At 73.8% G+C, this 56,165-nt stretch carries 57 protein-coding genes and 2 pseudogenes (1 of these 59 cut by a window edge); 28 read left to right on the forward strand and 31 right to left on the reverse strand.

From position 1 onward, the window contains the following. Positions 1-17: 17 nt before the first annotated feature. From BN344_RS15585 to BN344_RS21075, 4 genes are read right to left on the reverse strand one after another with little or no spacing between them, the layout of a single operon-like run. Positions 18-926, reverse strand: a complete 909-nt coding sequence (locus BN344_RS15585) for an NAD-dependent epimerase/dehydratase family protein (protein WP_040339987.1) — start codon at positions 924-926, stop codon at positions 18-20. A 17-nt stretch (positions 927-943) separates the two neighbouring features. Further along, entirely contained in the window at positions 944-2,044 is a 1,101-nt protein-coding gene (locus tag BN344_RS15590; protein WP_081788682.1) for a lysophospholipid acyltransferase family protein, read from the reverse strand. A 1-nt stretch (position 2,045) separates the two neighbouring features. Then, on the reverse strand, positions 2,046-2,900 hold the full coding sequence (locus BN344_RS15595) for a patatin-like phospholipase family protein (protein ID WP_040339989.1): 855 nt from the start codon (positions 2,898-2,900) through the stop codon (positions 2,046-2,048). Positions 2,901-2,917: 17 nt separating this feature from the next. After that, positions 2,918-3,052, reverse strand: coding sequence for a hypothetical protein (locus BN344_RS21075; protein WP_269319917.1), 135 nt, complete (start codon positions 3,050-3,052; stop codon positions 2,918-2,920). Positions 3,053-3,282: 230 nt separating this feature from the next. On the opposite strand from BN344_RS21075, the gene BN344_RS15600 reads away from it, so the two are divergent. Then, complete coding sequence (locus tag BN344_RS15600; protein ID WP_231486917.1) at positions 3,283-4,539, forward strand: acyl-CoA dehydrogenase family protein; 1,257 nt, start codon at positions 3,283-3,285, stop codon at positions 4,537-4,539. A 57-nt stretch (positions 4,540-4,596) separates the two neighbouring features. Here the strand turns inward: BN344_RS15600 and BN344_RS15605 are convergent, their stop codons facing one another. Beyond that, positions 4,597-5,289 (reverse strand): hypothetical protein, encoded by a 693-nt coding sequence (locus tag BN344_RS15605; RefSeq protein WP_081788683.1) that lies wholly within the window; start codon positions 5,287-5,289, stop codon positions 4,597-4,599. Between the two features lie 146 nt (positions 5,290-5,435). On the opposite strand from BN344_RS15605, the gene BN344_RS15610 reads away from it, so the two are divergent. From BN344_RS15610 to BN344_RS15620, 3 genes are read left to right on the forward strand one after another with little or no spacing between them, the layout of a single operon-like run. Further along, positions 5,436-7,244 (forward strand): carbon starvation CstA family protein, encoded by a 1,809-nt coding sequence (locus BN344_RS15610; RefSeq protein ID WP_051516007.1) that lies wholly within the window; start codon positions 5,436-5,438, stop codon positions 7,242-7,244. Beyond that, complete coding sequence (locus BN344_RS19185; protein WP_051516008.1) at positions 7,241-7,654, forward strand: hypothetical protein; 414 nt, start codon at positions 7,241-7,243, stop codon at positions 7,652-7,654. The genes BN344_RS15610 and BN344_RS19185 overlap by 4 nt, the downstream gene beginning before the upstream one ends. Positions 7,655-7,713: 59 nt before the next feature. Continuing rightward, positions 7,714-7,917, forward strand: coding sequence for a zinc ribbon domain-containing protein (locus BN344_RS15620; RefSeq protein WP_040339993.1), 204 nt, complete (start codon positions 7,714-7,716; stop codon positions 7,915-7,917). Positions 7,918-7,925: 8 nt separating this feature from the next. On the opposite strand, the gene serA is transcribed toward BN344_RS15620, so the two are convergent. The 4 genes from serA to BN344_RS15640 all read right to left on the reverse strand — a co-directional run bounded on the left by serA (position 7,926) and on the right by BN344_RS15640 (position 11,644). After that, complete coding sequence (gene serA / locus BN344_RS15625) at positions 7,926-9,134, reverse strand: phosphoglycerate dehydrogenase (RefSeq protein WP_040339496.1); 1,209 nt, start codon at positions 9,132-9,134, stop codon at positions 7,926-7,928. A gap of 29 nt (positions 9,135-9,163) precedes the next feature. Beyond that, positions 9,164-9,562 carry a nuclear transport factor 2 family protein gene (locus BN344_RS15630; RefSeq protein ID WP_040339497.1) on the reverse strand — a complete coding sequence of 133 codons (399 nt, stop codon included), beginning with the start codon at positions 9,560-9,562 and terminating at the stop codon, positions 9,164-9,166. A 124-nt stretch (positions 9,563-9,686) separates the two neighbouring features. Beyond that, positions 9,687-11,177, reverse strand: coding sequence for a DHA2 family efflux MFS transporter permease subunit (locus tag BN344_RS15635; protein ID WP_051516009.1), 1,491 nt, complete (start codon positions 11,175-11,177; stop codon positions 9,687-9,689). After that, positions 11,174-11,644, reverse strand: a complete 471-nt coding sequence (locus BN344_RS15640) for a MarR family winged helix-turn-helix transcriptional regulator (RefSeq protein WP_040339498.1) — start codon at positions 11,642-11,644, stop codon at positions 11,174-11,176. Before BN344_RS15640 ends, BN344_RS15635 begins: the two co-directional genes overlap by 4 nt. Before the next feature lie 144 nt (positions 11,645-11,788). Between BN344_RS15640 and BN344_RS19985 the strand changes: the two genes are divergently transcribed. Genes BN344_RS19985 through BN344_RS15665 form a run of 5 tightly spaced genes read left to right on the forward strand, consistent with a single transcriptional unit; the run spans position 11,789 to position 16,208 of the window. Beyond that, complete coding sequence (locus BN344_RS19985) at positions 11,789-12,790, forward strand: hypothetical protein (protein ID WP_040339499.1); 1,002 nt, start codon at positions 11,789-11,791, stop codon at positions 12,788-12,790. Further along, on the forward strand, positions 12,784-13,848 hold the full coding sequence (locus tag BN344_RS15650; RefSeq protein WP_051516010.1) for a phosphotransferase family protein: 1,065 nt from the start codon (positions 12,784-12,786) through the stop codon (positions 13,846-13,848). The genes BN344_RS19985 and BN344_RS15650 overlap by 7 nt, the downstream gene beginning before the upstream one ends. Positions 13,849-13,881: 33 nt before the next feature. Further along, positions 13,882-15,288 carry an aldehyde dehydrogenase family protein gene (locus BN344_RS15655; RefSeq protein ID WP_040339500.1) on the forward strand — a complete coding sequence of 469 codons (1,407 nt, stop codon included), beginning with the start codon at positions 13,882-13,884 and terminating at the stop codon, positions 15,286-15,288. A 57-nt stretch (positions 15,289-15,345) separates the two neighbouring features. Further along, a complete protein-coding gene (locus BN344_RS15660; protein ID WP_040339501.1) occupies positions 15,346-15,738 on the forward strand; it encodes a VOC family protein in 393 nt (130 codons plus the stop codon). Between the two features lie 8 nt (positions 15,739-15,746). Further along, a complete protein-coding gene (locus tag BN344_RS15665; protein ID WP_040339502.1) occupies positions 15,747-16,208 on the forward strand; it encodes a hypothetical protein in 462 nt (153 codons plus the stop codon). Here the strand turns inward: BN344_RS15665 and BN344_RS15670 are convergent. From BN344_RS15670 to BN344_RS15680, 3 genes are all read right to left on the reverse strand, one after another. Continuing rightward, on the reverse strand, positions 16,192-16,401 hold the full coding sequence (locus BN344_RS15670) for a dodecin (RefSeq protein ID WP_040339503.1): 210 nt from the start codon (positions 16,399-16,401) through the stop codon (positions 16,192-16,194). The genes BN344_RS15665 and BN344_RS15670 overlap by 17 nt on opposite strands. A 104-nt stretch (positions 16,402-16,505) precedes the next feature. After that, a complete protein-coding gene (locus BN344_RS15675; RefSeq protein WP_051516011.1) occupies positions 16,506-17,906 on the reverse strand; it encodes an MFS transporter in 1,401 nt (466 codons plus the stop codon). A 19-nt stretch (positions 17,907-17,925) separates the two neighbouring features. Next, positions 17,926-19,005: an NADH:flavin oxidoreductase gene (locus BN344_RS15680; RefSeq protein WP_040339504.1), complete on the reverse strand. Its 1,080-nt coding sequence runs from the start codon at positions 19,003-19,005 to the stop codon at positions 17,926-17,928. 161 nt (positions 19,006-19,166) lie between these two features. Between BN344_RS15680 and BN344_RS15685 the strand changes: the two genes are divergently transcribed. From BN344_RS15685 to BN344_RS15695, 3 genes are all read left to right on the forward strand, one after another. Then, positions 19,167-19,991, forward strand: a complete 825-nt coding sequence (locus BN344_RS15685; protein ID WP_051516012.1) for an ABC transporter ATP-binding protein — start codon at positions 19,167-19,169, stop codon at positions 19,989-19,991. Between the two features lies 1 nt (position 19,992). Then, on the forward strand, positions 19,993-22,536 hold the full coding sequence (locus BN344_RS15690) for an ABC transporter permease (RefSeq protein ID WP_040339505.1): 2,544 nt from the start codon (positions 19,993-19,995) through the stop codon (positions 22,534-22,536). 198 nt (positions 22,537-22,734) lie between these two features. After that, positions 22,735-23,592 (forward strand): universal stress protein, encoded by an 858-nt coding sequence (locus tag BN344_RS15695; protein WP_269319927.1) that lies wholly within the window; start codon positions 22,735-22,737, stop codon positions 23,590-23,592. 10 nt (positions 23,593-23,602) lie between these two features. Here BN344_RS15695 and BN344_RS15700 read toward each other — a convergent pair whose 3' ends face one another. Together BN344_RS15700 and BN344_RS15705 are read right to left on the reverse strand one after the other, a co-directional pair. Then, a complete protein-coding gene (locus BN344_RS15700) occupies positions 23,603-23,962 on the reverse strand; it encodes an MmcQ/YjbR family DNA-binding protein (protein WP_081788687.1) in 360 nt (119 codons plus the stop codon). Further along, positions 23,959-24,807: an alpha/beta fold hydrolase gene (locus BN344_RS15705; RefSeq protein ID WP_040339507.1), complete on the reverse strand. Its 849-nt coding sequence runs from the start codon at positions 24,805-24,807 to the stop codon at positions 23,959-23,961. Before BN344_RS15705 ends, BN344_RS15700 begins: the two co-directional genes overlap by 4 nt. A gap of 166 nt (positions 24,808-24,973) precedes the next feature. Here BN344_RS15705 and BN344_RS20820 point away from each other — a divergent pair, with 166 nt between their 5' ends. Further along, on the forward strand, positions 24,974-25,273 hold the full coding sequence (locus tag BN344_RS20820; protein ID WP_231486919.1) for a hypothetical protein: 300 nt from the start codon (positions 24,974-24,976) through the stop codon (positions 25,271-25,273). A gap of 137 nt (positions 25,274-25,410) precedes the next feature. Here BN344_RS20820 and BN344_RS21235 read toward each other — a convergent pair. From BN344_RS21235 to BN344_RS15720, 4 genes and pseudogenes are all read right to left on the reverse strand, one after another. Further along, positions 25,411-25,587: pseudogene (locus BN344_RS21235) on the reverse strand (hypothetical protein); the annotation flags it as partial. Then, entirely contained in the window at positions 25,509-25,784 is a 276-nt protein-coding gene (locus BN344_RS20825) for a hypothetical protein (protein WP_051516014.1), read from the reverse strand. The pseudogene BN344_RS21235 and the gene BN344_RS20825, both read right to left, overlap by 79 nt. Next, the gene (locus BN344_RS15715; RefSeq protein WP_040339508.1) at positions 25,781-26,980 is read right to left on the reverse strand and encodes a CaiB/BaiF CoA transferase family protein; all 1,200 of its coding nucleotides are present in this window, start codon (positions 26,978-26,980) and stop codon (positions 25,781-25,783) included. Before BN344_RS15715 ends, BN344_RS20825 begins: the two co-directional genes overlap by 4 nt. An 87-nt stretch (positions 26,981-27,067) precedes the next feature. Continuing rightward, the gene (locus tag BN344_RS15720; RefSeq protein ID WP_040339509.1) at positions 27,068-27,697 is read right to left on the reverse strand and encodes a histidine phosphatase family protein; all 630 of its coding nucleotides are present in this window, start codon (positions 27,695-27,697) and stop codon (positions 27,068-27,070) included. Between the two features lie 207 nt (positions 27,698-27,904). Here BN344_RS15720 and BN344_RS21080 point away from each other — a divergent pair, with 207 nt between their 5' ends. The 5 genes from BN344_RS21080 (at position 27,905) to BN344_RS15735 (ending at position 30,997) form a co-directional block, all read left to right on the forward strand. Beyond that, positions 27,905-28,036, forward strand: coding sequence for a hypothetical protein (locus BN344_RS21080; protein WP_269319918.1), 132 nt, complete (start codon positions 27,905-27,907; stop codon positions 28,034-28,036). 87 nt (positions 28,037-28,123) lie between these two features. Beyond that, the gene (locus BN344_RS15725) at positions 28,124-29,335 is read left to right on the forward strand and encodes a PucR family transcriptional regulator (protein WP_051516015.1); all 1,212 of its coding nucleotides are present in this window, start codon (positions 28,124-28,126) and stop codon (positions 29,333-29,335) included. A 224-nt stretch (positions 29,336-29,559) separates the two neighbouring features. Further along, on the forward strand, positions 29,560-29,763 hold the full coding sequence (locus tag BN344_RS15730; protein ID WP_040339510.1) for a hypothetical protein: 204 nt from the start codon (positions 29,560-29,562) through the stop codon (positions 29,761-29,763). A 25-nt stretch (positions 29,764-29,788) separates the two neighbouring features. After that, positions 29,789-29,968, forward strand: coding sequence for an RGCVC family protein (locus BN344_RS19705; RefSeq protein ID WP_081788688.1), 180 nt, complete (start codon positions 29,789-29,791; stop codon positions 29,966-29,968). Between the two features lie 39 nt (positions 29,969-30,007). Continuing rightward, positions 30,008-30,997: an MsnO8 family LLM class oxidoreductase gene (locus BN344_RS15735; protein WP_040339511.1), complete on the forward strand. Its 990-nt coding sequence runs from the start codon at positions 30,008-30,010 to the stop codon at positions 30,995-30,997. Here BN344_RS15735 and BN344_RS15740 read toward each other — a convergent pair. Then, the gene (locus BN344_RS15740; RefSeq protein ID WP_197022352.1) at positions 30,994-33,414 is read right to left on the reverse strand and encodes a cation-translocating P-type ATPase; all 2,421 of its coding nucleotides are present in this window, start codon (positions 33,412-33,414) and stop codon (positions 30,994-30,996) included. The two genes, BN344_RS15735 and BN344_RS15740, sit on opposite strands and share 4 nt — an antisense overlap. 142 nt (positions 33,415-33,556) lie before the next feature. Here BN344_RS15740 and BN344_RS19710 point away from each other — a divergent pair, with 142 nt between their 5' ends. The 3 genes from BN344_RS19710 (at position 33,557) to BN344_RS15755 (ending at position 35,227) form a co-directional block, all read left to right on the forward strand. Then, the gene (locus tag BN344_RS19710) at positions 33,557-34,099 is read left to right on the forward strand and encodes a flavodoxin domain-containing protein (RefSeq protein WP_040340001.1); all 543 of its coding nucleotides are present in this window, start codon (positions 33,557-33,559) and stop codon (positions 34,097-34,099) included. Between the two features lie 118 nt (positions 34,100-34,217). After that, entirely contained in the window at positions 34,218-34,529 is a 312-nt protein-coding gene (locus BN344_RS15750; RefSeq protein WP_081788690.1) for a PLD nuclease N-terminal domain-containing protein, read from the forward strand. Further along, positions 34,526-35,227: a DUF6544 family protein gene (locus tag BN344_RS15755; RefSeq protein WP_040339512.1), complete on the forward strand. Its 702-nt coding sequence runs from the start codon at positions 34,526-34,528 to the stop codon at positions 35,225-35,227. The genes BN344_RS15750 and BN344_RS15755 overlap by 4 nt, the downstream gene beginning before the upstream one ends. A 10-nt stretch (positions 35,228-35,237) precedes the next feature. Here the strand turns inward: BN344_RS15755 and BN344_RS15760 are convergent, their stop codons facing one another. Continuing rightward, complete coding sequence (locus BN344_RS15760; protein ID WP_040339513.1) at positions 35,238-36,494, reverse strand: MFS transporter; 1,257 nt, start codon at positions 36,492-36,494, stop codon at positions 35,238-35,240. A 128-nt stretch (positions 36,495-36,622) separates the two neighbouring features. Between BN344_RS15760 and BN344_RS15765 the strand changes: the two genes are divergently transcribed. Continuing rightward, positions 36,623-37,258 (forward strand): trimeric intracellular cation channel family protein, encoded by a 636-nt coding sequence (locus BN344_RS15765; protein WP_040339514.1) that lies wholly within the window; start codon positions 36,623-36,625, stop codon positions 37,256-37,258. A 140-nt stretch (positions 37,259-37,398) separates the two neighbouring features. Next, on the forward strand, positions 37,399-38,448 hold the full coding sequence (locus tag BN344_RS15770) for a porin PorA family protein (RefSeq protein ID WP_166518259.1): 1,050 nt from the start codon (positions 37,399-37,401) through the stop codon (positions 38,446-38,448). 75 nt (positions 38,449-38,523) lie between these two features. On the opposite strand, the gene BN344_RS15775 is transcribed toward BN344_RS15770, so the two are convergent. From BN344_RS15775 to BN344_RS15790, 4 genes are all read right to left on the reverse strand, one after another. Continuing rightward, a complete protein-coding gene (locus BN344_RS15775; protein ID WP_040339516.1) occupies positions 38,524-39,651 on the reverse strand; it encodes an acyl-CoA dehydrogenase family protein in 1,128 nt (375 codons plus the stop codon). Then, a complete protein-coding gene (locus BN344_RS15780) occupies positions 39,648-40,847 on the reverse strand; it encodes an acyl-CoA dehydrogenase family protein (RefSeq protein ID WP_040339517.1) in 1,200 nt (399 codons plus the stop codon). Before BN344_RS15780 ends, BN344_RS15775 begins: the two co-directional genes overlap by 4 nt. A 43-nt stretch (positions 40,848-40,890) precedes the next feature. Then, positions 40,891-42,390: an AMP-binding protein gene (locus tag BN344_RS15785; protein ID WP_051516017.1), complete on the reverse strand. Its 1,500-nt coding sequence runs from the start codon at positions 42,388-42,390 to the stop codon at positions 40,891-40,893. 103 nt (positions 42,391-42,493) lie between these two features. Further along, the gene (locus tag BN344_RS15790; RefSeq protein ID WP_155858917.1) at positions 42,494-42,736 is read right to left on the reverse strand and encodes a hypothetical protein; all 243 of its coding nucleotides are present in this window, start codon (positions 42,734-42,736) and stop codon (positions 42,494-42,496) included. A gap of 181 nt (positions 42,737-42,917) precedes the next feature. On the opposite strand from BN344_RS15790, the gene BN344_RS15795 reads away from it, so the two are divergent. Continuing rightward, a complete protein-coding gene (locus tag BN344_RS15795; protein WP_040339519.1) occupies positions 42,918-43,958 on the forward strand; it encodes a coiled-coil domain-containing protein in 1,041 nt (346 codons plus the stop codon). Here the strand turns inward: BN344_RS15795 and BN344_RS21130 are convergent. Both BN344_RS21130 and BN344_RS15810 read right to left on the reverse strand, forming a co-directional pair. After that, positions 43,927-44,460: pseudogene (locus tag BN344_RS21130) on the reverse strand (UGSC family (seleno)protein). The gene BN344_RS15795 and the pseudogene BN344_RS21130 overlap by 32 nt on opposite strands. Then, on the reverse strand, positions 44,457-45,854 hold the full coding sequence (locus tag BN344_RS15810) for a thioredoxin family protein (RefSeq protein ID WP_040340004.1): 1,398 nt from the start codon (positions 45,852-45,854) through the stop codon (positions 44,457-44,459). Before BN344_RS15810 ends, BN344_RS21130 begins: the two are co-directional and overlap by 4 nt. A gap of 170 nt (positions 45,855-46,024) precedes the next feature. Between BN344_RS15810 and BN344_RS15815 the strand changes: the two genes are divergently transcribed. Together BN344_RS15815 and BN344_RS15820 are read left to right on the forward strand one after the other, a co-directional pair. Next, entirely contained in the window at positions 46,025-47,263 is a 1,239-nt protein-coding gene (locus BN344_RS15815; RefSeq protein ID WP_051516018.1) for an HNH endonuclease signature motif containing protein, read from the forward strand. A gap of 90 nt (positions 47,264-47,353) precedes the next feature. Continuing rightward, positions 47,354-47,785 (forward strand): nitroreductase family deazaflavin-dependent oxidoreductase, encoded by a 432-nt coding sequence (locus BN344_RS15820; protein WP_040339522.1) that lies wholly within the window; start codon positions 47,354-47,356, stop codon positions 47,783-47,785. Positions 47,786-47,788: 3 nt separating this feature from the next. Here BN344_RS15820 and BN344_RS19200 read toward each other — a convergent pair whose 3' ends face one another. The 3 genes from BN344_RS19200 to BN344_RS15835 all read right to left on the reverse strand — a co-directional run bounded on the left by BN344_RS19200 (position 47,789) and on the right by BN344_RS15835 (position 52,835). Continuing rightward, positions 47,789-50,374, reverse strand: a complete 2,586-nt coding sequence (locus BN344_RS19200) for a SpoIIE family protein phosphatase (protein WP_051516019.1) — start codon at positions 50,372-50,374, stop codon at positions 47,789-47,791. Then, positions 50,371-51,534 (reverse strand): acyl-CoA dehydrogenase family protein, encoded by a 1,164-nt coding sequence (locus BN344_RS15830; RefSeq protein ID WP_040339523.1) that lies wholly within the window; start codon positions 51,532-51,534, stop codon positions 50,371-50,373. Before BN344_RS15830 ends, BN344_RS19200 begins: the two co-directional genes overlap by 4 nt. A gap of 71 nt (positions 51,535-51,605) precedes the next feature. Then, positions 51,606-52,835 carry a saccharopine dehydrogenase family protein gene (locus BN344_RS15835; RefSeq protein ID WP_040339524.1) on the reverse strand — a complete coding sequence of 410 codons (1,230 nt, stop codon included), beginning with the start codon at positions 52,833-52,835 and terminating at the stop codon, positions 51,606-51,608. 82 nt (positions 52,836-52,917) lie between these two features. Here BN344_RS15835 and BN344_RS15840 point away from each other — a divergent pair, with 82 nt between their 5' ends. Together BN344_RS15840 and BN344_RS15845 are read left to right on the forward strand one after the other, a co-directional pair. Continuing rightward, positions 52,918-54,447 carry an ATP-dependent DNA ligase gene (locus tag BN344_RS15840; RefSeq protein WP_040339525.1) on the forward strand — a complete coding sequence of 510 codons (1,530 nt, stop codon included), beginning with the start codon at positions 52,918-52,920 and terminating at the stop codon, positions 54,445-54,447. Further along, the gene (locus BN344_RS15845) at positions 54,444-55,097 is read left to right on the forward strand and encodes a class I SAM-dependent DNA methyltransferase (protein WP_040339526.1); all 654 of its coding nucleotides are present in this window, start codon (positions 54,444-54,446) and stop codon (positions 55,095-55,097) included. Before BN344_RS15840 ends, BN344_RS15845 begins: the two co-directional genes overlap by 4 nt. A 15-nt stretch (positions 55,098-55,112) precedes the next feature. Here BN344_RS15845 and BN344_RS15850 read toward each other — a convergent pair whose 3' ends face one another. Beyond that, positions 55,113-56,123, reverse strand: a complete 1,011-nt coding sequence (locus BN344_RS15850; RefSeq protein WP_040340007.1) for an alanine racemase — start codon at positions 56,121-56,123, stop codon at positions 55,113-55,115. 13 nt (positions 56,124-56,136) lie between these two features. After that, on the reverse strand, positions 56,137-56,165 hold the 3' portion of the coding sequence (locus BN344_RS15855; protein ID WP_040340008.1) for a PIG-L deacetylase family protein. Its footprint extends 742 nt past the window's final position; the window shows 29 of its 771 coding nt (coding positions 743-771); its start codon lies off the right edge, out of view; the stop codon is at positions 56,137-56,139.

Genomic DNA, 56,165 nt, shown 5'->3' on the forward strand with positions numbered 1-56,165 from the left:
CCTAGGACGCGGTCGCGTCACGAGACCTGCGTCAGACCCTGCCGCAACTCGTCCATCGCCTGCGCGAGGCTCACCCGCGGCGCCCAACCCCACCCCTGCGCGCGGCCGGCGAGCAGCCGCCCGGTCCAGACCGGTTCGTCGGTCCACTCCGGCGCGACCCCCAGGGCGTCGGTCACCGTGCCCAGGTAGTCCCGCCAGGTCGCGCGCTCGCCGGCGACGATCACCGGGATCGTCCCCCCGGCCACCGGGCCGCGTTCCGGGTCGTCGGAGGTGGCGACGGCGCCGGTGGCCACGTCCGCGATCAGCACCGCCAGGTCGTCGACGTGCACCCAGCTCCAGGTCTGTTCCGGGTTCGCCCGGCGCTCCCCGTTCCGGACCGCCTGTGGTCGCAGCGTGTTCCAGACCGACGTCTCCCCGGCGCCGATGATCGCCGGCGGCCGGACCAGCACGGTCGTGAGCCCGTCGACCTGAGCGAGCGCGGCGTCGGTGGCGTTCTTGGTGTCGGCGTAGGCGCCGCTCCCCTCGGGCGCCAGAGGGCTGTCCTCGGCGACGTCGCCGGCCCCGGCGGAGCGGTCGTACACGGCGGCGGTGGACACGTGCACCAGGCGGGCGACCCCGGCGTCCCTGGCGGCCCGGGCGATGACGGGCGTGCCCTCGACGCCCACGCTGTGCTGCACCTCCCGGGACGAGCCCATGGGGTGGACGGTCGTGACGACCGCGTCGGCGCCCCGGGTCACCTCACGGGCGAACGACTCGTCCGCGAAGTCCCCGACGTGCTCGGTGACGCCGTCGAGGGCGGGGGCGCTCCCGGCCCGGCGGACGACGGCGCGCACCTGCGCCGATCGCTCGACGAGCGCGCGGCACACCGCGGTGCCCACCAGTCCGTTGGCACCGGTCACGACGACGACGGGCGAGGAATCGGTCATGTCCTCCACCCTGCCAGTCACGGTGCGACGGCGCCCTGCGCGCGTCGTCCGCCGCCGAGGCGTCGGACAGCGCTCCGCCGTTCCGTGGCCGGCGGCGATGCGGCCGACGTGGTGGTGATCCAGTCGTCGATCGTCTTCCACCACCCGAACAGCCATGCGGTCAGCTGCGGCTCCTCGCGGGGCACGTCCGCGGCGGGGACCGACCACCAGCGCAGGTGGAGGGTCTTGTCCATGGGCAGGCCACGCCAGATGTCCCGCACCGTGCTCAGGTGCTCCAGCCCGGTGTGCGCCACGAACACGACGTCGGCGTGCGGTGCGGCGGTCAGCGCCGCGGCGACCCCGCCCGGTCTCGGTGGCAGGACCCGCTGCATGGCCTCGGCCCGGTCGACCGCTGCCGCGTGCCCCCGGTCCCGGAGTCGCTGGATGGCCCGCGTCCGGCGCGCGGGGGTGAAGTTGGCGCCCTCCGGGAAGATGAGCAGCGCGTCCTCCTCCCCCAGGCCACGGGCCAGGTCCGCGATCGCTGCCTCCGACCGCTCGCCCGCCCCGGGGCCGGACGAGACGAAGTGGTTGGGCAGCCGGTTGAGGTGGACGTCGATCACCGGGTCGAGTTGCAGGACGTCCTTGAGGACGACGCGTGGCCGGCGCAGGTGGTCCCGGTTCATGAGCGTGTGGACGAGCAGGAGTGAGTCGCCCGGCCCGGCGTGCCGCGAGAGCACCACCATCGCGTTGGTGGAGCCGGGCACCCCGTCGTCCAGCGGTGACCACGACTCGCCGTCGGTGACCAGCCGCAGGGCGAACAGCCGCTGGGCGGTGCGCATCAGGGCGTCGAGAACCAGCCGGAGAACGGTGTAGTGCGCGGCCTGGAACCTCGGCGTCCGCAGGCGGCGGCCGAAGCCGCTGAGCACCCAGAGCACCGCCGCGGCCCCCATCGCCGCCACCTGCAGTGCCAGGTACACCAGCGCGAACGCCAGCAGCCGCAGCGCGCGCCAGCGCCCCGGCAGCCACACCGAGACGATTCCCGCGACGACGACGAGCAGGGGCAGCAGGGCGACACCGGCGACCAGCGCTCCGATGAGGAGCGGCCCGATGACGCGACGGACGCGGCGGGGCGGGAGCACGTCAGGCGCCCGCGTTCCCGGACGGCGCGACGCCGTCGAGGTACTCGCGGGCCGCGGCGTGCGCCAGGTCGATGCGGGCGGGCACGGCGGAGAAGTCGCGGTAGCGCAGATTCGCGGCACCGACCGGAGCGGGGTCCCCCGCAGGGAGCACGTGCACGGTGACCCCCTCCGGCAACGCGGCCAGGTCCGCGGCGAAGCGGTGACGACGGGCGATCTCGAAAGCCACGGTCGCAACCTCCCACGGCCGGGTCGGCGGGCGCAGCGGACGGTCGATCCGGCCCACGTGCAGCACGTAGATCGTGTCCGCTCCGAGAGCGACCGCCCGGCCGACCGGGATGCTGTGCACCAGCCCCCCGTCCAGGTAGTGCTCGCCGTCCAGCTCGACCGGCGGCAGGAGCCCGGGGACGGCGGAGGACGCGAGCACGGCCTCGATCAGCGGCCCCTCGGTGAACCACCGCTCGGCGGCGCGCTCGATGCTGGCCGCGACGCACTGGAACGGCACCTGCAGCTCGCCGAAGGTCCGCACCGGGAGATGCGCCGTGAGCAGATCCCGCAACGGCTCGCGCGGGTGCAGGTGGGTGCGGGTCCGCACGAGCGTGTTCATCCGGGACAGCACCGAACCGCCGAAGATCCGTGCGGCCGCCAGCTCCTCCCACACCGCACGCAGCCGGTCGACCGCGCCCGCCGCCGGATCGGCGGCGACGAGCGCGCCGTTGATGGCGCCCACCGACGTGCCCACGATGAGGTCGGGGCGGATCCCGTGCTCGAACAGGGCCTGCAGCATGCCGACCTCGGCCGCGCCCAGGACTCCCCCGCCGCCGAGGACGAAGGCCGTGCCACCGGGGACGGCCGGCATCCGTGGCGGCCCCATCCTCAGGCCTCGGCGGGGTCGTCCTCCGCCGGCGGCAGGTCCTGGAGCACCCCCTCGGACGGGCTCGCGTGCCGTCCCGGCTCCAGCTCCCGCGCCAGCTTCTGCTCCACCTCGGGGGTTTGCTCCGCGTCGGTCATGCCCCGACTGTGCCCGCGACCGCGCGCGCCGTCGATTCGGGAGGGCCGCCGGGATCCGGTCCGACCGGTCGGCCGCCCGCATGCCAGGCTCGGGGGTGCCGCCCTTCCGTCGGGACACGTCGTGACACGCACTCGGCTCGCTCCCGGCGGGCCACCCCGCCGCCTGAAAGACCAGCTGAGAGGGACATGTGATGCAGAGAGCAGAGCCAGCCGAGCTGTTCGATTTGCGCATGAGCGAGGAGGCCCGGCCGCTCTACGAGCGCGTCGTCCGCTTCCTCGAGGACGTCGTCGCGCCGATGCAGGAGGAGTTCTTCCGGCTCGGCGAGGGCCGCGCCGACCGGTGGTCGTACGCGCCCGGCCAGCTCGAGGCGCTCGAGGGCGCCAAGACCAAGGCCAAGGAAGCCGGCCTGTGGAACTTCTTCCTGCCCAACTCCGAGGTCGGGGGCCTGACCAACCTCGACTACGCCTACATCGCCGTCGAGCTCGGCAAGTACCCGCTCGGCTCCGAGTCGCTCAACTGCTCGGCCCCCGACACCGGCAACATGGAGGTGCTCGAGCGCGTCGGCACCCCCGAGCAGAAGGCGCAGTGGCTGGAGCCGCTGCTCAACGGCGAGATCCGCTCCGCCTTCGCCATGACCGAGCCCGATGTCGGGAGCTCGGACGCCAAGAACGTCCGGCTCCAGGCGGTTCGCGACGGCGACGAGTACGTCATGAACGGCGAGAAGTACTACATCTCCGGCGCCGGCGACCCACGCTGCAAGATCATGATCGTCATGTGCCAGACGAACCCGGACGCGCCGGCACACCAGCAGCAGTCCCAGATCCTGGTGCCGATGGACACCCCGGGCGTCCAGGTGCTCGAGCCGATGGAGGTCTTCGGCCGGGACGACGCCCCGCACGGCCACATGCGCATCCGGTTCACCGACGTGCGCGTGCCCGTCGCCAACATCCTCCTCGGCGAGGGCCGCGGCTTCGAGATCAGCCAGGTGCGCCTCGGCCCGGGACGCATCCACCACTGCATGCGGGCCATCGGGCAGGGCGAGAAGGCCCTGGAGCTGATGGTCCGCCGGGGCAAGTTCCGGGAGGCGTTCGGCAAGCCGATCCTGAACCTCGGCAAGAACATGGAGACGGTGTCGCGGGCGCGCATCGAGCTCGACGCCTGCCGTCTCATGGTGCTCAAGGCCGCCAAGGCGATGGACGTGCTGGGCAACGCCCAGGCCCGGGTCTACGTCTCGGCGGTGAAGGCGATGGTGCCGGAGAAGGTCTGCCAGATCATCGACCAGGCCATCCAGATCCACGGCGCCACCGGGGTGTCCCAGTGGACGCCGCTGGCCGGCATGTACGCCAGTCAGCGCACCCTGCGCCTGGCCGACGGGCCGGACGAGGTGCACCACTTCGTGGTCGGCCGCGCCGAGGCCGGTCGCTACGACGAGCCGGCACCCGGTCGCTCCGAGGCCCGCGGCGAAGGCGTCTTCGCCGGTCCCTGACCGGGCGGAGGCCCGGGAGTGCAGCCTCCCGGGCCTCCGAGCACGGCGCGCGACGTCTCACGCCCGACCGGCGGCCCGCAGCGCGCTCGTGCAGGCCCGCTCCAGGGCCCGCTGCCGTCGTACCCGGGCCAGGAGCCCAGGGACCGGTTCGAGCTGCCGCGGGCCCGAGGAGCTGACCTCCGCGAGACGCCCGTCGGCATAGCGACCCGTCGTGGTGTGCACCGTCCACCGCTCGACGTCCGGCACGGAGAACTCCTGCCCGATGGCGACGGCCGGACCCTGCTGCGGAACAGGACCGCCGGACAGCACCAGCGGGTCGGCATCCCAGTCCGCCACCCGGGCGGTGGTCACGTGCAGTCCCCCGTCGTCGACGCCGAGCACGACGTCCATCGGCCCCTCGCGCGGACGCAGCGCACCAGCACGGACGTCCTCGAGGACGATCACGAGCCGCGGCAGGTACCACCAGTGCTCGCGGCGGAGCATCACCGAGTCCGCCAGCGCGCGCGACGGCGGGAACTTCCGGAGCTCCTGGTCGAGCAGGTGCTCGCCGAACAGGTCGCCGTCGCCGTCCTCGATCAGCCGCGGCCGCCCACTGAGCACCATCGGCCGCCAGGCCGAGCCGGTCAGCCGGGGGTCGGAGAGGGCCAGGGCCGCCTCCCCCGCCGCGCCGACCGCGCGCGCCGTCTCCCACTGCGCCCACGGGAGGGCCACCGCGGGCCGGCCCTCCAGGACGAGCGGAACGACCCCCACCGCCGCGGGCGGTTTTCCGGCGACCGGCCATAACAGTTCGGCCACACCGGCCGAATGGACAGCCGCTCCCACTGTTGTGACGTCCATCACATGGTTTCTACTCGCTCGTACAAGCGGCGAGGGGCCGCCCTGTCCTTGGAGCTGCCATGCCGGCCTTTCTCGTCGGAGCAGTGGTCGGGATCCTGTTCTTCCTCGGGTACCGGTACTACTCCCTCTACCTGGCGCGGAAGGTCTACGCCCTGGACCCGGCGTTCGTCACGCCGTCGCACGAGTTCAACGACGGCGTCGACTTCGTGCCCACCAACAAGCACGTGCTCTTCGGGCACCACTTCACCTCGGTCGCCGGCGCCGCGCCGATCGTCGGCCCGGCCATCGCGGTCTTCTGGGGCTGGGGGCCGGCCCTGGCCTGGATCGTGATCGGCACCATCTTCGCCGCCGGTGTCCACGACCTCGGCGCCATGGCGGTCTCGGTCAGGCACAAGGCGAGGAGCATCGGGACGCTCGCCGGCGACGTGATCAACGGCCGCGCCCGCGTGCTCTTCCTGGCCATCATCTTCTTCCTCCTGACGCTGGTGAACGCGGTGTTCGCCGTCGTCATCGGGAACCTCTTCGTCGCCCAGCCCGGCGCCGTGATCCCGATCGTCGTGGAGATCCCGCTCGCCATCGGCATCGGCATGTACATCTACCGGACCCGCTCGTCGGCGCTGCTGCCCTCGATCGTCGGCGTCGTGGTGCTGTACGCGCTGATCCTGGTCGGCAACGCGGTGCCCGTCTCCCTGGACGGGGTGGCCGAGGCACTCGGCTTCGACCAGACCCGCAACCTCTGGGTGATCCTGCTGTTCGTCTACACCTGGATCGCCTCGCGGATCCCGGTGTGGGTGCTGCTGCAGCCGCGCGACTACATCAACAGCCACCAGTTGTTCATCGCACTGGGTGTGATCGCTCTCGGCGTCATCATCGGCATGAACCAGATCCAGGCCCCGCTGATCAACGACGTCCCCGAGGATGCGCCGAACTTCTTCCCCTTCCTGTTCATCACCATCGCCTGCGGCGCCATCTCCGGCTTCCACTCGCTGGTCTCCTCGGGCACGTCCTCCAAGCAGCTGGACAAGGAGACCGACGCCCGTTACGTCGGGTACATGGGCGCGGTCGGTGAGGGCTCCCTCGCCACCGGGTCGGTACTCGCCACCACGGCGGGCGTGGCCGCCACCCAGGCCGACTGGGAGGCGCTCTACCCCGACTTCGCGACGGCCTCCGGCGGCGCGATCGGCAACTTCGTCAACGGGGTCGCCGAGTTCGCGAACAACCTGGGCGTCCCGCTGGACATCGCCGCGGTCTTCGCCGCGGTCGTCGTGATCAGCTTCGCGGCGACCACCATGGACACCGGCGTGCGCCTGCAGCGCTACGTCGTGCAGGAGATCGGCGAGCTGACCGGGATCCGCGTGCTCGCCCGGAACCTGACCCTCGCCACGACCATCGCCGTCGTCATCCCGTTGGTCATGGCCCTGCTGCCCGGTGGCGGCGAGGCCGGCTACACGTTCGGCGTCCTCTGGCAGCTGTTCGGGACGACGAACCAGCTGACCGCGGGCCTCGCACTGGCCGTGGTCGCGGTCTGGGTCACCCGCCGCGGACGGAACCCGCTGGCGGTACTCGTCCCGCTGGTGTTCCTGCTCGTCATGACGACGTGGGCGCTGATCCTCAACCTGCGCAACTTCATCGAGGCCGAGCAGTGGGTGCTGGCGCCCCTGGACGCGGTGATCTTCGTCCTCGCGCTGTGGCTGATGGCCGAGGCGGCGCTCGCCCTGCGGTCCGCGTTCGCCGACCGCCGGGGGGTGAGTGGAGCCGACGACGGGACCGGCCGCACCGACGAGTCGGCCGTGGCGCGGGCGAACCCCGAGCGTGGCGAGTCCACGTCCGGGCCCACGGAGGGACCGACGGGAGGCACGCGCCGGTGACCTCCCGGATCGTCCTCGTCCGCGGCACCCGCTCGGCGGCTCCGGCCGGCGGTGGGTGCTGCGGGGGCGACGTCCGGCCCTTCGACGAGGGCGGCTCGCACTGCCATCCTCCGCCCCGGGACGAGGTGGGCGAGGTCTACCGGGCCCTGCGATCCGCCTTCCCCCACCCCGTGGACATCCAGGTGGTCGCACCGTCGAACTGGCTCTGGCTGCTGCCCGAGCTGATCCGCGGGGGGCGCCGTCGCGGCATGCGCGGGATCGCCCTCTACCGCTCCGTGCGGGCGGGCATGGCGGTGTCCTCGGTCCTCGTCGACGGCGTGGTGGTGATCTCCGGGGGCCTGCCGGCACCCACCGACGTCGTCAGGCTGGTCGGGCAGGAGCCCGCGCTGCGTCGAGCACTCCCGCGCTGACCCTGGGACGAGCGACCGCTCACCGGGCGGCGGTGGGTCGCGCTCCCTACGGTGGCGGGGTGTTCTTCCTCTTCGGCTTCGGCACCAAGGAACGGGACCTGGGCCCCGGGGCGACCCGAACCTGCCCGAACTGCGGGAACACCACGACCTGGGCGCGGGTGCGGACGGTCAGGCAGGTCACCGTCTTCTTCCTCCCCATCGCCCGCTGGGGCCGACGGCAGCTGGAGGTCTGCGGCATCTGCGGCACCGCCGTCGAGGTCTGAGCAGATGGTCAGGCGGTGCCGGTCCCGCACGTCGACAGGCGGACGGTCTCCGGCAGCTCCTGCAGCGCGGCCAGCAGGGCCGGGGGCAGTGCGGCACTGACGTCGGTGACCGCGTACCCCAGCTCCCCCCGGGTGGCCAGGACCTGACCGTCCACGTTCAGCCCGTGCTCGCCCACCAGCGAGTCCACCCGGGCCAGGACGCCGGGCACGTTCCGGTGCAGCAGCGCGAAACGGGCAGCCGAGGAGCCGTGCAGCGCGACGGTGGGCATGTTGACGCTCAGCGTCGTCGTCCCCGCCCGCAGGTAGTCCACCAGCTTGCCGGCGACGAAGCGCCCGATGTCGTGCTGCGCTTCCTGGGTCGACCCGCCGACGTGCGGCGTGAGGACGACGTTGGGCAGCCCCCGCAGCACCGAGTCGAACGGATCGCCCTGCTCGCGCGGCTCCTCCGGGAACACGTCCACGGCAGCCCCCGCGATGTGGCCGCTGAGCACGTGCTCGCGCAGTGCCTCGTGGTCGACGACGAAACCGCGGGAGAGGTTGAGGAACAGGCTGCGCGGCCGCATCCGGGCGAACTGCTCGGCACCGAAGAGCCCGGCGTTGCCGCCGCGGCCGTCCACGTGCAGGGTGACGGCCTCCGCCCGCTCGAGCAGCTCCTCCAGCGAGCCGCAGCGCTCCGCGTTGCCGAGGGCGAGCTTGTCCTCGAGGTCGTAGTAGACGACCCGCATGCCCAGCGCCTCGGCCAGCACCGAGAGCTGGCTGCCGATGTTGCCGTACCCGACGATGCCGAGGGTGCGCCCGCGGATCTCGTGGCTCCCGGACGCCGACTTGTCCCAGGTGCCCTCGTGCAGCGCGCGGTCCCGGTCGATCAGCCGGCGGGCCAGGCAGATGATCTCCGCCAGCGCCAGCTCGACCACGCTGCGGGTGTTCGAGTACGGCGCGTTGAACACCGCCACCCCGGCTGTCGCGGCGGCCGCGAGGTCGATCTGGTTGGTGCCGATGCAGAAGGCCCCCACGGCGGCGAGCTCCGGACGCTGACGGAGCACGTCGGCCGTCACCTGCGTCTTCGACCGGATGCCCAGCAGGGAGACCCCGTCGAGGGCGGCCGCCAGGTCGGCCTCGTCCAGCGCCCCTCGGCGCGACTCCACCGCGTACCCGGCGGAGGACAGGACCTCCACCGCGACCGGATCGATGTTCTCCAGCAGGAGGGCGTTCGGCATCGCCCGAGTATGTCCGATTCGGGCGTCCGTCAGCCGCCGGCGGCCAGCAGGCGGCCCATCTGCTCGTGCACGGCGTTGATCGCCCGCAGGGGCCGGATCATCACGCGGAACTCCACGATCCGGCCCCCGTCGTCGCACCGGATGATGTCGACGCCGTTCACGTACGTGCCGTCGACGCTCGTCTCGAACTCGAGCACCGCGGTGTCCCCGGCGAGGACCTCCTTCGTGTAGCGGAAGGCACCCTCTCCCCCGCCGGCCAGGGCGTGTGCCGCCGCCGCGAGGTACTGCGTCGTGATCGCCTTCCCCCGCTGCGGCGTGTAGACCACCGGGGAGTAGAAGACGACGTCGTCGGCCAGCAGTTCGTCCAGACCGCCGGGGAGCTCGCCTCCCATGTAGCGGTGCCAGCGGGCGATCACGTCGTCGATCACGGAGCCTCCTCGGTCGCGGGCGCGGGCGCGCCCGGAACCGATCCTGCCGGTCGGGGTGTCGCACCGGATACGGCGACGGCCCCACCGGGGAACCGGTGGGGCCGTCGCCGTGCGTGCCGGTGGGTCAGTGCAGGAGCACCGGGGCCGGCGCTGCGTCGTCCTCCTCGTCGAGGAGGTTCGACTCCTCCTTCCTGCGGGGCAGGAAGGCGACGGGGATCAGGGCGAGGAGGATCAGGACGAACGCGACGGTGAACGTCGTCCCGAAGCCCTCGGCCATGGACTGCAGCGGGTCGGTGAACCCCGGGAGCCGAGACGTGAGCTGGTTGGTCAGGACGACCGACAGCACGGCGGTGCCGATGGAGCCACCGATCTGCTGGACGATGTTGACCAGCGTCGAACCGCGGGCGACCTCGGCGTTGGTCAGCGACTTCAGCGCCGAGGTCATGATCGGCATCATCGTGCCGCCCATGCCGAGGCCCATCACGAACAGCGCGCCGCACAGCACCAGGTACGAGGTGTCGGCGTCGACCTGCGTGAAGACGAAGAAGCCGCTCGCCATCACCAGCAGGGCGACCGGCACGGTGCGGCCGATCGGCACCTTGTCGGCGAGGACGCCGGCGATCGGCATCGTCACCATGGCGCCCAGGCCCTGCGGGGCGATCAGCAGTCCGGCCATCAGCGTCGTCTCACCGCGCACCTGCAGGAAGTACGACGGGAACAGCAGCCCGGCTCCCATGAACGCGATCACGAAGACGAACATCGCGATCGTGGCGATCGTCAGGCGGCGGTTCTTGAACAGGCGCAGGTCGATCAGCGGCTTCTCCGTCCGCAGCGCATGCTGGACGAAGCCGAGGATCAGCAGGACGCCGATGGTCGCCGAGATCCACACCCGCGGGCCGAAGGACGCGCCCTCGCCGCCTTCGGCGATCGAGGAGACACCGAACAGGAACAGGGCCAGGCCCGGCGAGAGCAGCAGCATGCCCGTGACGTCGAACGGCTCGGTCGGGCTCGGCTCGTCCTTGGGGAGCACCCGCAGCGCGTACGCGAGGGCCGCGATGCCGATCGGCAGGTTGATCAGGAAGATCCACTCCCACGACGCGATGTCGATGAGCCAGCCACCGAGGATCGGGCCCGTGATCGGGCCGAGCAGCATCGGGATGCCGAGCACGGCCATGAGCCGGCCGATGCGGTCCGGGCCGGCGGCACGGGTCAGGATCGTCATGCCCAGCGGCATGAGCATGCCGCCGCCGAGGCCCTGCAGGACGCGGAAGGCGATCAGCATCTCGATCGAGGTGGCCATCGCGCACAGCACGGATCCGGCGGTGAAGAGGAACAGCGCCGCGAGGTAGAGGCGCTTCGTGCCGAAGCGGTCGGCGGCCCAGCCGGTGAGCGGGATGACGGTGGCCAGGGCCAGCGTGTAGGCCGTCATGGTCCAGGCGACGGTCGCGTAGGTGGCGCCGAAGACCTCCTGAAAGGTCGGCAGCGCGACGCTGACCACGGTGATGTCGAGGATCGACATGATCGCGCCGAGGACGACGACACCGGCGATCTTGAGGACCGGCCCGTCGATCTTCTCGGGGTACACCGGCGGCAGCGGTGGGGCGGAGCTGGTCACTGGTCGTTCTCCTGGTCTGTACGCGGGCGGAGGACGCCGCCCGCGAGGATGTCCGTGAGTGCCCGGTGCAGCTGGTCGCGCTGCTCCGGGGGCAGGGCGTCCGTGAACGCCTTCACCGAGTCGCGCTTGGCCTCGATGTGCTGCGCCGCGAGCCGCTCGCCGACCGGTGTCAGCGAGACGAGCTTGACGCGGCGGTCGGTCGCGCTCTCCCGCCGCTCGACGAGGTCCAGCTGCAGGAGCTGGTCGACGTTCCGCCCCGCCGCGGCCACCGAGAGCCCGAGGGCGTCGGCGACGGCGTTGATGGGCAACGGCTCGGGGGTCTTGGCCAGCAGGAACAGGGTGCGGGCCTGGGAGAACGACAGGTCGCTCTCGATGAGCGCGTCCAGACCGTCGGACTCGCTGAGGTTCATCAGACGGGTCAGGAACTCCACGAGCACGTCGTGGAGCTCGTCAGGTCGGCCGGGCACCGGAGGACGGTAACGCGATTGCAACCTTTGACGAAGTGAAATGTTTGCTACATCACAATGACTGCTGGGTCACAGGTGCACGTCTTCGACGCGTCCGATCGGCGGCTCGCTAGTGTCCCGGGTCACACCACCTCAGGAGGAACCGTGGCCCGGCCGACCGCCGCTGACGAGCAACTCGTCCACCAACTGCCCGAGCTGCTCCCGGCCGTCGCGACGCCCCATCCCTACTGGCGGGAGAGCCACTTCTTCGACATCCACGACCCGTCGGGCACCGGGGACGCCGTCTTCTTCACCCTGGCGGTGCGGCCGGCGGCGGACCTGATGGACAGCCTCCAGATGGGCCGGGTCGGTGGCGAGCAGATCCTGCACTCCGGAGCCCGGTCACTGGGCGACGACCCGCACACCCCCGAGGTCCCCGGCGCACGCGTCGAGATCGTCGAGCCCTGGCGGGAGGTCCGGCTCTGGGCCGACCCCGACGTCAGCCCCATCGGGGTGGACCTCGTGTTCCGCGCCCGCACCCAGCCCTACGGCCTGCGCCGCGGCACGATGCGGGCGACCGACGGCATCGTCTGGGACCAGAGCCACATCCTGCAGTCGGGCACCTGGTCGGGCACCTACACCGCCGGTGGCGTCGAGCACCGGGTCGACGGATGGGTGGGCCAACGGGACCACTCGTGGGGTGTGCGCGACCACGACCGGTGCCCGCTGTGGATCTGGTTCCAGATCCAGCTCGACGACGGGATGCTCGGCGTCTGGCACTGGGAGCTGGCCAACGGCGCCACGATCTACACCGACGGCTGCTGGGCCGGAGCCGACGGCAGCGATCCGGTCCCCGTCGTGGGCTTCACCTACGACGTCGACTGGCGCGGCCGCGACGGCGCCGTCGTGGCCTACGGGACGAACGGCGAGCAGGTCTCCGGGCTCGCGGGCAGCTGCCGTTTCGTCCTCGCCGACGGCCGGACGATCGACGTCGAGGCCGAGGGCGACTTCGTCCGGCCGTACGAGCCCTTCCACCGCGGCGGGCTCAACGTGGTGCGCGTCCGCACCGGCGACGGGCGGAGCGGCACCGCCGTGTACGAGGTGACCGGCGCCCGCCACCACCGGTTCTTCCCCGACACCGAGGTCGCCGGGGTCCTGCCGTGCTGACCATCGCCGACACGCCCGGGGCACTGACGCCGGAGTGGCTCACCGCCGCCCTCACCGCCTCCGGCTCCCTCGACCGCGCGCGCGTCGTCGACGCGGAGGTGCGGCCGCTCGGCACGGGGCAGATGTGCGACAGCGTCCGGGTCCGCCTGACCTACGACGACCCGGCGGCCGGGCCCGCGTCCCTCGTCGCCAAGCTGCCTGCCGCGGACGAGGGCAGCCGGGCCACCGCCCGAGCCTTCCGCTCGTACGAGAAGGAGGTCCGCTTCTACCAGGAGCTGGCCGAGCGGCTGCCGGTCCGCACGCCCCGCCTGCACTACGCCGACCTCGACCTGGCGACGGCGTCCTTCGTGCTGCTGCTCGAGGACCTCGCACCCGCCCAGCCGGGCGACCAGCTGCGCGGCTGCGACACCGACGTCGCCGCCGCCGCCGTGGCGGAGCTGGTCAACCTGCACGCGCCGCTGTGGGGCGACCCGTCGCTCGCGCAGCTCGACTGGCTGCACGGCGACCCCGAGGGCCGGGGAGCGCTGCTCGGCGAGGTGCTGCCGATGCTGTGGGCGGGCTTCCAGGAGCGGTACGCGGCCTCGCTGCTGCCGCACGTGAAGCAGGCGGGTGACGTGTACTTCAGCCGGCTGGCCACCGGGCGGGCCGCCGACCGCGTCGCCACCGTGACGCACACCGACTACCGCCTGGACAACCTGCTCATCGCGCCGGACGGCGCCGTCACCGTCGTCGACTGGCAAACCTGCGGGACCGGCGTCGGGCCGAGCGACGTCGCGTACTTCCTCGGCGCGGGCCTGGCGCCCGAGGTCCGGCGCGAGGCCGAGGACGGCCTCGTCCGGAGCTACCACGACGGCCTGCTCGCGGCCGGCGTCACCGGCTACGCCTGGGACGACTGCTGGCTGGACTACCGGCGTGGCACCTGGGCCGGCCTGTCCATGGCGGTGCTGGCGTCCATGAGCGTGAAGCGCACCGACCGCGGCGACGCGATGTTCCTGGCCATGGCCGACCGGCACGCGCGGCACGCCCTCGACCTCGACGCCGCCGACGTCCTGGTCTGACCCTCCCTCCTCCCTCGACCCAAGGACACCGACGTGACCCAGCACCTGATGACCATCGACGGCGAGTCCCGGGACTCCTCGAACCGGTTCGACGTGATCAACCCGGCGACGGGAGAGCCCTTCGCGACCGCGCCGGAGGCCGACGCGGTGATCCTGGACGACGCCATGGCCGGTGCCGAGCGGGCGTTCCGCTCCTGGAAGCTCGACGACGACGCACGCCGCGACGCGCTGCGCTCGGCCGCGGCGGCCCTCAACGACGCCATCCCCCGGATCGCTCCCCTGCTCACCCAGGAGCAGGGCAAGCCGCTGAACGAGGCCATCTTCGAGGTGGCGGGCGTCGGCATGTGGCTGCAGTACTACGCCGACCTCGAGGTGGAGCGCGAGATCCTCCAGGACGACGACGCGGCCTTCGTCGAGGTCGTGCGCCGGCCGATCGGCGTCGTGGCCGCGATCGCCCCCTGGAACTTCCCGCTGCTGCTGTCCTCGTGGAAGATCGCCCCGGCCCTGCGCGCCGGCAACACGGTCGTCCTCAAGCCCTCCCCGTACACGCCGCTGTCCTCGCTCGCGATGGTGGAGGTCCTCAACCGGGCGCTGCCGCCCGGCGTGCTCAACGTCGTCACCGGCGGGGACGCGCTGGGCGCCGCGATGACCGCCCACCCCACGCCGCGCAAGGTCAGCTTCACCGGATCGGTCAGCGCCGGGAAGAAGGTGGCGGTGGCCTCCGCCGCGGACCTGAAGCGGGTGACCCTCGAACTCGGCGGCAACGACCCCGCCATCGTGCTGGACGACGCCGATCCCGCCGTGATCGGCAAGCAGCTGTTCTCCGCGGCGTTCCAGAACAACGGCCAGACGTGCATCGCGGTCAAGCGCGTCTACGTCCCGGAGCGCCTGCACGACGCGGTCGTCGACGCCCTCGTCGCGGAGGCCGAGCGCGCCGTCGTCGGCGACGGCATGGACGAGAAGACGCAGTTCGGCCCGATCAACAACCGCCCCCAGTTCGACCGGGTCAGGGCCCTGGTCGACGGCGCACTGTCGTCCGGAGCCCGGGCCGTCGCCGGAGGAACGGCCCTCGAGCGGCCGGGCTACTTCTTCGCGCCGACCATCCTCACCGGCGCCCGGGACGGGACCGCGATCGTCGACGAGGAGCAGTTCGGCCCGGCCCTGCCGGTCATCCCCTACCGGGACCTCGACGACGCCGTGGAGCGCGCCAACGCCACCAGCTTCGGGCTCGGGGCGTCGGTCTGGGCCACCGACACCGAGCGGGGCGAGAGCGTCGCCCGGCGCCTGGACGCCGGATCCGCGTGGGTGAACACGCACGCGGCACTGGCGCCCCACCTGCCGTTCGGCGGGTTCAAGTGGAGCGGCGTCGGCGTGGAGAACGGGACGTGGGGCTACAAGAGCTTCACGGACCTGCAGGTGGTGCACCGGCGCAAGCAGTAGCACCGGCTGCCACCGATCCCCCTGGTCGGACCCCGGAGCGGCTGCCAGGATCGCGGGATGCCCTCCCTCGCCGGCGCCTCGCACCTCGCTCTCACCGTCCGCGACATGGAGGCCAGTGCCGACTGGTACCGGCGCGTCCTCGGTCTCCAGGAGCTGCGCCGGTACGGCGCGGACGAGGCGGGCTCCCCGCGCATCCTGCTCCTGGACCGGGCGAGCTTCTTCGTCGTCGGGCTGTGCCAGTACGACGGCAGCTCGGCCGGCGCGTTCGACCACCGTCGGACCGGCCTGGACCACTTCGCCTTCAAGGTCGCCGACGAGGCCGAACTCGACCGGTGGATCGCCCACCTCGACGAGCAGGGCGTGCCCCACTCCCCCGTGCGCGTCCTGGACCTCGGGCGGTTCGTGTCCTTCGAGGACCCCGACGGCATCCAGTTCGAGCTCTGGCTCTAGGTCCCCGGGTGCGACCGGACGTCCGGCTGCTGCTCCCCCGGCAGGCGGGCGAGTACCGCGGAGCGCGGTGGGCCGTCGTCGTCCTCCTGCTCTACAACGTGGTGGCCACCGGCCGCAGCCTGGTGCACGTCTTCCTCGGTGACAGCGGAGCCGGGTCCATCGCGACCATCGACGTCGACGTCGAGGGTGGCTCCGACGTGGTCGCGCTGCTCGGTCACTGGGGTGGCGCGCAGCTGTCCATGGCCGTGCTCGTCTGGGTGGTCCTGGCGCGCTACCGGGGACTCGTGCCGATGATGTTGGCGGCCGCCGTGCTGGAGGCCCTCCTCCGGTTGCTGATCGGGTCGATGAAGCCGCTGGAGACCCTCGGGACCCCGCCCGGCGCCGCGGGGACCTATGCCGCGCTGGTCGTCTGCGGGGTGGCGCTGGTGGCTTCCCTGGTGCCCCGCGCCGAGGTCAGTCCTCGACCCTGAAGCCGATCTTCAGTGCCACCTGGACGTGCGCGACGTCGCCGTCGACGACCTGACCGCGGATCTCCCCGACCTCGAACCACTCGATGTTGCGAACGGTCGCCGCCGCCTTGCGGATGCCGGTGCGGATCGCGTCGTCGACGCTCGTGGGGCTGCTGCCCACGATCTCGCTGAGCCGGTAGACGTGGTTGGACACGGCCCCTCCTCGGGGGTTCTGGTGCGGCCGGGACGCCGGCACGGGTTCATCGTGGCGGCTCGACGGCGGACGCGCCGCCCGGCGGGTGCTCCCCGGCGGCGCGGTCAGCGCGGGCGGCTGTGCCCGTCGCGCATGAGCAGCGCGACCGGGACGGCGGCCAGGACGCAGGCGGCGGTCAGCAGGTAGACGAGGACGAAGGGTCCCGGGGTCGTGGCGTCGCCGGCGACGGCGGTGAACAGGCCGATCCCGACCACCGAACCGATCTGCATCGCGGTCTGCTGGAGGGACGTCGCCAGCCCGAAGTCCCGCTCGTCGACGGCGTGGCCCATGGCCGAGAGCAGGCCCGGCTGCGCATGCCCGAACGCCCACCCCGACAGCGGCAGCGCGATCGCGATGGCGACCACGGAGGTGGCCGCCGCACCGATGGACATCGACCCCATCACGAGAGCCAGCCCGGCCGAGGCGACCACCACCATCCGGCGCTCGCCGAAACGCTGGCCCCAGCGCGAGGCCGTCGGGGCGGCAGCCACGATGAACGTCGCGCGCGGCACGCTCAGCAGCGAGGTCAGCCCCGCGGACAACCCCATGACCGACTGCATGAGCAGCGGCGTGAGCACGAAGTTGCCCATCCACCCGGCCCCGAGCAGGAAGCTCGCCACGGTCACCACCCGGGTGTTCCTCGACGACAGCACCCGGATCGGCAGCAGCGGCGACGCCGACCGCCTCTCGATGCGGACGAGGGCCCAGAGGGCGAACGGGGCGACGGCGAGGCAGGCCAGCGGCAGCGGCGCCCACCCCCAGACCCCGAGGCGGTTGATGCCGAAGGTCACCGACAGGGTGAGCACCGCCAGGGCCAGCGCCCCCGGCAGGTCCAGGGGCACGCGGACCCGGTCGCGCGGATCGGCCGGCAGGACGGGCAGGGCCGCCAGCAGCGCGGCGGCGCAGACGGCCGCCTGGACGGCGAAGATGATCCGCCAGCCGACGAGGTCCACGAGCGGGCCGCCGATGACCACCCCGATCACGGCGGCCCCGGCGAGGGTGGCCGAGGCCAGCGACGAGACCCTGACCCGCTGGGCCGGCGGATGGGCGCGGAAGAGCATGGCGAACGAGCTCGGCACCGTGGCGGCCGCACCCAGCTGGGACACGGTGCGGGCGGTGATCAGGCTGCCGGCGTTCCACGCCAGCGCCGTCGCCACGGCGAAGAGCCCGGCGACGACCATGCCCGTCAGGAACAGCCGGCGGTGCCCGCGGATGTCGCCCAGGCGCCCCAGCAGCGGCGTGCTGACCGCGGCGGCCAGCAGGGGCGCCGTGGTCACCCACAGCACCGTCGACGGCGCGGAGTCCAGGTCGAGCGCGATCGGCTGGACGGCGATGGTGAGGATGGTCGCCGGGAACGTCGTGGCGAACATGCCCGCCAGACAGGCGACCAGCACCCAGCGACGGCGCCGGGGGTCGAGGACCTCCGGCGGCTCCGCCGGTTCGTCGGGATCGGGACCGTCGCTCACCGGGGTCGGCGCCGGCGGGTCAGGACGCGTCGGCGACGAAACCGCGCCAGTTGCGCATGTACTCGACGAACACCGGCGAGAGCCCCTCGGCGGTGAGGTGGTCCGGGGTCACCGGCGTCGGGACCGGCACGAAGCCGCCGTCCCGCCGCACCTGATCGGGGAAGTCGTGGTGCAGGATCGCCGCCCGGCCGACCATCACGAAGTCGGCGCCCCGCTCGAGGGTCTCGGCCGCCTCCTGCCCGGTCCGCAATTTGCCGGCCACGCCGAGGCGGGTGGTGCCGCGGTCGAGGTCGGTGAACCAGTCCATCAGGGGCCGGTCCTGGTAGGCCTCCTCCTTCGGCTGCTTGGCCACGTCCCAGAGCGACATGTCCAGGTAGTCGACGTCGTCGGACAGCAGGACCTGGGCGGCGACGTCCCGGATCTCTCCGAGGCGCAGACCGAAGCGCTCGGGCGAGAGCCGGATGCCCACCTGGAAGTCGGCGCCGCAGCGCGCCCGCACCGCGGCGAGCACCTCGAACAGCAGGCGGGCGCGGTTCTCCAGGGAGCCGCCGTACTCGTCGGTGCGCTGGTTGACCTCGGGCGAGAGGAACTGGGCGAGCACGTAGCCGTGCGCGCCGTGGAGCTCGACGCCGTCGAACCCGGCGCGCTCGGCCCGGTGGGCCGCCGAGGCGAAGTCCTCGACCAGCTGCCCGACCTCGTCGAGGGTCATCGCGCGGGCACCGCTCTGCTCGTCGTCCGACGCCCCGACCGGCTGCCCGACCAGTTCGCGCGGCGACCGGTTGCCGGCGTGGTGCAGCTGCAGGGACGCGAGCGACCCGGCGTCCTTGACCGCGGCGGCCAGGCGGGTCAGCCCGGGGAGGTGGTCGTCGGAGAAGACGCCGAGCTGACCGGGGAAGCCCTGCCCGCCGGCCTGGACGTGCGCGGCACAGGTCATGGTCAGGCCGTGCCCGCCGCGAGCCCGCAGCGCCAGCCAGTGCAGTTCCTCGTCGGACAGCGTCCCGTCGGGGTGGCTCTGCGTGTTGGTGAGCGGGGCGAGCCACACCCGGTTCGGCGCGGCGGGGCCGTGGGCGAGCGTCAGGGGCGCGAAGAGGTCGGACACCGGCCGAATGTACGGCGGAGCCCCGGACGGCTTCCCGCCGGCTCGGCCGATCGGCCTCGGGATCGTCCCGCCCCACCCGAAAACCCCTACCGGCTGCTCCGGCACTTCCCTAGCCTTGCCCGCGCAGGCGGACCGCTGTCCATTCGAACCCTGGAGTTCCGGTGACTTCCCTCCCGTCCACGGACGGCCACTCCCCCGCGCCCGCGGCCCGCGCCCGGTCGCTCAGCAAGATCTACGGCGAGGGCGACACCCAGGTGGTGGCGCTCGACAAGGTCGACGTGGACTTCGACCGCGGGCGCTTCACGGCGATCATGGGGCCCTCGGGCTCGGGCAAGTCGACCCTGATGCACTGCATGGCCGGGCTCGACTCGGTGACCGAGGGGCAGGCGTACATCGGCGACGTCGAGCTCACCACGCTCGACGACAAGGCGCTCACCGTGCTCCGGCGCGACCGGGTCGGCTTCGTGTTCCAGGCGTACAACCTGCTGCCGACGCTGACCGCGCTGGAGAACATCACGCTGCCGATGGACATCGCGGGTCGCACACCCGACCGCGAGTGGCTGGATCACGTCATCGACACCGTCGGCCTGCGGCCCCGGCTCACGCACCGCCCCACCGAGTTGTCGGGCGGGCAGCAGCAGCGGGTGGCCTGCGCACGCGCGCTGGCCGGCCGCCCGGAGATCGTCTTCGCCGACGAGCCGACCGGGAACCTCGACTCCCGCAGCGGCGCCGATGTCCTGGACTTCCTCCGCCGCTCGGTGCGCGAGATGGGTCAGACGATCGTCATGGTGACGCACGACCCGTCCGCCGCCGGCTACGCGGACCGGGTCCTCTTCCTCGCCGACGGCCGGATCGTCGACGAGATGCACGAACCCACCGCCGACCGCGTGCTGGAGCGGATGAAGGCCTTCGATCGCGAGGGCGTCCCCCGCACCGGTCCGGACGCGGCCGTGGTGGGCGACGGTCCGCGGGCAGAGGCGCACTGACGTGTGGCGGACCACCTGGCGCAACCTGCTCGCGCACAAGCTGCGCCTGGCCATGTCCGGGCTGGCGATCGTCCTGGGCGTCGCCTTCGTCGTCGGGACGCTGATCTTCACCGACACCCTGAGCAAGACGTTCAACGACCTGTTCGAGAGCACCTCCGCCGACGTCAACGTCACCCGCGCCACAGCCTTCGATCAAGGCCTCGCCGGGACCGGGACCGGCGGCACGGCGACCTACGTGCCGGCCGAGCTGGTCGACCGGATCGCCGAGGTCGAGGGGGTCGCGGCCGTCGAGGGCAGCGTCCAGGCCGAGGGCGTCTACATCCTCGAGAAGGACGGCGAGGTGCTCGACACCGGCGGTGCCCCCGGGCTGGGCATCAGCTGGGACACCGAGGCGTCGCTCTCGCCCCTCACCCTCATCGACGGGCGCGCGGTCACCGGCCCCGGCGAGGTCATGATCGACACGAACGCCGCCGAGGAGACCGGCCACCAGGTCGGCGACACCATCATCCTGCTCACGCCCGGGCCCCGCATCGAGGCCGAGCTCGTCGGCACCTTCCGGTTCGGCGAGGAGGGCGGGCTGGCCGGCGCGACCCTCACCGCGTTCGACACGGCGACGGCCCAGGAGCTGCTCACGGCCCCCGGGCAGTTCACCGCCATCGGGGTGGACGCAGCCGACGGCGTCGACCCCGACGAGCTGACCGACCGGGTGGCCGCGGTCGTCGGCGACGACTACGACGTGAAGACCGCGACCGAGCAGGCGGAGACCCTCGCCTCGGACTTCTCCGAGGCCCTGCAGTTCTTCAACATCTTCCTGCTGGTCTTCGCCGGCATCGCGCTCTTCGTCGGCACGTTCATCATCCTCAACACGTTCTCGATGCTGGTCGCGCAGCGCACCAAGGAACTGGCGCTGCTCCGCGCGCTCGGCGCCAGCCGGGGGCAGGTGACCCGCTCGGTCCTGGGCGAGGCGCTGGCCGTGGGGCTCGTCGGGTCGACCGTGGGGCTCGCCGCGGGGTACGGGATCGCCGCCGGGCTGCGGGCGCTGTTCGGTTCCTTCGGCCTGACGCTGGACGGCGACCTCGTGTTCGCGCTGGACACCGTCCTCTGGGCCTACGTCGTGGGCGTCCTGGTCACCCTGGTGGCCGCCTACGTGCCGGCCCGGCGGGCCGCGCAGATGCCGCCGGTGGCGGCGATGCGCGACGACGTCGTCGCCCAGCAGCGCGGGCTGCGCCGGCGCACCGTCATCGGGGTCGTGCTGGCCCTCGGCGGACTGGTGTCGCTGGTGACCGGTTCGATGTCCGAGGACGGGAGCACCGCCGCCTCGCTCGTCGGGCTCGGTGCCCTCCTGCTGATCCTGGGCGCCACGGCGCTGAGCCCGGTGCTGGCCCGGCCGTTCCTGGGCGCGGTCGGCGCCGTGCTGCCGCGGGTCTGGGGCACGACGGGACGGCTGGCCCAGGAGAACGCGGTCCGCAATCCGCGCCGCACCGCCGCCACGGCCTCGGCGCTGATGATCGGCCTCGCGCTGGTGAGCGCCTTCAGCGTCATCGGCGCCTCGACGAACGCCAGCATCGAGAAGCTGATCGCGGGGTCGGTGCGCGCGGAGTTCGTCGTCTCGAGCGCCGTCGGACAGCCGTTCAGCCCCGACGTCGCGAGCCGGCTCGCCGAGGTCGACGACGTCGAAGGGGTCATGCCGCTGCGCTGGGGCCAGGCCCAGCTCGACGAGCAGACCACGTTCCTCACCGCGGTCGACCCCGGCGGTCTGGACCGCAGCATCGAGCTCACCTGGGTGGACGGCTCCGCCGAGGGGCTCGGGAACTCCGGGCTGCTCGTCGACGAGGCGACGGCGCAGGGCCGCGGCTGGGGCGTGGGCGACACCGTCGACGTGCTCACCCTCGACGGGCGCGAGCAGGAGCTGACGGTCTCCGGCATCTTCGAGTCCAACCAGGTGATCGGCTCCACCGTGGTCTCCCTCGACACGCTGTCCGGCGCCGGCGGCGTGCCCCTGGACCGCTTCCTGTTCGTGGGCCTCGCCGACGGGGCGGCGCCGGCCGACGTCCGGTCCGGGCTGGACGAGGTGCTCACGGCCTACCCGATCGTCGAGCTCAAGGACCGGACGGAGTTCCAGGACGAGCAGAAGGGGCAGGTCGACCAGCTGCTCCTGCTCATCAACGCCATGCTGGTGCTGTCGGTGATCATCGCCGCGCTGGGCATCGTGAACACCCTCGCCATGTCGGTGATCGAGCGGACCCGCGAGATCGGGCTGCTGCGCGCGGTCGGGCTCAGCCGCGCTCAGCTGCGCCGCATGGTGCGGCTGGAGGCCGTGGTCATCTCGATCTACGGCGCGGTGCTGGGGCTGGTGCTCGGCACCCTGTTCGGGGTCGCCCTCGCCCGGGCACTGGAGGAGCAGGGCATCACCGAGCTGGTCGTGCCGATCCCCCGGATGGCGGTGTTCCTGCTGGTCGCCGCGCTCATCGGCGTGCTGGCCGCGGTGGGTCCGGCCCGGCGGGCCGCCCGGTTGCAGGTCCTGGACGCCATCGCCCGGGCCTGAGGCCACGCCGCCGGGCGCCGGTGGCCTCCGGGCTGGCCGACCGGACGGGGACCGCCATAGGGCAGGCTCTCCGTGGCGGGTGAGGACGCTGCACGCGGACCACCGGCCGTGCAGCACGGCACGGGCGCCCGGATCGGCGTCCTCGAGCGACGGAGGTGCGCGGTGGCAGGCTCGGGATCGTCCGCAGGCGGACGGGTGGTGGTCGGGGTCGACGGCTCGGAGTCGTCGACCAGGGCCGCCGTGTACGCGGCGGGAGTCGCCCGGCGCCGGGGCCTGGGCCTCCTGGTCGTACACGTGACCCCCAGGAAGGGCATCGACGACGCGCTGCCGATGGCCGGCCCGGAGATCAGGGCCCGGTTCGCGGACAGCGCCACCGCGCTGGTGGAGTCCGCCGCCGACACGGTGCGGCAGACCACCGGCCTCACGGATGTCGGCGCCGAGGTGATCGACGACCACCCGGTGGACGGCCTGCTCGCCCTCTCGGCCGAGGCCGAGGTGATCGTCATCGGCCGCCGCGGCGTGGGTGGACTCCCCGGCATGATCCTGGGCTCCACCGCCGGGGCGGTGGTGCAGCAGTCGGAGTGTCCCGTGATCGCGCTGCCCGACGAGCCGGACGACGCCGAGCCGGGGCGGCAGCCGGTGGTCGTGGGCGTCGAGGGACGACCCGGTGACGACGAGGTGCTCGCCTTCGCCGTGGCCGAAGCCGCCGCACGGCGCACCGACCTCGTGGCCCTGCACGCGTGGCAGGAGGTGGCCATGGTGGCGGCACTCGGGGCTTACCAGCCGCTGGTGGACTGGACCGCCGTCGAGGAGCAGGAGCAGCACGTCCTGACCGACGCGGTCGCACGGTGGCGCACCGAGGCACCCGGGGTCGCGATCCGGGAGACCGTCGCTCGGGACCGCGCCACGGCCGCCCTGCTCGCCGCCTCGGACGCCGCCGAGCTGCTCGTCGTCGGCCACCGGCACCGTGGCCGGCTGGCGCGCCTGGGATCGACCATGAACGGCGTGCTCCACCGCGCGTCCTGCCCGGTCGCGGTGGTCCCACTCCGCGACTGACGTCTGCGGGTCAGCGCCCGTCGTAGGCGGCGGCGACCTTCTTCGGCACGCACATGCGCCAGGCGTCGACCAGCAGTTCCTCCAGCTCGTCGACGTCGATCGCGGCGAGCCGGACGCAGACCCACTGGAAGCGCAGCTCGGACTGCCGCGGCAGGAGGAACGTGGAGGGCGCCGAGGCCACCAGCGCCTCCCGCTCGTCCCGCGGATGGGCGAACCCCATGACGGTCTCGTCGCGGGAGAAGGCGGCGTACACCGTGCGGCCCACGCGGAGGCGCAGCTCGTCCCGCACGAAGGCCTCGTACGACCGCGGCAGCGTCGCTGCGATCGCCCGGGCCGCGCCGACCGTCACCCCGGCCGGGTCGCCGTTCACGGCCGGCCGAGCGCCAGGATCGCGTCGGCGACCGCACCGGCCGCCGCGACCGGTATCGCGGTGGCGGCCTCGTCCAGGACGAGCAGCCGCGCCCCGGGGATCTCACGAGCGAGCGCCTCCCCGTTCCCGACGGGGAAGAACGGGTCCCGGCGGCCGTGGACGACGAGCGTGGGGACGCCGATCGCGCCCAGCCGCTCGCGCCACCGCGGGGCGCAGTCGAGCCGGGCGAAGACCGTGCCCAGCTGGTTGGCCAGGTGGACGGCGGGCGAGGACTCGGCGGTGCGGTTCCAGATGCGCGCGGCGACGTCGCGCGCTTCGGCCGGGTCGTCCCCGAGGACCGCCGCGCCTGCCGCGGCGAACTGCGCCACCGCCTCGCGGTCGGTCCAGTCGGGCATCGGCTGCGAGAACAGCCGGCTCATCACGGCCGGGTCGTGGTCGGGGAGGTCGGGGTCGACCGCGCCGGGCGCCACCGCGCGGGTGCCGGCCAGCACGAGGCCCGAGAACCTGCCCGGATGATCCAGGGCGGCGACCTGGGCGACCATCCCGCCGACCCCGATCCCCGCCAGCAGTGCGGGGCCACCGCCGAGGCTCGCGGCGAGGGCCGCCGCGTCGGCAGCGAGGTCACGCAGGGTGTAGGCGGGGGCCTCCGGGTCCGCGGTCGTCGACGCCCCGCTGTCCCGCAGGTCGTAGCGGACGACGCGTCGCCCGCCGGCTGCGAGGCGCTCGCAGAGGGCGTCCGGCCAGGAGAGCATCGTCGGCCCGCCGGCGAGGAGGACGAGCGGCGCGTCGTCCTCACCGAAGAACTGGACGCCCAGCGTCACCCCGTTGGTGGAGACGGTTCCCACGGCGTTCCTCCTCATCGGCCCGGTCGGCCTCCCAGGATCAGACGGCGGCCGGCCGGAGAACTCATCGCCCGGGTCCACGGCCCAAAGGCTCTGTCCGGTGCCGACGACCGGGTGGACGATCGGAGGCGGCAGCACGGCCCTGCACCTCCCGGAGGAGGCGGACACCATGTCGGCTCCGACCCCGCGCCGGCCCGCGGAGATGTCGCTCGCCGAGAAGCTCGCCTGCGAGCGCGAGGCCCGGCACGACGTCCTCGCCCGCGGGCGCTCCGGCGACCTCGCCCCGGTCCAGCACTACTGCGCGCACCTCCGCTGCGAGGACGCCCGGCATCCGCCGGCCGGACACCGGACGCCCTCGCACACGCGGCTCCGCCCGGTCGAGCACGACAGGACGGTGTCCCCGGCGCTCCGGCACTGGCTCCGCTGGGGCGAGGAGGGGGCGGCCGGGGAGCGGGCCGGCCCCGGCTGACCCGCCGTCCTCGGCGCCCGGTGCATCAGCCAGGTGCGGGGTCCGGCGCCGGGCAGGTCGACCACGTCGGTGACCGCGAAGCCGAGCCGGCGGTAGAACCGCACGTTGCCCTCGGCGCTCGTCTCGAGGTGCACCGGCAACGCCTGCTGGTCGGCCCTGGCCAGCCCGGGTTCGAGGGTGGCCGTCCCCCAGCCGTGACCGTGCAGGGACGGCAGGACACCGAGGCTGCCCAGCGTCAGGTGCGGCTGTCTCGGGCGGTGCCCGGCCCTACACGCAGCCAGACGTCCTCGGGCACGCCGGTGCCCGGCATCCAGACCGAGCCGACGTCGACCCGGCCGAAGGGCAGCGCGACCTCCTCGAGGAACAGCCGGCGCAGGGCGAGCAGGCGCTGCTCGTGGTCGGCCGCGTCGACCGTCCAACGGGTCCAGGCGTAGTCCGCGAACGCCTCCGCCAGCACCGCGGCGGCGGCCGGGACGTCCTCGGGCCCCGCGAGGCGGACCTCCGGTGTCACGCGGACGCGGCAGCCTGCACCGCCACTCCGCGGCGGATCACGTCGTCGGCCGCGTCGGGTGCCAGGCCCGACTCGACGAGCAGCGCGTGCGTGTGCTGCCCCAGCGCGGGGACGTCGCCCATGGCGGCCTCGACGTCCGCGAAGGTGGCCGGCGGCAGCAGCGCCTGCACCGGCGCGTGCTCGGTGCCGATCGTCCGCCAGCGCTGCCGGGCCCGCAGCTGCGGGTGCTCGACGACCTGGGCGACGTCCTTGATCTGGGCCGCCGGGATCCCCGCGGCCGCGAGCAGGGCGTCCAGCTCGGCGGTCGCCCACCGGGCGGTCCGGACCGCCACCTCGGTGTCGCACTCGGTCCGGTTGCGCACCCGTTGCACGTTCGTGGCGAACCGGGGGTCGTCGGCGAGCTCCGGTGCGCCGAGGACCTCGGTGACCAGGGTCCGCCAGCCGCGATCGTTCTGGACGCCGATGAGCACCTGGCCGTCGTGGGTGGGATACGCGTCGTACGGCGCGATCGCGGCGTGGCTCAGCCCCATCCGCGGCGGCTGGCTGCCGGTGTGCATCTGCGTGTACATCGCGTGCCCGAGCCACTCGACGGTCGACTCGAGCATCGTCACCTCGATCTGCGCACCCTCCCCCGTGCGGGCCCGGCGCAGGAGGGCGGCCAGCACGGACTGGGCGCAGTACACGCCGGAGGCGATGTCCGCGGTCGGGATGCCGGTCTTCACCGGGGTCTCGGGGGTGCCGGTGATCGAGATGAGGCCGGTCTCGGCCTGGATCAGCATGTCGTAGGCCTTGCGCTGCTCCAGCGGGCCACCGGCACCGAAGCCGGACATGTCCACCACGACCAGCTCCGGGTGGTCCCGCCGCAGCTCCTCGGCGCCCAGCCCGAGCCGCGCCGCGGCGCCGGGCGCGAGGTTCTGCACGAACACGTCGGCGGCGTCGACGAGGCGCCGGACGACCGCGCGGCCCTCCTCGGTCTTGAGATCGACCGCGATCGACTCCTTGCCGCGGTTGAGCCACACGAAGTGGGCACCGGTGCCGTGGACGACGTGGTCGTACTCGCGGGCGAAGTCGCCGCCGTCGGTCTTCTCCACCTTGATGACCCGGGCGCCGAGGTCGGCGAACTGCCGGGTGGCGAAGGGTGCGGCCACCGCCTGCTCCAGGGCGACGACCGTGACGCCGTCGAGCGGCAGAGTCATCGGACAGGCCCTCCGGCCGCCGGGAGCCCGGTTCCGCTGGTGCGCGTGCTCAGGTGCATGGGGGCAACGTAGCGAGGCGGCCGGACGTCATCGGTCCAGGTGCGCGGTGTCGTCCAGGCGCAGGACGCTGCGGTTGGCGAAGAAGTCGTCCTGCTCCAGCACGGTGATGCCCCCGCTGGAGGCGCGCAGGCTGACGAAGCCGGTGGACTCCAGCGGCATGCCGATCCACGCCGCGACGACGAACGTGAGCGCGAAGCCGTGGGTGACGACGACCTGGTGCGCGCAGGGGCTCGCCAGGATGCCGTCGACGGAGTCGTAGATCCGGGCGGCGAACCGCGCCCTGGTCTCGGCCCCGTCGATGCCCTCGGAGTGGTCCATCCGGTCGCCGTCGGGGGGCGGGGGCACGAACCTCGCGTCCAGCCACGACTGGGCCCGCCCCTCCGCCTCGCCGTAGGACTTCTCGCGCAGCCCCGCCGTCAGCCGCGGCGGCACGCCGAGCCGATCGGCGACGGCCTCCGCCGTCTGCACCGCGCGGGCCAGGTCGGAGGACCACAGCTCCACCTCGGCGTCGGCGGGGACCAGCGCACGCACCCGGTCGGCGATCGCACCGGCCTGGTGGCGTCCGCGCTCGGTGAGGTCGGAGTCGAACCATCCGCCGACGAGCGAGGAGACGTGGTGCGTCGCCTCGGGATGGGTGACGACGACGATCCGGCGCACGGTGTGCCTCCTGCCAGGTCACGGGAACGTCCCGGTCGGCCCGCCGGACGGTAGCGGAGCCGGCCGGTCCCCGGCGAGACCCGCACCTGCCACGTGCCGTCCGTCGGCAAGGACCGGCCCGCCCACGTGACCGGCCGACGACGTGGCGGCCGCCGCTCCGGCCGGACAGGCTGAGCCGGACGACACCACAGAAGGAGGAGGCACTCGATGGGTGACAAGTCCCCCGGACGCTCCACGAAGAAGGTCGGGAAGTCCATCAAGGAGAAGCGCGCCGAACGCAGGGCCCGGGCCGAGGGTCCCGGCTCGGTCGAGCGGCTCACGTCGCGGAAGCGGGGCTGACCTTCTCGGCTTGACGCTGCCGGGCCCCGGCAAGCATGGTCGGGGCCCTGCGGACGGTCGACCGGCCGGCCCGCCCGAGGAGGGCACGTGCCACCGAGCCGGCGACCAGGCCGATCCCCCGATCCCGGCTCCGACGGCTGGCTGGACGCCGTCGGAGCCGCGGCGGCGAAGGCGGCGAACGCGCCGCTGGACCTGCTCAGCGACTACCTCCCGCTCCTGGCCGATGCGGCGGTGGACGGCCGCCGGCCCGAGTCCTGGGAGCTCGACGCGGTGCGCGACCTCGGCCGGCGCGCCGCCGCGCAGGGGGTCGGCGCCCGCCGGGCCGTGGACTTCTACCTGTCGGCGGCGTGGCGGCTGTGGCGAGCGCTGCCCGTGGACGAGCGGTCCAGCGATCCGGAGAAGGTGCGCCGCTCCGCGGAGGCCGTGCTCCGCTGCCTCGACGACGCCGTCGGAGCCCTCGTGGCCGGCCACCAGGCCGAGCGCCAGGACCTGGTCCGGCACGAGGAGGCACTGCGCCGGGAGTTCGTCGACGACCTCCTCCGTGGCGACGCCGACGTCGCGCAGATGGTGCAGCGCGCCGAGCCGTTCGGGATCGACCTCGGCAAGCCCCACCGGGTGGCGCTGGCCGCGCTCCGGGACGGCCAGGACGGCATCGGCCGGTCGGCGATCCTGCTGGAACGGGCCATGGTCGACCGGTTCGGCGACCGGGACGTGCTGGTCACCACCAAGGACGGACGCGTGGTCGTCGTCGTCCCCAGCCGGCCTGCCCAGCCGGCGCCGGCCGGGCCGGAGCTCGGCGACCTCCTCCTGCACGAGCTGCGCCGGCTGCAGCCGTCGCGCGGATGGCGGGTGGCGGCCGGCCGGTCCTTCCCGGGGGCGTACGGCGTGGCCCGCTCCTACGAGGAGGCCCGGGAGGCCCTGACGTTCGCCGAGCGGCTCGAACCCGACGCCGACGTGGTCGGTTCCCGAGAGCTGCTCGTCCACCGCGTCCTCGGGCGCGACCAGACGGCGATCACCGACCTCGTGCGCGACGTGCTGGGGCCGCTCGCGGCCGTGCGCGGCGGGCCGGATCCGCTGCTGGAGACGCTGTACGAGTACTTCGCCGCCGGCGACGTCGCCACCGAGGCCGCCCGCCGGCTGCACGTCTCGGTCCGCACGGTCACGTACCGGCTGGCCAGGATCCGGCAGCTGACCGGGTACGCCGTCGCGCAGCCGCAGGACCGGTTCGCGCTGCACGCCGCCGTCCTGGGCGCGCGCCTGCTGGACTGGCCCTCGCGTCCGCTCCCTGCCGAGGCCTGAGTCCGCCCGGCTGGTCGTCCCGTTTCCGGGGGACGGCAACCGGACCGGGTGCCGCCTCGCGCACACGCGAGGTCCCGTCAGCCGGGATGCGAGCGGCTCGTGTCGACGCCTTGCCGGGACCCGGCAACGCATCGGGTGCCGGGATGGCCGGTGACGCCCCTGGAGACCTCCGCTCCCCCGGGCCAGGCTGAGAGCACGTCCCCCCGAGCCGAAGGAGATCCGACGTGTCCCTCACCCTCTCGTCCCCCTCGATCCCGCTGTCCACCCAGGACACCGCGGCCGAGGCGCCGCTCTCCTCGGTCGACCCCGCGCCGGCGCGCGCTTCCGCCAGCCCTGCGCCCCCGCGGTCCCAGACCCCGGTCGTCGACGTCGTCGAGCACTGGGGCCTGGCGTCCTTCCCGGCCAGCGACCCGCCGTCCAACTGGTGACCCCTCCCCCGACGAAGGAGTTCCCGTGCCCACCTCGGTAGCGACCCCGCGCCCCGCCGTCCGGACCACCCCGGCTCCCACCCCTGCCGCCCGGTGCGGCGCGTGTCCCCACCCGGTGGCCGACCACGACGCCATCGGCCTGCGCTACTGCCGGGCCACCGTGACCTCGGCCCTCGACCGCGGCTGCGTCTGCGGCGTCGGCTGACGTCGGAACAGCGCCGGTCCGGGGCGCGCTGCACCCACCGTGACCGATCCCGGACCGCGGCTGTCCCTGCTGGACCGGGCCAGGACGCGCACCGGCGAGCCCGACGACGCGGCGCTCCGCGGAACCGTGGCCCGGGCGGTCTCGGCCGAACGCCTCGGCTTCGGGCGGTTCTGGGTGGCCGAGCACCACGGGGTCCCGGGGATCGCCGGCGCCGCGCCCGCGGTGCTGCTGGCCGCGATCGCCGGTGCGACGTCCACCGTCCGGCTGGGCACGGCCGGCGTCATGCTGCCCCACCACCAGCCCCTCGTGGTCGCCGAGCAGTTCGCCACGCTGACCGCCTTCGCGCCCGGGCGGACCGACCTCGGCCTGGGCCGCTCCCCCGGCTTCACCCCGCCGGTGCGCCGGGCGTTGCGGGAGACCGAGCGGAACTTCGCCGCCGACCTGGCCGAACTGCGCGCCTTCCTGACCGGGACGGCGGAGATCACCGTGCACCCGCGACCGGCCGGCGACGTACCGATGCACGTGCTGGCCACCGGGCAGGGCCTCCAGGTGGCCGCGGAGCTGGGGCTCCCGGTGATCGTCGGCGGCCCGATCCTCGGCGTCGCCGAGGATCCGGAGCCCGGCCTGGCGGCGCTGGCCGGCTACCGGCGCGATTTCCGGCCGTCGGCGCAGCAGCCCGAGCCGCGGGTGTCGATCAGCCTCGACGTGCTGGTCGCCGACACCGCCGCCGAGGCCGCGGACCTGCTGCTGCCCGAGGCCTGGGCCATGGCCCGGGCCCGCTCCGAGGGCGCCTTCCCGCCGCTGGAGCCCGTTGCCGCGGGACGGGCCGCTTCTCGCACCCCCCGGCAGCAGCAGCACCTCGAGCAGACCGCCGCGGCGGCTGTCGCCGGCACCGCCACACAGGTGGAGAGCCGGCTGACCGAGCTGCTCGACCGCACCGGCGCGGCCGAGCTGGTCGCCGGCAGCAGCACCTTCGACCGGGACGCCCTCGCCGCCTCCGACGCCGCACTGGCCGACCTGTTCGGCTAGCCCCTCTGGTCGGAGAGGCCGCCGAGGCGGGCAGCGAGCTCGACCACCAGGGCCGCCGGCACCCCGACCGCCGCGGCGATCAGCACCGCCCTCGTCGAGAGTTCGAGCAGGAACACCCCCTCGGCCAACGGTGGGACGGCGAGCACGAGCACCGCAGCGCCGGCGAGACCCGCGACCAGGCCGACCTTCCGTGCCGACAACGGCCGGGCGAGGACGACGACGGTCCACAGGCCCACCACCAGGACGATCATCGTCGCCGTCGTCCGGGCCGCTTCCACCCCCAGGCCGCCGGCGAGCTCCCGGGTCAGCACGTAGCCGGTGTACGCGGCGGCGCCCGTCACCAGCCCGGTGGGCAACGAGAAACGCAGCACCCGCCGCAGGAAGCCCGGCACGTACCGCCGGCGGTTGGGCAGCAGCGCGAGGAAGAACCCGGGGACGCCGATGGTGAGGGTGGAGATCAGCGTCAGGTGCACCGGAGCGAGCGGGTAGGCCGCCAGGGTGACGACGGTGATCAGCGCCATCACCAGCGCGTAGACGTTCTTGACCAGGAACAGGCTCGCGGCCCGCTCGATGTTGGCGATCACCCGCCGCCCCTCGGCCACCGCGTCGGGCAGGTGGGCGAAACGGCCGTCGAGGAGCACGAGCTGCGCGACGGCGCGGGTGGCCGGTGAGCCGTTGCCCATGGCGACGCCGATGTCGGCGTCCTTGAGGGCGAGCGCGTCGTTGACCCCGTCACCGGTCATGGCGACGACGTGCCCGCGCCGCTGCAACGCCCGCACCATCGCCCGCTTCTGGTGGGGGGTGACGCGGCCGAACACCCGCACCCGCTCCAGCACGTCCGCGAGCTCGTCGGGGTCGTCGGGCAGGGTCCGCGCGTCCACCGCGTCGGCGGCGCCCGTGACACCGGGCACGCCGACGGCGGCCGCCACGGCGCCCACCGTGCGCGGGTTGTCGCCGGAGATCACCGTCAAGGCGACGCCCTCCTCGGTGAAGTAGCCGAGCACCTCCGCGGCGTCCTCCCGCAGGTGCTCGGCCATCACCACCAGGGCCGCGGGCACGAGCCCGTCCGGTAGCTCGGCGTCGTCGCCGGCGACGACCGGCGGCGCGGTGGCCCGGGCCAGCAGCAGGACGCGACTGCCCTGCGCCGCGAGCTCGTCCGCGCGGGCGCGCGCCGCGGCGGGCGCACCGGGGCCGGGAGCCGGCAGCACCATCTCCGGGGCGCCCAGCACCCAGCTGACCCCGTGCCCGGTGTGCACCGCCGACCACTTGCGGGCCGACGAGAACGGCACCACCTGCGCCGCCGTCCCCCCGGCCGGGAAGGTGGCGGCCAGCGCCGCGGCCGTCGCGTTCGCGGTGTCGGCGGCCACCAGGGTGCCGAGCCCGGCGCGCAGCTCCGCCTCGTCCGGCCCGTCCAGCGGCTCGAGCCGGTCGAACCGGACGTCGCCGTGCGTGAGGGTGCCGGTCTTGTCCAGGCAGACGACGTCCACCCGCGCCAGCCCCTCCACCGCGGGCAGCTCCTGCACCAGCACCTGCCGACGGGCCAGGGAGACCGTGGCCACCATGAACGCGAGGGTGGTGAGCAGCACCAGCCCCTCGGGGACCATCCCCACGAGGGCGGCCACGGTGCCGGTGACCGCCTCTCGCCAGCCGAGGTTGTCGTCGCTGCGGAACTGGCTCCACAGCACGGCCGGCGCCACCACCACGAGGACGACAGCGATCCAGCGGAGCAGCCGGTTCGTGTCGGCCACCAGCTCGGAGAAGGTGGTCGTGAAGCGGCGCGCCTCGGTGGCCAGCCGGGCGGCGTACGCGTCGTCCCCGACCGCCGTGGCCTGCACCCGGGCCCGCCCGGCCACCACGATCGCGCCCGACCAGACCCCGTCGCCCGGCTCCTTGGCCACCGGCTCGGCCTCGCCCGTGAGCAGCGACTCGTCGACGGCCAGGCCCGTGGCGGAGCGGACGACGCCGTCGGTGGGCACCTGGTCGCCCGCCCGGATCTCCAGCAGGTCGTCGAGGACGACGTCGGCGACGGGCAGCTCGGCGGGAGCGCCGTCCCGGACGACGCGGGCGGTGGGCGCGTTGAGGACGGCCAGCCGGTCCAGCGTCCGCTTCGCCCGCAGCTCCTGCACGATGCCGATCCCGGCGTTGGCGACGACCACGCCGCCGAAGAGCGCGTTCTGCCAGCGGCCGGTCATCATCGCCACGACCCAGAGGGCGGCCAGCAGACCGTTGAAGAAGGTGAACGCGTTCGCGCGCACGATCTCGCCGGTCGTCCGGCTCGTGCGCACCGTCGAGGCGTTCGTGCGCCCCGCGGCCACCCGCTCGGCGACCTCGGCCGACGTCAGCCCGGAGGGCGGCGTCGACGGCCCGGCCGTGTCCCCTGGCAGCGGGACGACGGGCATCCGGGCGCTGCGCTCCACGGCGACCTCCCGTGTCGGGTTCCTGACGGACGCAGCATCGCACCGCGCGGGACACGGGCGTGCACGCCGGACCTGCCGGGCACGCCGGCTCCGGTGGCCTCCGGCCCTTCCCCGGCGGTCCGGCACTCTGCATGCTGCCCGCATGGGGACGTCGCCGGAGGTGCTGGTCGCGTACGCCACCGCTGCGGGCTCGACCGCCGGGATCGCCGAACGGATCGCCGCGGTCCTGACCGGGGCCGGCAGCCGCACCGTCTGCGCCCCGGCGGGACCGGAGCTGGATCCGGCCCCGTTCGACGCGCTCGTGATCGGCAGTGCGGTGCACGAGATGGCGTGGCTGCCCGACGCCCTGGAACTCCTGCGCCGGGCCGCGGGCACCGGGCGGCCGGTGTGGTGCTTCAGCGTCGGCGGCCTCGCCCACCCGGACGGGCGGCGGACGCGCTGGATGGCCCGCGGCGAGCTCGACCGGATCGAGCGCGGCTTCCCGCCAGGGCTCACGCCACGGGACCACTCCCTCTTCGCCGGGGTGGTCGACGTGCGCCGGTCGCCGCTGTGGGGGCGGGTGTTCTACCGGCTCACCGGTAGCTCCTCGGGCGACCACCGCGACTGGCCGGCGATCGAGGCGTGGGCCGGGAAGGTGGCGGCCTCGCTGCAGGCCGGGACGCCCGACCCGGACCTGCCCGCATGACTCCGTCGTCGGACCTCGGCGGTCGCCCCGCCGTACGGGCTGGCCGACGTGCCGCAGGCCCTGCTCTACTCGGTGCTGGCCCGGCGGCTGCCCGCCGGGCGGGGAGGAGCACGCTGACATGGCCCGCCGACGGTGGCAGGACCTGACCCCGCGACAGCAGACCGCCGTCCTCACGCTGGGCTCGGTGCAGCTCTCCCTCGCGGCCACGGCGTGGACCGACCTGGCCCGCCGACCCGCCTCGGCCGTCGCCGGTCCCAAGGCGGTCTGGGCACTCGTCATCGCGGTCAACGGCGTGGGACCGCTCGCCTACTTCCGGTGGGGCCGCCGGCCCCCCGCGGAGGTGGACCCTGCGCGCCCCCGGCCCCCGCCCCGTTCGCCCGCAGGCTCGCGCGGTCGGGACTCCCCCTGGGTCCGGACCCGACCCCGGTGACCGACGCCGATCTGGCGGAGCTCCCGCCGGCGGCCGCCCGGTACCTGCGCGCCATGGGCGTGGTCGGCCGGCCGCGGACGTGGTCGATGCGGGCGCACCTGACCGGCCGGTTCCGGCTGGGCGTCGACAGCCCCTGGCTGCCGATGGACGCGTGGCAGTACAACTCCGCCGTCGAGGTGGCCCGGCTGTTCCGGATGCGGCTGCTCGTCGGCCGGGTGCTGCCGATGTGGGGCTGGGACACGTACGTGTCCGGCACCGGCCGCATGCGCGGCAAGGCCCTCGGGCTGGTGCCGGTCGCCGACGGCTCCGGGCCGGAGTTCGACACCGGCGAGCTGACCACCTGGCTGGACGACGCGGTGCTCATGGCGCCCGGCATGCTGCTGCACCCCCGCGTGACCTGGGCGGCGGCCGGCGACGACGGTTTCCGGGTGGCCGTCACCGACGCCGACCGGACGATCACCGCCGAGGTGCTCCTCGACGACCGCGGCCTCCCGCGCGACGTCCGCAGCCGCGACCGGTGGGCCGCCCTGCCCGGCGGTCCGGTCCGGGCGCTGTGGAGCACACCGGTCGACGGCTGGACCGTCGTCGACGGGCGGCCGCGGATGACCGGCGGCGCCGCCGTATGGCACCTCGACGACGGGACCTACCGCTACGCGGAGCTGCGGCTGGTCGACCTCGTGCTCGACGTGCCGCCCTGACGGAGCGGGCTCAGGCCTGCGGAACCTCGGCCGCCTGCTCGGCGCGGCGCCGGTGGTGCTCGCGCACCATGGCGCGCGTGGCGTAGGACGAGTACCTCGGCACCCACCGGGCCAGGCCCGCGGCACCGAGGAGGCCCACCCCGCCCATCACCGCGATGCCGACCCCCAGGGTCGCGACCGTCGCGATCGCCGTCGGGACCACCGGGCCCAGCGAGGTGCCCACGTCGTTGATCAACCGGAAGATCGCCAGGAAGGAGCGCCGGTCGACCTCGGGCGAGACGTCCGCGCCCAGCGTCATCACGATCCCCGAGCCGATCCCGTTGCCGAACGCCATCACCATCGCGACGGCCGTGAGGGTCACGGCGCTGCCGGTGAGCGGCAGCGCCATGGTGCCGAGCCCGAGGACGACCATGCACGGGACGGCGATCCACAGCCGTCCCAGCCGGTCCATGACGTGGCCGGACGGATAGAACAGCGCCATGTCGACGGCGTTGGCGATCCCGAAGATCAGGCTGGTGGTCGCCGCGTCCAGCCCGATGTGCTCGGCCCACAGCGGGATCACCGCCATCCGCGCCGCGCGGATGGCACCGATCGAGGCGACGGCGACGCCGAGGGTGAGGAACAGCCGCCGGTGCCGGCGGAACATCTCGCGGACCCCGACCGGGCCGTGCGCCCCCCCGAGCGGATGGCTCCCCGGCACCTTCTCGACCGGCGCGAGGAACAGGATCAGCGCCGCCACCAGGGAGGCCACGACGGCGACGGCGAACGCCGACCGGGTGCCCCAGACCGAGATGACCGCGGCCCCGACGAACGGCCCGATGAACAGGCCGATGCGGAAGACCCCGCCGAGGGTCGACATGGCGCGTGCCCGGTGGTGCACGGCCACGACGTCGGCGACGTAGGACTGTCGGGCGAGGTGCATCGTCGCGCCGCAGGCCCCCAGCACGAGCAGCGCGACCGCCAGCGCGGCGACCGAGTCGGTGATCAGCACCGACAGCATCGCCGCGGCCGAGGCGAGCATCGCTACGAGCATCGCGCCCTTCTCGCCCACCCGGTTGGCCAGCCAGGCGGCGGGGACGTCACCCAGGATGGTGCCGATGCCGATGGCGGCGAGCATGAGACCGGCGACCGTCGTGGACGCGCCCGCGTCGAGGGCCACGAGAGCGATGACCGGCATGACGGCGCCGTGGCCGACCTCGTAGACGAGCATCGGCAGCATCACCGACGGCCCGATCTGGCCGACGACCGTGCGCAAGGTCGAACTCATCTGCCGTGGTCCCTCGTCCCCGCTCGGTGGCTGCACCGTCAAGCATCGGACACCGGTGGCTGCGGTTCACCGGGAGGGCACGGCCGCTCGGTCGCGGGGCAGCACGGACCCCCCGCTACCTTGCCGCCATGGCCTCGACGGCGCTGCTCGTCCTCGACCTCGTCGGCACCTTCGCCTTCGCGCTCAACGGCGCCCTCACCGCCCTGCGCGCCACCCGCCTCGACATCGTCGGCGTGATCACCCTCGGCATGATCACCGCGCTCGGCGGCGGCACCATCCGGGACGTCTTCCTCGACGCCCTGCCGCCGGCCACCTTCGTCGACTGGCGCTACCTGGCGGTGGCGGCCGCCGGCGGGCTGATCGCCTTCCTCACCGGCTCCTACCTGGAGCGGATCAACGGCACGATCAACCTCCTCGATGCTGCCGGGCTGAGCCTGTTCGCCGTCACGGGCGCGCTGAAGGCGGTGGATCTCGGCTTCGGTCCCGCCCAGGCCGTTCTCGTCGGCGCGATCACCGGCGTCGGCGGCGGCACGCTGCGCGACGTGCTGATCCGTCGCGTGCCGTCGGTGCTCAGCAGCGGGCTCTACGCCGTCCCGGCGCTGTTCGGCGCGACCGTCGTGGTCGTCGCGGACCTCCTCGACGCCCGCGGCCCGGTCGCCGCGGTCGGCGCCGCCGGGGTGTGCTTCGCCATCCGCATGCTCGGCGTGCACTTCGACGTGAACGCGCCGTTCCCCCCGGGCAGCCGGAACCGCCAGGAGGAGTGACCGAGCGCCGGTCGGGCCGGTGATCATCGTCACCGGCGCGCCGCGACGCGCTGTGTGTTCGCGCACGATCCCGCCCGTCACCGCCCGGAGCGGCGCAGACTCGGGAGGTTGCGACCGTGCGAGTTTTCGGAGTTTTCCCCGTGAGATTGACCCGTTCCTCCGTCATCCTGGCCGTGGTGGGCGTGCTGCTGATCGTCGCCGCCGCGGTCGTCCGCTTCGTCGTCGTCCCGTCGGTCGCCAAGCTGCCCACGGACCTCGACGTCACCCTCGAGTTCGAGGGCACCTACAACGGCATCAACCCGGGCGTGCTCACGGGTTCGGCCACCGAGGTGCTGTCGCAGGACGTCCCGATCCAGGCCACCCGTCAGGTCCTGGCCGAGGACGTGGACGGCGACACCGAGATCGTCCTGCGCCAGGACGAGCGGACCATCGGCGAGCGGAAGCCGCAGGTGACCGAGGTCCGCTTCGCCGTCGACCGCGGTACCGCCGAGGCCGGCCCCGCACCGGACGGCGCGGAGAACGTGACGTCCGCCGAGGGCCTGGTCTTCACCCTGCCGGTCGACCCGTCGACCGAGGAGGGCGCGTACACGTACTGGGACCAGTCCACGATGCAGGCGACTCCGCTGACCTTCGAGGGTGAGGACACCCTCGGCGGCCGGGACGTCTACCGCTACCAGTCGGTGGCGGAGGGCGAGTTGGCCGACCCGAACGCCATGGGCCTCCCGACCTTCCTGCCCAAGGCCCAGCTGGCCGCGCTCGTGCCCGGCCTCGAGGGCCTGGTCGCCCCTGAGCTCCTGGCCGCGCTGCCGGCGGTGCTGCCGACGCTGCCCACCTCGATCCCGATCGAGTGGACGTCGAAGACCACCACCCTGGTGGACGCCGACCAGGAACTCGGCGCCACCATCGCCGGCGGGAGCACCCAGGAGATCACCGGTTCCCTGGACCTCGGCGTCACCGAGGTCGACGTGCCGTTCGCGACCATCGAGGTCTACTCCACCGACGACTCGATCGAGGACCGCGGCGACGAGGTCGGCTCGCAGTCCAGCCTGCTGAGCCTCGTCGGGACGATCCTGCCGATCGTCGCGCTGGTGCTCGGGGTCCTGCTGATCGTGGCGGCCCTCCTCCTGGCCCGCCGTGCGGCCACCCGGACCGCGCAGCCGGTGGAGACGAGTACCTCCGCCTCCGTCTGACGACGAGGATCGACGAGAGCGGCCCCGGGTGCTGGTGCACCCGGGGCCGCTCTCGTTCTCCGCTGCTCCGGCCGGTCAGCCCACCGGGGCCGGCGCGGGCAGGTCGACCATGTCGGCGAGCCGCGCGCGGTGGGCGCCCGGGGTGCCGAACGCGATCTGGTCGGCCTTGGCGCGCTTGAGGTAGAGGTGCGCCGGGTGCTCCCACGTCATGCCGATGCCGCCGTGCAGCTGCACGGCCTCCTCGGCCGCCTTGACCGCCACGTCGGAGCAGAACGACTGGGCCACCGCGGTGGCGACGGCGCTGTCGGGATCGCCCTCGGCCGCGGTCGCCGCGGCGTAGCGCGCCGCCGCGGCGGCGGACTCGACCGCCGCGTAGAGGTCGGCCAGCCGGTGCTTGATGGCCTGGTAGCCGCCGACCACGCGACCGAACTGACGGCGGTCCTTGAGGTAGGCGATCGTGGTGGTCAGGCACCACTGCGCGACCCCGAGCTGCTCGGAGGCGAGCAGGGCGGCGCCCATGTCCAGGCCGCCGCGGATGGCCTCGCCGCCCGCGTCCGCGCCGAGCAGCTCCTGACCGGAGATGCCGTCGAGGGTCACGTCGGCGAGCTGCCTGGTCATGTCCAGCGAGACGACCGGCTCGATCCGCGCGTCCGCGGCCGGGACGGCGTGGACCGCCGTCCCCCCGCCGGACGTCACCGGCACGAGGAGGACGTCGGCCTCGAGGGCCCCGGCCACGCTCCGCGCACTGCCGCTGATCCGCCCGTCGCCGTCCACGGTGAGACCCGGGACCTCGTCGCCCGGGCCCACCGACAGCGGGAGGACCAGCGCCGCGGTCCGCTCCCCCGCGGCCAGTCCGGCCAGCAGCTCGTCGGCCGGCCCACCCGGTCCGGCGGCGAGCAGCACCGTGGTGGCGACGACGCTGCTGGTGAGGAAGGGCACCGGCGCGGCGGCCCGGCCCAGCTCCTCGAGCACCACGGCCGCCTCGCGGGCCGACGCTCCGGCGCCGCCGCGCTCCTCGGGGACCAGCAGCCCGGCCAGGCCGAGGTCGCCGGCCAGCGCCCGCCACAGCGGATCCACCACCGAGCGGTCGCCGTCGTAGACGCCCACCACCGTGCTGGCCTCGCTGCGGGCGGCGAGCAGGTCGCGGACGCTGCTGCGCAGGTCGTCCTCGACGTCGGTGTAGAGCAGGTTGAGGTCGCTCATCGGGGCAGGTCCTTCCACGGGATGCCGGTGTCCACGCGCGGCTCGGAGGGCAGGCCGAGCACCCGCTCGGAGATGACGTTGCGCAGGATCTCCGAGGTGCCGCCCTCGATCGAGTTGCCCTTCGCGCGCAGGTAGCGGTAGCCGGCGTCGCGGCCGGTGAAGTCGACGTGCTCGGGACGGCGCAGCGTCCAGTCGGAGAAGCGCAGCCCGTCCTCGCCGAGCAGCTCGAGCTCCATGCCGCTGGCCTCCTGCGCGATGCGCGCGAAGGTCAGCTTCATCGCCGAGCCCTCGGGGCCGGGCTCGCCCACGGCCAGCTTCTGCCGCAGCCGCTGGCCGGTCACCCGGGCCACCTCGGCGTCGACCCACAGGCGCATGAGCTTGTCGTGCTGGCCGGCGCCGCGGCGCTCGGGGTGCTCCCGCCACGACTTCGCGAGGACGCCGACCATGCCGCTCTCCCGGCCGCCCCCACCGCCGCCGATCGCGACGCGCTCGTTGTTCAGCGTCGCGGTGGCGACCTTCCAGCCCTGCCCCTCGTCGCCGAGCCGCTGGCTGTCGGGGATGTGGACGTCGGTGAGGAACACCTCGTTGAACTCGGCCTCGCCGGTGATCTGGCGCAGCGGCCGGACCTCCACGCCCGGGACGGTCATGTCGCAGAGGAAGTAGGTGAGCCCGGCGTGCTTGGCCAGGTCGGGGTTGCTGCGCGCGACCAGGATCGCCATGTGCGCCTTGTGCGCGCCCGACGTCCACACCTTCTGGCCGTTGACCACCCAGTCCCCGCCCTCGCGGACGGCTCGGGTGCTGACGGCGGCGAGGTCGGAGCCGGCCCCCGGCTCACTGAAGAGCTGGCACCACAGCTGCTCGCCGGTCCACAGCGGGCGGAGGAACTTCTTCTTCTGCTCCTCGGTGCCGAAGGTCAGGATCGTCGGCGCGGCCATGCCCAGGCCGATGCCGTTGGCGCGCGGATTGTTGTCCGGGGCGCCGGCCGCGGTGAACTGCGCCTCCACCTGCCCCTGGAAACCGCGGGGCAGGCCCAGCCCGCCGTGTCCCTCCGGGAAGTTGACCCAGGCCAGCCCGGCGTCGTACCGGGCCCGCAGGAACTCCATCCGCTCGGTGGTGGCGGGGTCGTGCTCGGCGAGGAAGTCCGTGACGCGCCGGCGCAGGTCCTCCCCCACCGTTCGTGGGTCGGTCGTGGTCATGGCGAACTCCCGTCGGGTCGGAGGTGGGTCTCTCGGGTCGGTGCTACTGCTGGGCCGGCACGCGGTCGGCCAGCAGCTGCGAGCGACGGACCTTGCCGGCGTCGTCGCGCAGCGGCTCGCCGACCAGTTCGAAGGTGCGCGGCTGCTTGTAGCGGACGAGCCGCTCGGCGAGGTGCCGGCGCAGGTCGTCGAGGTCGATGGCGTCCAGGCCCGGGGCGGGCTGCACGATCGCGTGCACCACCTGCCCCAGGTCGTCGTCGGGAAGCCCGATGACCGCACTGGAGGCGACCTGGGGGTGCTCGTCGAGGGCGGCCTCCACCTCGGCCGGGTACACGTTCGACCCGCCGACGAGGATCATGTCGGTGCGCCGGTCGGCCAGGTAGAGGTAGCCGTCCTCGTCCATCCAGCCGACGTCGCCGAGCGACTCCCAGTTCCCGCGGGTCCGCGCCTCGGCGCCGATGTAGCGGTACGAGGGGCCCTGACCGGGAGCGCGCCGCAGGTAGACCTCGCCGACCGTGCCCGGCGGCACCTGCTCGCCGTCGGGGCCCAGGATCGTCATCTCGCCGTAGGCGACCTTGCCGACCGAGCCGCGGTGCTCGAGCCACTCGGCCCCGCTGATGATCGTGCCGGCCTGCGCCTCGGTGCCGGCGTAGAGCTCCATGAGGACCTCGGGACCGACCCAGTCGATCCAGACCTCCTTGAGCCAGGCCGGGCACGGGGCGGCCAGGTGGTAGACGGTCTCGAGAGAGGCGACGTCGTAGCGGGCGCGCACGTCGTCGGGCAGCCGCCAGATGCGGCTCATCATCGCCGGCACGAGGTAGAGCCAGGTGGCGCGGTGGCGCTCCACCAGCCGGAGCACCTCCTCGGCGTCGAACCGGGGCATCAGGACCAGCGCCGAGCCGTTGAGCAGCCCGGCCATGGCGCTGGTGAACGGCCCGTTGTGGTACATCGGGCCGGGCATGACCATGACGCCTCCGGGCCGGTGCCTCCACACCAGCGCACCGAACGGCTCGACGACGCCGGTCTGGCCGGACACGATCAGCTTCGGCCGGCCGGTGCTGCCCCCCGAGGTGGGCGCCTTGTAGGCCGGGGACACGACCGGCGGCAGCGGGGCGTCGTCGTCTGCCTCGGCCAGCAGCTCGTCGACGTCGGCGATCGGGCGGTCGAGCGGCAGCTCGCCGCGGGCGACGACCAGCGGCGGTGCGGCGAGCTCGACGACGCCCTGCAGCTCCAGCGGTGGCATCGCCGCGGACACCGGCTGCGGGACCGCCCCGGCCTTCCAGCAGGCGATGCAGGCCTCGACGAACTCGACGCTGTTGGGCAGCCCGATGGTCACCAGGTCGCCGAGGACGACGCCGCGGGCGAGCAGTGCCCGCGCCAGCCGGTTGGTGCGGCTGTCGAGCTCGGCCCAGGTGCGGGTGGTGCCCTCGCAGACGACGGCCGTCGCGTCGCCGTGCTCCCGCGCGAGCTCACCGATGCGCACACCGATCGGCACCGGCGGCGGGTCCTCGACGGGCCCGGCGCCGGGTGCGGTCTCGGTCATCGGCTGCCTCCCCGGGGAGGACGTCCGGTGTCGACCTTCCCCGGTTTCGGACTGTAACGCAGGCCTCATCCCGCCCGCGGACGGTCGGGGAGAAGGGACGCGGCTAGCCGACGAGGTGGTGCGGAACCGGCTCGGGCGCCTGGTCCTCGGAGCCGGCGCCCGACCGCGAGCGGGCCTCCAGCCACGACTGCCACTCGGCCGCGTCGATCTCGTCGTCGGAGAGCGACCGGGCCACCAGGAAGCCCACGCCGACGAGAACGGCGAGGACCAGCAGCACGACGAGGCCCACCCAGCCGTGCAGCGGCGGAACGGTGAGGCTGCCGGGCAGCGGCGAATCGGTGGGCATGTCGACAAGGGTGCGCGCCGGTGCGGGCGGCCGCAGGTCGTACGCCGTCGTCGTCACCCGCTCGGGCGAGGCGCCCGGTCCGGCGGCCGGGAGGGCGCGGCACAGCCGCCCTCCCCGAACGGGTGAGCCACCCACCGTGATCGCAGGACTACAGGCTTTCGCCGCCGTAGCGTTCCTTCTCGTGTCGGAACTCGAGGGGAAGGCGGGTGGGATGGGCGTCGAGCCGCATGTCGACGGCGAGGGCGCTCTCGTCCTGAGCGGGGACCGGACCGCGTCGTCCCCGGACGCCCCGGCCCGCAGGCGCCCGAACGTCTCGGGTGACCTGCCCACGGTCTTCGAGACCGCGCCGATGTTCCGCCGGACCCTCGCCGGCTACGACCGCTTCCAGGTCGACTCCTACGTCCAGTGGGCCGAGGAGGAGCTGGCCACCGCCGACCGCGAGCGCGAGCACCTCACCGGCCGGTACCTCCGGACCGTGGCCGAGCTGGCCGAGGCCCGCGAGCTGCTGTCGCACTCGTCCTCGGGTGCCGAGCTCCTGCAGCTCTCCCGCCGCCTCGGGACCCTGCTGGCCACCGCCGCCGACGAGGCCGACGGCATGCTGGCCGATGCCGACGGCGACCGGCGCACCGCCGCCGCGCAGGTCGAGCAGGCGGCCGCCGAGGCGCAGCTGATGGCGGAACGGGCCGCGGCCCAGGCGGAGCTCACCACCGCGGCGGCCGCATCCGAGGCGGCCGGCCTGCTCGCCGAGGCGCGCCGCTTCGTCGAGGAGGCCGAGGCGACCCGCACGCAGGCCCACGCGGAGGCCGAGGAGGGTCACGCGCGGATCCTGGACCTGGAGCAGCGCGCCCAGGAGCAGGCCGAGCAGGTCCGGTCCCGGGCAGCCTCCGAGGCGACCGCCGCGCGCCTGCAGGGCCGAGCCGAGGTGCTGGCGATGCTGACCACCGCCCGTGCGGAACGGCAGCGCGCGGACGCCGAGGCGGCCCGGATCCGGGAAGCCCAGGACGAGGCCGCCGCCGCGCGCCGGTCCTTCCTGCTCGCCGACGTCGCTGCCCTCGAGGACCGCCGCAACGCCCTGCGCGCCGAGATCGACGGCCTGGCCCGGCAGCTCACCGGCGCGACGGTCGACGCACCGGGTCTCCGCCTCCACGCGGTGCTCGCGTGGCTGGGCTGGCCGCCCCGGTCGGCGCCGGTCAGGAACCCGGTGTCCCTCCCGAAGCGGTGACGGCGGCGATGACCGCGGCGTAGGCGCCGTCGGCCGCCGTCCGCAGCTCGTCGTCCGTCCGGTCCTGGACCGGGTGCGGCACCAGCACGAACGGGGCGGGGAACCCGAGCGCGGTGCCCTGCATCCGGGCGGCGTCGGCGAACACCTCGCTGGCGAGGAAGACACCCACCACGCCCCGGCGCTCCAGGTCTGCGATGTCATGCACACTGCACGACGTGCAGGAGCCCTAATCGGCGAGCGCCTCGATGACCACCTCGCACTGCTCGGCGATCTCGTGCCGCAGGTCGACCGGCGCGGTCCGCGCGAACGTGGGCTTGCGGTACCGGCGCACGACCGCGCCGTCGGCGGCGAGCAGCTCCTCCAGCCGGTCCAGCACGACGTTGCCGCGGGGCTTGCTGATGTCGAGCAGCCCCACGGTGCGACCGCGCAGGGATGCGGGGCGCGGCAGGAGCTCCCGCGTCGTCGTCCGCTGCTCGCCGGTCGGGTCCAGGACGGTTCTCATGCGCGTACCTCTCTGGTCACCGGGACGCTCCCGGTCGCACCGGACACCCAGCCGCCGATGATGGCGCTGAACAGGCCGGCGTCGCCGCCGGCGTGCGCGACGAGCAGACCGCCGGGCCGGAACTTGGGCAGCTCGATGCCGGCGAGCCGCTCGGCGATCCCCTCGGAGATGCCGCCGACGCCCTGCAGGAGATCGTCGGACGGCAGGGTGAGCAGGGCCTCCAACTCGGCCACCAGGCGGGCTCGGTCCCACCCGGCCTCGCGGAACACCCGACCGTGCTCCGGGGAGACCACCAGGACGGCGTCGAAGGCCATCGGCAGCTTCGGGTGCCCGTTCACGCGCAGGCAGGCCGCGAACGACCGCGCCAGCGATTCCGGGGTCCGGCTGAGCTGGTCGACGACGGGCTGCACGCCCGCACCGGCGAAGAGGGTGACGGCGTCGCCGGAGACGCCGCGGTCGGCCGCGAGCGGGGCGAACGGGCTGCCCTCCTCGCGCTCGGCGAAGCAGAAGGTGAACTTGCCGGGGTTGCCGAGGGTGGCCCGGTCGATCTCGCCGGGCCGGCCACCGCCGACGTTGCGGACGACGAGCTGCAGTGCGCGGCCGATGGTCGCGTTGGCGCGGTTGCCCTGGCCGAGGGCGTTGACGCCGCTGTTCATGCCGATGCGCCGGGCGATGGGGCCGTTGACCACGACGACCGGGCCGGAGAAGTACGTCGTCGCCAGGAGGCCGTGCAGGGCGAACTCGTCGGTGCAGGCGGCCTCGAGCGCGGCCAGCACGACCGGCAGGTGCTCGGGCAGGCAGCCGGCCATGACCGCGTTGACGGCGACCTTCTCGACCGTGCACTCGACCAGGTCCGGCGGGACGACCGCGACGACCTCCTGCGGATCGCGGGTGGTACCGCGCAGCATCCGCAGCACCCGCTCGGGGGTCGGTGGGACGACGGGCAACCCGTCGGTCCAGCCGCGGTCGTGCATCGCCTCGTGCTCGTCCTCGAGGTCGGCGAGCTCCACCCGGCGGCTGCCCAGACCGCTGCCGCCGTAGCGCGCCTCCAGTGCGTCGACGCGGAACGGGTCGACCGACAGCGAGCCGCAGCCGGGCCGGTGCTCGGGCAGGTCGGCGCCGAGCCCGGTGCGGCCGGTCAGCTCCTCCCACTGCTCGCGGCTCCAGCCGACCACGCGCGCCGTCTCCTCGCCCCGGTCGACGCGCATCAGGGTCGGGACGGTCTCGATGCCGAGCCGGTAGGAGACCTCGAGTTCGGTGTCGTCGTGGTCGAACCAGGTGGCGTCGTCCTGGCACCACACCGCGGCACCGAGCTCGCGCAGCACCGGCTCGACGAGGACGCACGTGGGGCAGTCCCGTTTGACGACGGCGACGAGACCGTCAGGGAGCTGCATGGGCGGACCGTAACGCACGCGCACCCCACGCGAGCCGGTCGCGTCGTCCGGGAGCTGCTCCCGCGACATCCGATGCCAAGCCGCGTCAAGGCCCGCTGAACATCTGTGGACAAGCTTCTGACCTGGGCATTCATGGCGCGGACTACGCCTCGCGGCGATAGGATTCGTACATGTGTTCGACCGACTGTGCGACCCCGCTGGAGTGCCTCAGTGGTGCTCTGCAGGCGCTGGCCGGTCAGGACCTCAAACCGCTGTTCGGCCCGGCGGTGCTCGACCGGACGAACGTGCTGCTGCGGGCGCGGAACCTGCTCGGCTCCGAAGTGGGCCGCACCGTCCGCGAGGGTGAGCTGACCCAGGCGTCCGAGCACGACGGCAAGGCATCGATGAGCGGCTGGCTGCGCGGGCACCACCGCCTGCCTTCTGGTGTCGCCAGCCAGCTGGTGCGCAACGGGCGGGCGCTGGAGCAGTTGCCCGCCTTGGCGGCGGCTGCTGCGGCCGGCGGTGTGCCGCCGGAGGCGGTGTCGGTGATCGCCCCGGTCGCGGCACCCGAGAACGTGGCGGCGGCTGAGGCGCAGGGCGTGGAGCTGGCCGGGATCGACGCCGCACTGACCACGGTCGCCATCAGTCGGTCGCACGCGGAGCTGCGGCAGGTGGTCGCTCACTACCTGGCCCGCCTCGACCCCGATGGTCCCGAACCCGACCCGACCGAGTCGCGCAGCCTCACGATCGGCCGCGACGGCGCGGGCATGGTCGTCGGGCGGTTCGTGCTCGACGCGGTCGGTGGGGAGAAGCTGCAGTCTGCGATCGAGTCGATCCTGCAGGCCACCCGCCCCGCCGGTGACCTGCGCACCCGCGCCCAGCAGGCCGGCGACGCCCTGGTCCAACTCTGCGACAACGCACTGGCGTCCGGGAACCTGCCGATCCTGCGCGGGCACAAGCCGCACGTGGTGGTGCGCCTCGATCTGGACGACCTCGTCGACCCGCACCCCGGCGCGGGTGCCGCCCGTACCGGGTTCGGCGGCATCATCTCCGCCGCCCGCGCCCGCTGGCTGGCCTGCGACGGCAACGTCAGTCGCGTGGTGTTCGGCCCCGACGGGCACCGCCTCGACCTCGGCCGCAGCCACCGCGTCGTGCCCCCGGCCTTGCGCAGGGCCGTGGAGCTGCGGGACGAGCACTGCGTGTTCGCCGGCTGCGACGCCCCGTCCTATTGGTGCGACGTCCACCATCTGCTGCACTGGATCGACGGCGGAGAGACCGAACTCCAGAATTCAGGGCTGTTGTGCGAACGGCACCACGCCAAGGTCCACCACGGCTTCCAGATCGTGCGAGACACCGCCGGCCGATGGCACACCTACCGGCCCGACGGCACCGAGATCCACACGTTCGAACCCTTCCTCGTCCCCGCCTGACCACACCCCAGCGCTTGTGCGGCCACGTCTCCCCGGCGTCGCCGCGCAGCGGCATGCCCTCGGTCGTCCGGGGTCTGGGAGAGTTCTGTCGTGGCCTTGGTGGGGACGTACGAGCCCAGCACGGTGCCGTGGGTGCGCGAAGAGGTCGAGCACCTCGAGCAGACGGGGCAGGGCCTGCGCGGCCGCGCCGTCGTCCTGCTCACCACCGTCGGAGCGCGCAGCGGACTGCTGCGGAAGACGCCGCTGATGCGGGTCACGCACGCCGGCGTCTATGCCGCCGTCGCCTCGACCAGGGGCGGGGACGCGCACCCGCACTGGTACGCCAACGCCCTCGCCCATCCCGCCGTCGAGCTACGGGATGGCGACCAGGTGCTCGACCTGATCGCCCGGGAGGCGACCGGCGCGGAGCGCGGGCGGTGGTGGTCACGGGCCTGCACGGTGTTCCCGTCGTACGTCGAGTACCAGCGGAGAACCAGCCGTCGTATTCCGCTGCTGCTGCTGGAACCGCCTCGAGGGGCCTAGGACTCAGCTGCGTCCGGCCGCGTTTCCCTGCGGCGGATGCTTGGCGAGCAGCGCCCACACGCGCTTCCTGTCCTCGTCCACCTCGACACCGTGCGCGGACGTGAGGTCGGCGATGACGTACAGGCCGTACCCACCCTGGCCGGCGGGGCGGTCGACGGCCGGCGTGGGGAGGGCGTCCCGAGCCGAATCCGTGACCACGACCACCCAGTGATCACCGGCTTCCCGAAAATCAAGGCTGGCCGGAGTGGCTCCGTGGCGCAGCGCGTTCGATGCCATCTCGTCGATGACCAGGATCGACCGCTCCACAACGTCGTCGACGACGTCCCCGGCCACCACACCATCGGCCAGCAGCGACGTGGTCAGGAACTGCCGAGCGGCACGGCGGACGGATCCGAGCTGGCGGAGGGACGTCAGCTCGAGGACCGCCGCTGGGACGAGATCGGGAACGGGGCTCACGCGTCGCCAGGAGGCCCGGACCTCCTCGACCGGGTCACCCGGCTCCACCGTGGCCGACCGTGGCCGCACCGCCAGCATGGCGACGTCGTCCTCCCCCGCACGTGGGACCATGACCTCCAGGATCGCGTCGCAGAGCGTCTCGAGATCCTCAGAGGCATGCTGCTCGACGGTGGCCAGCAACCTCCGCAGCCCCTCGTCGAGATCCTCCCCGCGCCGCTCGACCAGGCCGTCGGTGTAGAAGAGCAGGGTCGAACCGGCCGGCAGCGCGGTCGCCTCGCTGGCCCGCCGCGCCTGCGCATCGACGCCCAGCAGGAGGTCGGCCCTCCCGGTGGGCGGCTCGAGCGCCCGGGCCCGACCGGACGCCTCCAGCAGCACCGGCGGCGGGTGCCCGGCATTCGACCACTGCATCCGAACGCCGCCCGGGTCGTCACCTGCGGTGGGAAGGGAGAGCTGAGCCAGGACGGCGGTGGCCATGGTGTTCAGCTCCAGCCCTCCGATCGCCTCGTCCACCGATGACAACAACCGGCTCGGCACGTCACCGGAGTTGAAGCAGATGCCGCGCACCAGCCCGCGGAGCTGACCCATGGCTGCCGCGGCCCGGGTGTCGTGTCCCACCACGTCACCGATGACGAGGACGAGATCCCCGCTGCGCTGACGGAAGGCGTCGTACCAGTCACCGCCGACCTGGGCCTGCTGGCCGGCAGCGACGTAGCGGACGGCGATGTCGGCGAACTCGACCACCGGCGGGTCCGTGAGCAGACTCTGCTGCAGTTCCGTGGCCAGGTGGCGCTGTCGGGAGTAGAGCCGTGCGTTGTCCAGCGCGATGCCCGCCCGCCGGCCGATCTCGACGGCGAGCTCCAGGTCCGATGCGCCGAAGGGGGCGCTGGCCGGGCCCTGCGCCAGGAGCAGGGAACCCAGCAGACCCGTCCGGCCCGGGACGGGCACGGCGATCAGACTGCGCGCGCCCAGCTGCCGCACGAGTGAGCGCAGTTCCTCGTCGGGGACCTGCGCCGTCAGCTCCTCGGCATCGAGCTCGCGGACTAGAACCGATTCGCCGCCGGCCGCACGCCGGCTGGGCTCGGTGCTCACACCTGTGCTGGACTTCAGACGCGCCGCCTCGCCGGCCACCGTGGCGAGCGCGGGATCTCGGTGGCGGATCAGGACGTCGCCATGCTGGTCGCGCTCGTTCCGCAGGTGGATGCCGACCCAGTCCGCGAATGCCGGGACCAGCGCGCCGGCCAGCCGGGACTGGGACTCCACGAGATCGAGGGACACCATGAGCGACTGCGTGACCTGCCCCAGCAGGTCGACGTGGGCGGCCAACCGGTCGCGTTCCCGCTCGGCCAGCCGCTGATCGGTGACGTCGACGGCGAGCAGCAGCACGACCGGGCGGCCCAGGTCGGTCTGGCTGCCCACGGCGCTGAGCTCGACCTCCACCCGGTCACCGATCCGGAGGCGCAGCGGAGGGCGGACGGCGACGGCAGGAACGCCTGGGCCGGTTGCCGGCCGGGCGGAGCTCACCATCGACAGTGCGCCGGGGATGACGTCGTCCACCGGCTGCCCACTCATCGCCGGCAGGAGTCCGAACAGGTTCTCCGCACGGCGGTTCCATCCGAGGACCTCGCCGGTGCCGCTCGCGACGAGGACCGCCAGCGGCGCGTGCTCCAGGAGCGCGCCCACCGCGGTGACCGGCGACGGCGCAGGCGTTGCTCCTCCGCCGGCCCCGGAGACGACGGCCGCGAGGACGGCGCTGTGCCGGCGCCGCCCGACGCTCTCCGACCGCAGCTGCTGCAGCCGGGGCAGTACGTCGTCGTCGTCGACCCCGGCCACCAGCAGCTCCAAGGGCACCCCTGGGGCGAAGGACGCCTGTCGCCGGACGGCGACGGGGTCCGTTGCGAGAACCGCGACTCCCGCCTCCGGCCACCGACGGTGCGCCCGCTGGACCCCCACCACGGCGGACGTCGCCAGCGACCCGATGACGACGAGGTCCACCGGCCCGCCCGCCGGGTCCGCCGGATCGACCAGCTCGGCCGACCGCATCCGCTCCGACCCCGCCAGCCCCGACAGCAGGGCGACCTCCACGGCCGAGACGTCGACGAGGATGCAGCGGCCCGGACCTCCCGAACCGGTCAATCGCCCAGCAACGGCAGCCCCAGCGCCGCCCGCCCCGTCCAGGTGCGCAGGATGTCCGTGGTCGGACTCATCACGTCGGCTGCCCGGGCATCGCGCAGGTGCCGTTCCAGGGGTGAGCGGTCCCGGTAGCCGATGCCGCCCACGAGCGTCATGGCCTCGTTGGTCACCTCTACCGCGCACCTGGCCACCTCAGCCTTGGCCGCAGTGAGGCCCAGGAGAGCCTTCGGCCCACCGGCGTCGCCCTCCTCGGCGGCCCAGTAGACGAGCCTGCGGGTCCGCTCGACCTGGGCCCAGAGCTCTCCGAGGCGGTGCTGGAGGATCGGCTCGGTCGAGAGCCTGCGGCCCGTGTGCGCCTGCGCCCGACGGCTCAGGTGCGCCGTCGCCTCGTCCAGCGAGGCCTGCGCGACCCCGAGATAGCTCCCGGCCATAGCCATCAGGAAGTAGGGCGCGACGACCTCGAACACGTACCAGATCTGGTCGCCCTCGGCGCCCAGCAGGTGGTCCGGGCCGACGCGGACATCCTGGAGCAGCGCCCTCCTCGAGGAGTTGCCGCGCATGCCGATGCCGTTCCAGCCGTCGGTCCAGGTCAAGCCCTGCGCGTGCCCCGGGACGAGCACGCAGGAGAACTCACCGACGGGCCCGTCCGGGTCGGCCGCCACCGTGCTGACGACGTAGGAGTCGGCGTGCGAGCCGTTGGTCACGAACGATTTCTCGCCGTCGATCCGCATGCCGGCCCCGGCCTGCGACATCCGGGTCTGCGGCAGCCAGAACGCCGCGCCGGTTCCCGGCTCGGACAGCGCCAGGGTGGTGAGGTGCTCTCCCGCCACGATGGCGTCGAGGAACTCCGTGCGCTGCCGTTCGGTCGGCTTGGCGGCGATCACCGCGGTGCCCACCGAGTGCATGCCGAAGCACAACGCGGTCGAGGCGCACACCCGGCCGAGAGCCTCGCCGACCGCCGCGACGCCGCTCAGGCCGAGCCCCGCCCCACCCACGGACCGCGGGGCCGCCAGGCCGCCCAGCCCGGCTTCCTGCAGGGCGCGCAGCGCCTCGGCCGGCCAAACGCCGGAGTCGGTGCGGTCGACCAGCGGTCGCGCGACGGTCTCGGCGACGTCCGCGGCGCGCACCGCCGCCTCCGCGACACTGACGGGGGGCCTGGTCACGAGGGAGCAGCCTAGGCGAGCGCCGGGAACGACGTGGTGTACGCGCGACGGGACCTCGCGCGCAGCTCGGCTCAGGCGGGCGTGACCTCGTAGGTGTGCCCGGCGGCCCGCAGCCGCTCCACGAGAACCTCGCCGAGCGCCGTCGCCGGCGTGAGAGAACCGGCGCGGTCGGGCAACCGGTCGCCGTCCAGGGCCAGCGCGAGCGCGGCCTCCCCCAGCATCACCGCGGTCGCCGCGTAACCCGGGTCGCCCTTCCCGGCGGCGGTCGCCTTGTACCGGCGGCCGCTCTCGGTCGACGCCTCGACGTCCATCCGGAACCAGCCCTTCTGCCGGACCTCCTCGCTGGGGCCGGTGCCCGGCGCCGGCAGCACCCGGTCGAGCAGCGTCCGCGTGGGCGCGAAGCTCATCGCCGCCAGCGCCCCGGCCAGTCCACCGGTCACCCCGGCGGCGGTCAGCGCACCCGCCGGGCCGCGGCCGACGCCCATGACCTCGCCGTAGCTCATCTCCCGCCCGTAGGCCCAGTCCTGCAGCGCGTTGCTCCGCCGGACGATCCGGGTGTTGAAGGACGCCATCACGAAGGGCGCCGCCCACCGCCCGTCCGGGAGGCGCGCGGGCGGGCCGGCGTCGCGGGGCTGGCGGGTCTCGGGCTCGGCGGCGCGGTCGGGGCTCAACGCGAACGGGTGGCCGGCGACCTTCCGCAGGGACGGGTCCTTCCCCATGGCCTCGACCTGCGCCCGCATGGAGTCGATCGTGCCGCCGCTGAAGCCGCCCTTGAGGGTCGCCACCAGCCGGACGTCGCGCAGCCCGCCGGCCCCGTCCTCGGCCGCGCGCGCGGCCAGGAGCATCGTGGCCAGATCCGAGGGGATGGAGTCGTACCCGCAGGCGTGCACGATCCGCGCCCCGGTCCCGCGCGCGACCTCGTCGACGCGGTCGATGGCGTCCCGGACGAACAGGACCTCCCCGGTCAGGTCGGCGTAGTGGGTGCCGGCCGCGGCGCACGCCTCGACCAGGGGCATGCCGTACCGCGCGTACGGGCCCACGGTGGTGACGACGACGCGGGTGCCCTGCGCCAGCGCCGCCATCGACGCCGGGTCGGACGCGTCGGCCTCGATCAGCGGCCACCCGGCGGCCGCCGGGGGAAGCGCGGCACGGGCCTCCTCCAGCCGGGCACGCGACCGCCCGGCCAGGGCGATGCGGAGGCCCGACGGGGCGTGCTCGGCGAGGTAGGCGGCGAGCAGCTTCCCGACGAAGCCGGTCGCCCCGAAGACGACGAGGTCGGAGTCGCGTGCGCTGGCGATCATGCACGCATGCTTACCGGGCCGGGTGCCGTCCGCGCACGCCGGGCGTCATCCGGCTGTCGGTACCGGCTGCCACGATGGCCGGGTGCTGCTCGCCGACGTCGTCGCCGCGTCCGCCCAGGTCGCCGCCAGCCGCTCGCGCTCGGCGAAGGCCGCCACCATCGCCGACCTGCTGCGCCGGGCCCAGGTCGACGAGGTCGAGCCGGTCACCGCCTGGCTCTCGGGCGAGACGGGGCAGGGCCGGCTCGGGGTCGGCTGGCGCACCCTGGCGTCCCGGATGGGTCCGGTCGCCGAGCGACCGTCGCTGACCGTGGCCGCGGTGGTCTCTACGTTCACCGAGCTGGCGACGACGTCGGGCGCGGGCTCCGCGGCCCGTCGGGACGACGTCCTGAACGGTCTGCTCGCAGCCGCCACCGCGGAGGAGAAACGGTTCCTGGTCAGCCTGCTCACCGGCGAGCTGCGGCAGGGCGCGCTGGAAGGGGTCGTGCTGGACGCGGTCGCGACGGCCGCCGACGTCCCCGCCGCGACGGTGCGCCGCGCCTTCATGCTCTCCGGCCGCCTGCCGGAGACCGCCGCCACCGCGCTCACCGGCGGCAGTGCCGCCCTCGACACGGTGCGGCTGGAGGTCGGACGGCCCGTCCGGCCCATGCTCGCCAGCCCGGGCTCCTCGCTCGACGCCGCCCTGGCCGACCTCGGCGCCGACGTGACCGTGGAGTTCAAGCTCGACGGCGCCCGCGTCCAGGTGCACAAGGACGGCGAGGACGTCCGGGTGTGGACGCGCACGCTGCGCGAGATCACCGACGGGGTGCCCGAACTGGTCGCCCGGGTGCGGGCGCTCCCCTGCCGCACGGCCGTGCTCGACGGCGAGACGCTCGCGCTGGACGACGACGGCCGGCCGCGCGCCTTCCAGGACACGATGAGCCGCTTCGGCAGCGAGAGCGGCGACGAGAGCGTGCTGCTCAGCCCCTTCTTCTTCGACCTGTTGCACCTCGACGGCCTCGACCTGCTCGACGAGCCGCTGCGCGTGCGCCTGGACGCCCTGGCCGGGCTGCTCGCCGCGCCCGAGCACGCGGCGCTGCGGATGCCCGGGGTCCGATCCCCCACCCCGGAGCAGGCCGCGGCCGTGCTCGACGACGCGCTGTCCGGCGGCCACGAGGGCGTCGTCGTCAAGGCACTCGACGCCCCGTACGCCGCGGGCCGGCGCGGCAAGGCGTGGCAGAAGGTCAAGCCGGTGCACACGCTTGATCTCGTCGTCCTCGGCGCGGAGTGGGGGTACGGCCGGCGCACCGGATCGCTGTCCAACATCCACCTCGGCGCCCGCGACCCCGACGGCGGCGAGCCGGTGATGGTCGGCAAGACGTTCAAGGGCATGACCGACGAGCTGCTGGCCTGGCAGACGCGCACGTTCCCGGACCTGGCCCGCGAGAATCCCCCGTGGGGTGTGCTGCTGCGGCCCGAGCTCGTCGTGGAGATCGCGGTGGACGGCGCACAGCGCAGCACCCGCTATCCCGGCGGCGTCGCCCTGCGGTTCGCCCGCGTGCTGCGCTACCGACCCGACAAGACCGCCGCCGAGGCCGACACCCTCCATGCCGTCCGTACCTTGCTGGCGCCGTGAGATCGCACGTGGTCGCGACGAGGACCAGCTACGACGCCATCGCCGAGAGCTACGCCGAGGTGTTCCGGTCCGAGCTCGACGAGGCGCCACTGGACCGGGCGCTGCTGGCCGGGTTCGCGGAGACGGTGCTGCGCGATCACCCGGATGCCGAGGTCCTCGAGGTCGGCAGCGGTCCGGGCACGGTCACCGCCTACCTCCACTCGCTGGGACTCGACGTGAGCGGCATCGACGTCTCCCCGGGCATGGTGGAGGTCGCGCGCCGCGCTCATCCCGCGGTCGGCTTCGAGGTGGGCGACATGGCTGCCCTCGCCCGTCCGGCTGCCGGACTCTCCGGCCTGGTCGCCTGGTACTCGTTCATCCACGTGCCCGGCGCCCAGCGGCAGGACGTGCTCGGCGAGTTCTACCGGGTGCTCCGGCCGGGCGGCCACCTGCTGCTCGCCTTCCAGGTCGGCGACGGCACCCTGCACCTGGCCGAGGCCTTCGGCTCCGATATCTCGCTGGACTTCTACCGTCTGCAGCCGGATGCCGTCGCCGGGCTGCTGGGCCGTGCCGGGTTCGAGCTGACCGCCCGGCTGGTGAAGGCGCCCGAGACCACCAGCGCCGCGAGCCGGATCCCGCAGGGGTTCCTCATGGCCCGGAAGCCGGGCTGAGGCCTGGCAGGAACCTCACCAGCCGCGCATGTCGACCGGCCAGCAGTCCACGACCTCGTCGCCCTCGACGACCCACATCCGCTCGTGCAGCGCGCAGGTCGGGTCGACGTGGGCGGGCTCGAAGCGCACCCGGTCGCCGAGGGCGGGCAGCGGGCCGCCCTCCTCCGGAGCGAAGATCGTGTGCTCGTCCGAGCAGTACCAGACCGCTGCGTCCCGCAGGGTCGGGTTGCCGTGGTCCATGCCGAAGGCCTTGAGGCCGGCGTCGGCCACGGCGTAGCCCTGGCCCGCGTTCACCGAGATCACGGCCGCGAGGACCGTCAGCGCCTGCTCGAACGGGACGTCGTCCTGCCCCGCGTACGCGGTGTCCATGAGCGCGTAGGAGCCGGCCTGCAGCTCGGTGACGACCGTGTTGGTCCGCCAGGTGCCGGTCCCGCCCCCGGACAGGATGTCGCCGCCCACGTCGGCGTGCGCCTGCTGCAGCAGGCCCATCGCCTTGGCCGTCCGCCGCGCCCGCTCGACGGGATCGGCCACCAGCATCAGGTGGCCCTCGTAGCCCATGACACCGCGCACCTCGAGCCCCGCGGCGCGGGCGGCGTCGGCCAGCCGGCCGGCGTCCTCCGGCGCGCACCCGCACCGCGGCAGGCCGACGTTCACGTCGATCAGCACCTCGCGGACGCCGCCGTCGACGGCTGCCCGGAGCACCGCGTCCGAGTCGACCGCGACCGTCACCCGGGTACCGGAGTCGACCAGCGCCCCGAGCCGGCGCATGTCGAGGACCTCGTTGGCCAGCAGCAGGTCCTCACCCAGCCCCGCCTCGGCCATCACCTCGACCTCGCGGATCGTCGCGCAGGTGAAGCCCAGGTGCCCCAGCCCCGCCTGGAGCCGCGCCAGTCCGCTCGTCTTGTGCGCTTTGACGTGCGGCCGGAGCCGGCGCCCGGGCCAGACGGCGGCCATGGCTGCCAGGTTCCGCTCGAGCGCTCCCCTGTCGACGACGAGGGCGGGTGTCGGGAGCTCGCTGAGTCGCATCACGCCCCGAAAACTAGAGCGCCGGGACGTCGGTGGACATCC

The organism is Candidatus Blastococcus massiliensis AP3 (assembly GCF_000582785.1).
GTDB classification, from domain to species: Bacteria; Actinomycetota; Actinomycetes; order Mycobacteriales; family Geodermatophilaceae; genus Blastococcus; species Blastococcus massiliensis.

Coding starts and splice junctions, on each gene's coding strand:
- BN344_RS15585 (WP_040339987.1), bottom strand. CDS start 926: ATGACCGATTCCTCGCCCGTCGTCGTCGTGACCGGTGCCAACGGACTG.
- BN344_RS15595 (WP_040339989.1), bottom strand. CDS start 2,900: ATGCCGGCCGTCCCCGGTGGCACGGCCTTCGTCCTCGGCGGCGGGGGA.
- BN344_RS21075 (WP_269319917.1), bottom strand. CDS start 3,052: ATGACCGACGCGGAGCAAACCCCCGAGGTGGAGCAGAAGCTGGCGCGG.
- BN344_RS15600 (WP_231486917.1), top strand. CDS start 3,283: ATGAGCGAGGAGGCCCGGCCGCTCTACGAGCGCGTCGTCCGCTTCCTC.
- BN344_RS15610 (WP_051516007.1), top strand. CDS start 5,436: ATGCCGGCCTTTCTCGTCGGAGCAGTGGTCGGGATCCTGTTCTTCCTC.
- serA (WP_040339496.1), bottom strand. CDS start 9,134: ATGCCGAACGCCCTCCTGCTGGAGAACATCGATCCGGTCGCGGTGGAG.
- BN344_RS15660 (WP_040339501.1), top strand. CDS start 15,346: ATGCCCTCCCTCGCCGGCGCCTCGCACCTCGCTCTCACCGTCCGCGAC.
- BN344_RS20820 (WP_231486919.1), top strand. CDS start 24,974: ATGTCGGCTCCGACCCCGCGCCGGCCCGCGGAGATGTCGCTCGCCGAG.
- BN344_RS15715 (WP_040339508.1), bottom strand. CDS start 26,980: ATGACTCTGCCGCTCGACGGCGTCACGGTCGTCGCCCTGGAGCAGGCG.
- BN344_RS21080 (WP_269319918.1), top strand. CDS start 27,905: ATGGGTGACAAGTCCCCCGGACGCTCCACGAAGAAGGTCGGGAAGTCC.
- BN344_RS19710 (WP_040340001.1), top strand. CDS start 33,557: ATGGGGACGTCGCCGGAGGTGCTGGTCGCGTACGCCACCGCTGCGGGC.
- BN344_RS15750 (WP_081788690.1), top strand. CDS start 34,218: ATGGCCCGCCGACGGTGGCAGGACCTGACCCCGCGACAGCAGACCGCC.
- BN344_RS15760 (WP_040339513.1), bottom strand. CDS start 36,494: ATGAGTTCGACCTTGCGCACGGTCGTCGGCCAGATCGGGCCGTCGGTG.
- BN344_RS15765 (WP_040339514.1), top strand. CDS start 36,623: ATGGCCTCGACGGCGCTGCTCGTCCTCGACCTCGTCGGCACCTTCGCC.
- BN344_RS15775 (WP_040339516.1), bottom strand. CDS start 39,651: ATGAGCGACCTCAACCTGCTCTACACCGACGTCGAGGACGACCTGCGC.
- BN344_RS15780 (WP_040339517.1), bottom strand. CDS start 40,847: ATGACCACGACCGACCCACGAACGGTGGGGGAGGACCTGCGCCGGCGC.
- BN344_RS15785 (WP_051516017.1), bottom strand. CDS start 42,390: ATGACCGAGACCGCACCCGGCGCCGGGCCCGTCGAGGACCCGCCGCCG.
- BN344_RS15790 (WP_155858917.1), bottom strand. CDS start 42,736: ATGCCCACCGATTCGCCGCTGCCCGGCAGCCTCACCGTTCCGCCGCTG.
- BN344_RS15810 (WP_040340004.1), bottom strand. CDS start 45,854: ATGCAGCTCCCTGACGGTCTCGTCGCCGTCGTCAAACGGGACTGCCCC.
- BN344_RS15815 (WP_051516018.1), top strand. CDS start 46,025: ATGTGTTCGACCGACTGTGCGACCCCGCTGGAGTGCCTCAGTGGTGCT.
- BN344_RS15835 (WP_040339524.1), bottom strand. CDS start 52,835: ATGATCGCCAGCGCACGCGACTCCGACCTCGTCGTCTTCGGGGCGACC.
- BN344_RS15850 (WP_040340007.1), bottom strand. CDS start 56,123: ATGCGACTCAGCGAGCTCCCGACACCCGCCCTCGTCGTCGACAGGGGA.